The sequence below is a fragment of the Albibacterium bauzanense genome, assembly GCF_004339765.1.
In the GTDB taxonomy this organism is placed as follows: domain Bacteria; phylum Bacteroidota; class Bacteroidia; order Sphingobacteriales; family Sphingobacteriaceae; genus Albibacterium; species Albibacterium bauzanense.
In genome coordinates, this window is sequence record NZ_SMGO01000002.1 from 895,343 (window position 1) to 953,013 (window position 57,671).

The 57,671-nt window shown below is 36.8% G+C and carries 53 protein-coding genes (2 of these 53 running past the window's edge); 37 read left to right on the forward strand and 16 right to left on the reverse strand.

The window, feature by feature from the left end; translation table 11 throughout:
• The 6 genes from C8N28_RS09825 to C8N28_RS09850 form a co-directional block, all read left to right on the forward strand.
• A protein-coding gene (locus C8N28_RS09825; RefSeq protein WP_221410216.1) for a formylglycine-generating enzyme family protein crosses the window boundary here: on the forward strand, nucleotides 1-35 show its end. Its footprint begins 673 nt before the window's first position; only the last 35 of its 708 coding nucleotides appear in the window; the start codon falls outside the window, past its left edge; the stop codon is at nucleotides 33-35.
• Nucleotides 32-349, forward strand: a complete 318-nt coding sequence (locus tag C8N28_RS09830; protein WP_132224333.1) for a type 1 glutamine amidotransferase family protein — start codon at nucleotides 32-34, stop codon at nucleotides 347-349. Before C8N28_RS09825 ends, C8N28_RS09830 begins: the two co-directional genes overlap by 4 nt.
• A 56-nt stretch (nucleotides 350-405) precedes the next feature.
• Nucleotides 406-897: a DUF1572 domain-containing protein gene (locus tag C8N28_RS09835; RefSeq protein WP_132224335.1), complete on the forward strand. Its 492-nt coding sequence runs from the start codon at nucleotides 406-408 to the stop codon at nucleotides 895-897.
• Between the two features lie 76 nt (nucleotides 898-973).
• Entirely contained in the window at nucleotides 974-3,778 is a 2,805-nt protein-coding gene (locus C8N28_RS09840; RefSeq protein ID WP_132224337.1) for a TonB-dependent receptor, read from the forward strand.
• Between the two features lie 28 nt (nucleotides 3,779-3,806).
• Nucleotides 3,807-4,889, forward strand: coding sequence for a phytase (locus tag C8N28_RS09845; RefSeq protein ID WP_132224339.1), 1,083 nt, complete (start codon nucleotides 3,807-3,809; stop codon nucleotides 4,887-4,889).
• Between the two features lie 71 nt (nucleotides 4,890-4,960).
• Nucleotides 4,961-5,290: a YegP family protein gene (locus C8N28_RS09850; protein ID WP_132224341.1), complete on the forward strand. Its 330-nt coding sequence runs from the start codon at nucleotides 4,961-4,963 to the stop codon at nucleotides 5,288-5,290.
• A gap of 18 nt (nucleotides 5,291-5,308) precedes the next feature.
• Here C8N28_RS09850 and C8N28_RS09855 read toward each other — a convergent pair whose 3' ends face one another.
• Nucleotides 5,309-5,998: a hypothetical protein gene (locus C8N28_RS09855; RefSeq protein ID WP_132224343.1), complete on the reverse strand. Its 690-nt coding sequence runs from the start codon at nucleotides 5,996-5,998 to the stop codon at nucleotides 5,309-5,311.
• 105 nt (nucleotides 5,999-6,103) lie between these two features.
• Here C8N28_RS09855 and ispG point away from each other — a divergent pair, with 105 nt between their 5' ends.
• From ispG to hemL, 5 genes are all read left to right on the forward strand, one after another.
• Nucleotides 6,104-8,116, forward strand: coding sequence for a (E)-4-hydroxy-3-methylbut-2-enyl-diphosphate synthase (gene ispG, locus C8N28_RS09860; protein WP_132224345.1), 2,013 nt, complete (start codon nucleotides 6,104-6,106; stop codon nucleotides 8,114-8,116).
• Between the two features lie 111 nt (nucleotides 8,117-8,227).
• A complete protein-coding gene (gene hemA / locus C8N28_RS09865; RefSeq protein ID WP_132224347.1) occupies nucleotides 8,228-9,463 on the forward strand; it encodes a glutamyl-tRNA reductase in 1,236 nt (411 codons plus the stop codon).
• 40 nt (nucleotides 9,464-9,503) lie between these two features.
• On the forward strand, nucleotides 9,504-11,090 hold the full coding sequence (gene hemC, locus C8N28_RS09870; protein WP_132224349.1) for a hydroxymethylbilane synthase: 1,587 nt from the start codon (nucleotides 9,504-9,506) through the stop codon (nucleotides 11,088-11,090).
• 41 nt (nucleotides 11,091-11,131) lie between these two features.
• Nucleotides 11,132-12,100, forward strand: a complete 969-nt coding sequence (gene hemB / locus C8N28_RS09875; protein ID WP_132224351.1) for a porphobilinogen synthase — start codon at nucleotides 11,132-11,134, stop codon at nucleotides 12,098-12,100.
• Between the two features lie 21 nt (nucleotides 12,101-12,121).
• Nucleotides 12,122-13,492, forward strand: a complete 1,371-nt coding sequence (hemL, locus tag C8N28_RS09880) for a glutamate-1-semialdehyde 2,1-aminomutase (RefSeq protein WP_132224353.1) — start codon at nucleotides 12,122-12,124, stop codon at nucleotides 13,490-13,492.
• 73 nt (nucleotides 13,493-13,565) lie between these two features.
• Here the strand turns inward: hemL and C8N28_RS09885 are convergent, their stop codons facing one another.
• Nucleotides 13,566-15,803 carry a penicillin-binding protein 1A gene (locus C8N28_RS09885; RefSeq protein WP_132224355.1) on the reverse strand — a complete coding sequence of 746 codons (2,238 nt, stop codon included), beginning with the start codon at nucleotides 15,801-15,803 and terminating at the stop codon, nucleotides 13,566-13,568.
• 209 nt (nucleotides 15,804-16,012) lie between these two features.
• Between C8N28_RS09885 and C8N28_RS09890 the strand changes: the two genes are divergently transcribed.
• From C8N28_RS09890 to C8N28_RS09935, 10 genes are all read left to right on the forward strand, one after another.
• The gene (locus C8N28_RS09890; RefSeq protein ID WP_132224357.1) at nucleotides 16,013-16,249 is read left to right on the forward strand and encodes an AtpZ/AtpI family protein; all 237 of its coding nucleotides are present in this window, start codon (nucleotides 16,013-16,015) and stop codon (nucleotides 16,247-16,249) included.
• Nucleotides 16,250-16,664: 415 nt separating this feature from the next.
• Nucleotides 16,665-17,813, forward strand: coding sequence for a F0F1 ATP synthase subunit A (atpB, locus tag C8N28_RS09895; RefSeq protein WP_132224359.1), 1,149 nt, complete (start codon nucleotides 16,665-16,667; stop codon nucleotides 17,811-17,813).
• A gap of 44 nt (nucleotides 17,814-17,857) precedes the next feature.
• Entirely contained in the window at nucleotides 17,858-18,064 is a 207-nt protein-coding gene (gene atpE, locus C8N28_RS09900; protein ID WP_132224361.1) for an ATP synthase F0 subunit C, read from the forward strand.
• An 81-nt stretch (nucleotides 18,065-18,145) separates the two neighbouring features.
• The gene (atpF, locus tag C8N28_RS09905; RefSeq protein WP_132224363.1) at nucleotides 18,146-18,640 is read left to right on the forward strand and encodes a F0F1 ATP synthase subunit B; all 495 of its coding nucleotides are present in this window, start codon (nucleotides 18,146-18,148) and stop codon (nucleotides 18,638-18,640) included.
• A 5-nt stretch (nucleotides 18,641-18,645) separates the two neighbouring features.
• The gene (gene atpH / locus C8N28_RS09910) at nucleotides 18,646-19,182 is read left to right on the forward strand and encodes an ATP synthase F1 subunit delta (protein ID WP_132224365.1); all 537 of its coding nucleotides are present in this window, start codon (nucleotides 18,646-18,648) and stop codon (nucleotides 19,180-19,182) included.
• 60 nt (nucleotides 19,183-19,242) lie between these two features.
• On the forward strand, nucleotides 19,243-20,817 hold the full coding sequence (gene atpA, locus C8N28_RS09915; protein ID WP_132224367.1) for a F0F1 ATP synthase subunit alpha: 1,575 nt from the start codon (nucleotides 19,243-19,245) through the stop codon (nucleotides 20,815-20,817).
• 28 nt (nucleotides 20,818-20,845) lie between these two features.
• The gene (atpG, locus tag C8N28_RS09920) at nucleotides 20,846-21,733 is read left to right on the forward strand and encodes an ATP synthase F1 subunit gamma (protein WP_132224369.1); all 888 of its coding nucleotides are present in this window, start codon (nucleotides 20,846-20,848) and stop codon (nucleotides 21,731-21,733) included.
• A 58-nt stretch (nucleotides 21,734-21,791) separates the two neighbouring features.
• Nucleotides 21,792-22,022 carry a hypothetical protein gene (locus C8N28_RS09925; protein ID WP_132224371.1) on the forward strand — a complete coding sequence of 77 codons (231 nt, stop codon included), beginning with the start codon at nucleotides 21,792-21,794 and terminating at the stop codon, nucleotides 22,020-22,022.
• A 118-nt stretch (nucleotides 22,023-22,140) separates the two neighbouring features.
• Complete coding sequence (locus C8N28_RS09930; RefSeq protein ID WP_132224373.1) at nucleotides 22,141-22,782, forward strand: hypothetical protein; 642 nt, start codon at nucleotides 22,141-22,143, stop codon at nucleotides 22,780-22,782.
• A 74-nt stretch (nucleotides 22,783-22,856) separates the two neighbouring features.
• Nucleotides 22,857-23,510 carry a porin family protein gene (locus C8N28_RS09935; protein WP_132224375.1) on the forward strand — a complete coding sequence of 218 codons (654 nt, stop codon included), beginning with the start codon at nucleotides 22,857-22,859 and terminating at the stop codon, nucleotides 23,508-23,510.
• Here C8N28_RS09935 and lnt read toward each other — a convergent pair.
• The 3 genes from lnt to rsmI are packed head-to-tail and all read right to left on the reverse strand — an operon-like array spanning nucleotide 23,507 to nucleotide 26,468.
• Entirely contained in the window at nucleotides 23,507-25,120 is a 1,614-nt protein-coding gene (gene lnt / locus C8N28_RS09940; RefSeq protein WP_132224377.1) for an apolipoprotein N-acyltransferase, read from the reverse strand. The genes C8N28_RS09935 and lnt overlap by 4 nt on opposite strands.
• A 2-nt stretch (nucleotides 25,121-25,122) precedes the next feature.
• The gene (locus C8N28_RS09945; RefSeq protein WP_132224379.1) at nucleotides 25,123-25,749 is read right to left on the reverse strand and encodes a PH domain-containing protein; all 627 of its coding nucleotides are present in this window, start codon (nucleotides 25,747-25,749) and stop codon (nucleotides 25,123-25,125) included.
• Nucleotides 25,746-26,468 carry a 16S rRNA (cytidine(1402)-2'-O)-methyltransferase gene (rsmI, locus tag C8N28_RS09950; RefSeq protein ID WP_132224382.1) on the reverse strand — a complete coding sequence of 241 codons (723 nt, stop codon included), beginning with the start codon at nucleotides 26,466-26,468 and terminating at the stop codon, nucleotides 25,746-25,748. Before rsmI ends, C8N28_RS09945 begins: the two co-directional genes overlap by 4 nt.
• Nucleotides 26,469-26,528: 60 nt before the next feature.
• Between rsmI and serS the strand changes: the two genes are divergently transcribed.
• The gene (serS, locus tag C8N28_RS09955; RefSeq protein WP_132224384.1) at nucleotides 26,529-27,800 is read left to right on the forward strand and encodes a serine--tRNA ligase; all 1,272 of its coding nucleotides are present in this window, start codon (nucleotides 26,529-26,531) and stop codon (nucleotides 27,798-27,800) included.
• A gap of 82 nt (nucleotides 27,801-27,882) precedes the next feature.
• Here serS and acnA read toward each other — a convergent pair whose 3' ends face one another.
• The 4 genes from acnA to ileS all read right to left on the reverse strand — a co-directional run bounded on the left by acnA (nucleotide 27,883) and on the right by ileS (nucleotide 35,247).
• A complete protein-coding gene (gene acnA, locus C8N28_RS09960; RefSeq protein ID WP_185140137.1) occupies nucleotides 27,883-30,618 on the reverse strand; it encodes an aconitate hydratase AcnA in 2,736 nt (911 codons plus the stop codon).
• Between the two features lie 153 nt (nucleotides 30,619-30,771).
• Entirely contained in the window at nucleotides 30,772-31,422 is a 651-nt protein-coding gene (locus C8N28_RS09965) for a lipoprotein signal peptidase (RefSeq protein WP_132224388.1), read from the reverse strand.
• Between the two features lie 21 nt (nucleotides 31,423-31,443).
• Nucleotides 31,444-31,830 carry a TraR/DksA family transcriptional regulator gene (locus tag C8N28_RS09970; RefSeq protein ID WP_185140138.1) on the reverse strand — a complete coding sequence of 129 codons (387 nt, stop codon included), beginning with the start codon at nucleotides 31,828-31,830 and terminating at the stop codon, nucleotides 31,444-31,446.
• Between the two features lie 3 nt (nucleotides 31,831-31,833).
• Nucleotides 31,834-35,247 (reverse strand): isoleucine--tRNA ligase, encoded by a 3,414-nt coding sequence (gene ileS / locus C8N28_RS09975; RefSeq protein WP_132224392.1) that lies wholly within the window; start codon nucleotides 35,245-35,247, stop codon nucleotides 31,834-31,836.
• A 153-nt stretch (nucleotides 35,248-35,400) separates the two neighbouring features.
• Here ileS and C8N28_RS09980 point away from each other — a divergent pair, with 153 nt between their 5' ends.
• The 3 genes from C8N28_RS09980 to recO are packed head-to-tail and all read left to right on the forward strand — an operon-like array spanning nucleotide 35,401 to nucleotide 36,722.
• Nucleotides 35,401-35,640, forward strand: a complete 240-nt coding sequence (locus C8N28_RS09980; RefSeq protein ID WP_132224394.1) for a signal peptidase — start codon at nucleotides 35,401-35,403, stop codon at nucleotides 35,638-35,640.
• The gene (locus tag C8N28_RS09985; protein ID WP_132224396.1) at nucleotides 35,627-35,995 is read left to right on the forward strand and encodes a diacylglycerol kinase family protein; all 369 of its coding nucleotides are present in this window, start codon (nucleotides 35,627-35,629) and stop codon (nucleotides 35,993-35,995) included. The genes C8N28_RS09980 and C8N28_RS09985 overlap by 14 nt, the downstream gene beginning before the upstream one ends.
• 1 nt (nucleotide 35,996) lies before the next feature.
• The gene (gene recO, locus C8N28_RS09990; protein ID WP_132224398.1) at nucleotides 35,997-36,722 is read left to right on the forward strand and encodes a DNA repair protein RecO; all 726 of its coding nucleotides are present in this window, start codon (nucleotides 35,997-35,999) and stop codon (nucleotides 36,720-36,722) included.
• A 4-nt stretch (nucleotides 36,723-36,726) separates the two neighbouring features.
• On the opposite strand, the gene C8N28_RS09995 is transcribed toward recO, so the two are convergent.
• From C8N28_RS09995 to C8N28_RS10025, 7 genes are all read right to left on the reverse strand, one after another.
• Complete coding sequence (locus tag C8N28_RS09995; protein ID WP_132224400.1) at nucleotides 36,727-37,713, reverse strand: glutathione synthetase; 987 nt, start codon at nucleotides 37,711-37,713, stop codon at nucleotides 36,727-36,729.
• 28 nt (nucleotides 37,714-37,741) lie between these two features.
• Entirely contained in the window at nucleotides 37,742-39,586 is a 1,845-nt protein-coding gene (locus C8N28_RS10000) for a flavohemoglobin expression-modulating QEGLA motif protein (RefSeq protein ID WP_246012788.1), read from the reverse strand.
• Nucleotides 39,583-40,374: an N-formylglutamate amidohydrolase gene (locus C8N28_RS10005; RefSeq protein ID WP_132224402.1), complete on the reverse strand. Its 792-nt coding sequence runs from the start codon at nucleotides 40,372-40,374 to the stop codon at nucleotides 39,583-39,585. The genes C8N28_RS10000 and C8N28_RS10005 overlap by 4 nt, the downstream gene beginning before the upstream one ends.
• 80 nt (nucleotides 40,375-40,454) lie before the next feature.
• A complete protein-coding gene (locus C8N28_RS10010) occupies nucleotides 40,455-41,828 on the reverse strand; it encodes an exonuclease domain-containing protein (protein ID WP_246012789.1) in 1,374 nt (457 codons plus the stop codon).
• Complete coding sequence (locus tag C8N28_RS10015; RefSeq protein ID WP_132224404.1) at nucleotides 41,821-44,763, reverse strand: DNA polymerase III subunit alpha; 2,943 nt, start codon at nucleotides 44,761-44,763, stop codon at nucleotides 41,821-41,823. The genes C8N28_RS10010 and C8N28_RS10015 overlap by 8 nt, the downstream gene beginning before the upstream one ends.
• Entirely contained in the window at nucleotides 44,754-45,956 is a 1,203-nt protein-coding gene (dinB, locus tag C8N28_RS10020; protein ID WP_246012790.1) for a DNA polymerase IV, read from the reverse strand. The genes C8N28_RS10015 and dinB overlap by 10 nt, the downstream gene beginning before the upstream one ends.
• A gap of 130 nt (nucleotides 45,957-46,086) precedes the next feature.
• Nucleotides 46,087-47,553, reverse strand: a complete 1,467-nt coding sequence (locus C8N28_RS10025) for a glycine--tRNA ligase (RefSeq protein ID WP_132224408.1) — start codon at nucleotides 47,551-47,553, stop codon at nucleotides 46,087-46,089.
• Between the two features lie 324 nt (nucleotides 47,554-47,877).
• Here C8N28_RS10025 and C8N28_RS10030 point away from each other — a divergent pair, with 324 nt between their 5' ends.
• The 12 genes from C8N28_RS10030 to rplD all read left to right on the forward strand — a co-directional run.
• Entirely contained in the window at nucleotides 47,878-50,178 is a 2,301-nt protein-coding gene (locus C8N28_RS10030; protein WP_132224410.1) for a putative monovalent cation/H+ antiporter subunit A, read from the forward strand.
• Between the two features lie 2 nt (nucleotides 50,179-50,180).
• The gene (locus C8N28_RS10035; protein ID WP_132224412.1) at nucleotides 50,181-50,591 is read left to right on the forward strand and encodes a Na+/H+ antiporter subunit B; all 411 of its coding nucleotides are present in this window, start codon (nucleotides 50,181-50,183) and stop codon (nucleotides 50,589-50,591) included.
• 7 nt (nucleotides 50,592-50,598) lie between these two features.
• The gene (locus tag C8N28_RS10040) at nucleotides 50,599-50,952 is read left to right on the forward strand and encodes a Na+/H+ antiporter subunit C (RefSeq protein ID WP_132224414.1); all 354 of its coding nucleotides are present in this window, start codon (nucleotides 50,599-50,601) and stop codon (nucleotides 50,950-50,952) included.
• Between the two features lie 35 nt (nucleotides 50,953-50,987).
• Nucleotides 50,988-52,481 carry a proton-conducting transporter transmembrane domain-containing protein gene (locus tag C8N28_RS10045; RefSeq protein WP_246012791.1) on the forward strand — a complete coding sequence of 498 codons (1,494 nt, stop codon included), beginning with the start codon at nucleotides 50,988-50,990 and terminating at the stop codon, nucleotides 52,479-52,481.
• 4 nt (nucleotides 52,482-52,485) lie between these two features.
• Nucleotides 52,486-52,962, forward strand: coding sequence for a Na+/H+ antiporter subunit E (locus C8N28_RS10050; RefSeq protein ID WP_132224418.1), 477 nt, complete (start codon nucleotides 52,486-52,488; stop codon nucleotides 52,960-52,962).
• Nucleotides 52,959-53,234, forward strand: a complete 276-nt coding sequence (locus C8N28_RS10055) for a monovalent cation/H+ antiporter complex subunit F (RefSeq protein WP_132224419.1) — start codon at nucleotides 52,959-52,961, stop codon at nucleotides 53,232-53,234. The genes C8N28_RS10050 and C8N28_RS10055 overlap by 4 nt, the downstream gene beginning before the upstream one ends.
• Nucleotides 53,227-53,595 (forward strand): monovalent cation/H(+) antiporter subunit G, encoded by a 369-nt coding sequence (mnhG, locus tag C8N28_RS10060; protein ID WP_132224420.1) that lies wholly within the window; start codon nucleotides 53,227-53,229, stop codon nucleotides 53,593-53,595. The genes C8N28_RS10055 and mnhG overlap by 8 nt, the downstream gene beginning before the upstream one ends.
• A 15-nt stretch (nucleotides 53,596-53,610) precedes the next feature.
• Nucleotides 53,611-54,540, forward strand: a complete 930-nt coding sequence (locus C8N28_RS10065) for a glycerophosphodiester phosphodiesterase family protein (protein WP_132224422.1) — start codon at nucleotides 53,611-53,613, stop codon at nucleotides 54,538-54,540.
• Nucleotides 54,541-54,623: 83 nt separating this feature from the next.
• Nucleotides 54,624-55,748 (forward strand): DNA polymerase III subunit beta, encoded by a 1,125-nt coding sequence (gene dnaN / locus C8N28_RS10070; protein ID WP_132224424.1) that lies wholly within the window; start codon nucleotides 54,624-54,626, stop codon nucleotides 55,746-55,748.
• Nucleotides 55,749-55,790: 42 nt separating this feature from the next.
• On the forward strand, nucleotides 55,791-56,435 hold the full coding sequence (locus C8N28_RS10075) for a DedA family protein (protein ID WP_132224426.1): 645 nt from the start codon (nucleotides 55,791-55,793) through the stop codon (nucleotides 56,433-56,435).
• Between the two features lie 144 nt (nucleotides 56,436-56,579).
• Nucleotides 56,580-57,194, forward strand: a complete 615-nt coding sequence (gene rplC, locus C8N28_RS10080) for a 50S ribosomal protein L3 (protein ID WP_132224970.1) — start codon at nucleotides 56,580-56,582, stop codon at nucleotides 57,192-57,194.
• 4 nt (nucleotides 57,195-57,198) lie between these two features.
• On the forward strand, nucleotides 57,199-57,671 hold the 5' portion of the coding sequence (gene rplD / locus C8N28_RS10085; protein WP_132224428.1) for a 50S ribosomal protein L4. The gene runs 157 nt beyond the window's last position; the window shows 473 of its 630 coding nt (coding positions 1-473); its start codon is at nucleotides 57,199-57,201; its stop codon lies beyond the right edge, outside the window.

A 57,671-nucleotide genomic window follows, 5' to 3' on the forward strand; every position in this document is an offset into this window, starting at 1 on the left:
TTCGAATTGCAAGAAATGTAAAAAGAGATTTATGAATGTAGGAGTTTTGCTTTTTGAAGATTTTGAAACCTTGGATGTTTTTGGGCCTGTAGAAATTTTAGGACGACTTAAAGATTTCTATACAATAACTTTTTATTCGCTGTATGGAGGACTGATTAAGAATAGTCACAATGTCTCAATTTTGACAGAAAAGCTTGAAAGGGCTGACAAAAGGGTGGAAATCTTTTTAATCCCTGGAGGCTTAGGTACACGAAAAGAAGTTGATAACGTTTTACTCATTGATAAAATTAAGCAAATTGAATATAATTGGATAGAGAATAAAGATAATGATAGTTTCAGTGTTTCTTAAACTACCAAATATTAGTAAAAAATTGTTAGTAATATCCCTAAGGAGATTTTAGTATAATGAGTATAATTGAACAAATAGCCAAACATTTTAGAGATGTTTATTTTGGAGGTAATTGGACGGCAGTCAATCTTAAAGACACACTAGCTGATATAAGTTGGGAAGAGGCGATAACAGAAGTTCATGGTTTAAATACTATTGCAGCCTTGGTTTTCCATAGCAACTATTATGTGAGTTCTGTTTTAAAAGTATTACAAGGAGGGCCATTAAATGCGAGCGATAAGTTAAGCTTTGATCTCGCTCCTATAACTTCCTCTAGTGAGTGGCAAGGATTAGTAATTAAAGCTATGAATGAAGCTGAATTATTTGCTTTGCAAATTGAGCAATTAGAAGAAGCAAAATTAATTGAAGATTTTGTAGACCCTAAATATGGCAATTATTATAGAAATATACTTGGAATTATAGAACATACGCATTATCACCTTGGGCAGATTTCTCTAATAAAGAAAATTTTAAGTGATATGAAGGTTAGCCGAAAGATGAAATTATAAGAGAAAAGATATAACTACATGTTAATCTACAGTTAATATACGTACTGTATCCTTGTGCAAAATTTAAATAATAGATATGCACAAGTTTTTTACTCTTTTTTTAGCAATATGTTTCTCTTCAACTGTTATGGCCCAAACGGGTGTCGTATCAGGTAAAGTGAAGGATTCTAAGGATATTTCCTTGCCCGGGGCGACAATTAAGTTGCTTCCAACTAATAGGTACACGGTTTCTAATCAAAATGGATCATTCGAGTTTCTGAATGTACCAGCTGGTAATTATGAGGTTTCTATTGATTATATCGGATATAATTCTTTGAAAAGAACGGTTGAGGTTTCGGCTGGATCTAACACTTCGATTGAGTTAGTTCTTGAGGATGGGAGCTTAGAGATGCGAGAGGTTGTTGTAATGGGCGATCTTTTACGCGGACAAGCTCGTGCGCTGAACCAACAGAAAAGCAATCCTAATATTTCTAATATAATTTCTTCTGATCAGGTAGGAAGATTCCCTGATGCTAATATTGGTGATGCTTTAAAACGTGTTCCTGGTGTAACCATGCAAAATGATCAGGGGGAAGCAAGAAATATAATTATTCGTGGTCTGGCTTCAGAACTGAACTCCGTTACTTTGAATGGAGACCGTATACCATCCGCAGAGGGCGATAATAGAAAGGTGCAGATGGATTTAATTCCTTCTGATATGATTGCATCAATAGAGGTTAATAAAACATTAACACCTGATATGGATGCAGATGCAATTGGAGGGTCTGTAAATTTATTAACTAAAGCAGCCCCAAATGGCCAACGTATCTCTGCTACTCTGGCTTCTGGTTATAATCCGATTCGTGAGCAACCTCTTTATTCTGGAGCGTTTGTTTATGGAAATAGATTTGCAAATAACGCTTTAGGGGTTATTCTGAGTGGTTCATATAATAATAACGATTATGGATCAGATAATATAGAAGCAGAATGGAAGGAAGATGATGGAAATGTTTTTATTGAATCTTATGATATTCGTAAGTATGATGTTAAACGTGTAAGAAGAAGTATCTCCGGAGCTTTTGATTATAAGATTGATGACAATAATAGCTTATATGCTAGTGCGATGTATAACTGGCGTGACGATTGGGAAAATAGGTTTAGGGCCAGGATTGATGATATTGAGCCCATTTTGGATGCAAGTGATAAGATTATCGGTTATGAAGGAAGGGTAAATAGGGAAACGAAAGGTGGAATAGATAATAGTAGAAATGATATGCGTCGTTTGGAAGATCAGCGTATGCAGAATTATTCGCTTCGAGGAGAACATTTAATTGCTTCTAACTTAGATTTGGATTGGTCTGTTAGTTATTCAACAGCTAGTGAAGATCGTCCGAATGAACGTTATATGTCATTTCGTGAAAAAGGAGTAGCATTGGATTTTAATAATAATTCAGAGTTTCCATTGTATACTACCAGGGATTTGGATGCCGGAGAGATAGAGTTAAATGAAATATCAGAAAATAATGACTTTACAGAAGAAACAGAGTTTGGGGCTAAATTCAACTTTAGAGTTCCTTTATCTGTAATTGATGGTCAGAAAGGAAGATTGCGTTTTGGTGCTAGATTGCGAATAAAAACAAAAGATCGCAATAACATGTTCAATGAGTATTCGCCAGTTGGAGACTTCGGTACATTAGGACAAGTGGATAATGTGTTCTGGGATGGAAAAAACTTTCAGCCGGGATCTCATATGGTACCAGGTTTGTTTGCTAGTCCTAGCTTTTTAGGAAATCTTGATTTAAAGAATCCGTCTTTGTTTGAAGAAGAAGCAGTTCCAGATGAATATTTAACAGTAAACTATTCTGCAGATGAAAAAATATATGCAGGATACTTGCGCTGGGACCAAGACTTTAACGAGCGATTCTCAATGATCGCAGGTGCTCGTGTAGAATTTACCAGTATAAATTATACGGGTAACCTGGTGCAGGATGAAGAGGAGTTAACAGGTACCCGGAATGTAAAAAATGATTATGTAAATGTATTGCCAAGTATAACCTTTAAATATGTTCCTGAAGAGAATTTAATATTCCGTTTGGCTGCGACTACCGCACTTGCCCGACCTAATTATTATGCATTGAGCCCTTTTGTTGCTACCCTTCCTGAAGATGAGGAAATCTCTGCTGGAAATCCGGATTTAAAAGCTACATCTGCTTATAACCTTGATCTTATGGTAGAGAAGTACTTTAAATCTGTTGGTATTCTATCAGGTGGAGTATTCTATAAACGATTGAATGATTTTATTTACACTTATTTTGACCAGTCGTATACGCAAGCGAAATTTTCTCAAGACTTCCCAGATATCAATAACCCAATACCAGCTGATGCAAATTGGAAATTGACTCAGGCAAGAAATGGTGAGAGCGTAGATGTTTATGGATTTGAGGTGGCTGCTCAACGTCAATTGGATTTCCTTCCAGGCAAATTTTTAAGTGGCTTTGGAGTCTATGCAAATTATACTTATACAAAATCTTCTGCTAAAGGCATATCAAATGAAGACGGTGATTTTAGAGAGGATATAACTTTGCCTGGAACTAGTCCGCATATGTTGAATGGCTCATTGTCTTGGGAAAACAAGAAGTTCCTGGCTCGTCTGTCATTGAATTATACAGCAGCGTATTTGGATCAGTTAGGAGAATCTGATTTTAGTGATGCTTACTACGATAAACAGTTGTTTTTAGATGCGAATGCTTCTTATAAAGTGACGCCCACATTGAGAATATTTGCAGAAGCAAATAATTTAACAAATCAGCCATTGAGATATTATCAAGGGGTTTCTACCCGGACTATGCAAGCCGAGTATTATAGACCCAGATATACTGTGGGGATAAAATTAGATCTGTAATAATTAATAACGTAAATAACTATTCATCATGAGATTAATATTGAACCAGCTACTTGCTTCTTTGATCATTATACTATCAATTACATCATGTACAAATAAAACAGCACCGGATAATGCAACTGGAGATGTTGTTAAGCCTTTATATGTTACTGAACCGGTAGAGTATGATACGGATGATCCTGCTATATGGATAAATCCTTCTGATCCTGCACAGTCTTTAATTATTGGGACAGATAAAGACGAAAATGGCGGGTTATATGTTTATGATTTACAAGGAAAGATTATAAAAGACAAGATGGTTAAAGGTCTGAAAAGACCAAATAATGTGGATGTTGCATATGGACTAAAGCTAGGTGATAGAACAGTTGATATTGCTGTAGCTACCGAGCGTTTTACACATAAACTAAGAGTTTTTTCGCTGCCAGACATGCAAGCTATTGATAATGGTGGACTTCCTGTTTTTGAAGGCGAGACCGAAACTGAGTACCGGGATTTAATGGGAATAGCTTTATACACAGATCCAAAAGGGAATATATATGCAATTGTTGGTAGAAAAACTGGCCCTACTGACGGAACGTATCTATGGCAGTATTTGCTTAGCGATGATGGTATGGGTAAAGTAAAGGCTACATTGGTTAGAAAATTTGGAGAATATAGTGGTAAAAAGGAAATTGAGTCTATTGCTGTAGACAATGAACTTGGTTATATTTATTATTCTGATGAACAATTTGGAGTACATAAATATTATGCAGACCCGGATAAAGGAAATGAAGAACTTGCATTATTTGCAACTGAGGGTTATGTAGAAGATAATGAGGGTATTAGTATCTATAAAACTTCTGATAGCACAGGCTATATCCTGGTTTCGGATCAAAGTGCTAATCAATTTAAGGTTTATAAGCGTGAAGGTGAAGGTCGTTCACATAATCATACATTGGTTACTTCTGTTAAAGTCTCTACGAATCAGAGTGATGGTTCTGATATAGTTTCTGTTCCACTCAATGATGATTTTAAGCATGGACTTTTTGTTGCAATGAGTGATGATAAGACTTTTCATCTTTATAGATGGGAGGATATAGCTGGAAAATTACTTAAGGTAAATGGTAAATAATATCGATAAAGCATCAAGAAAGGAATATAATTTTCAAGAAATAATTTTTAACTTACGATAAAAAAGAAATTATGGGAAAATTTGTAATTACAACAAGAAAAAACGGGGAGTACCAGTTTAACCTGAAAGCCAATAATGGGCAGACAATTTTGAGTAGCGAAGGCTATACCGCAAAGACTAGTTGTGAAAATGGGATTGCATCAGTGAAGAAGAATGCGCAGGATGATGCCCGTTTTGAACGTAAGAATTCATCAAATGGAAAATCGTATTTTAACTTGAAAGCTACTAATGGACAAATTATTGGAACAAGTGAAATGTATGAAAGTGCCAGTGGAAGAGATAATGGCATTAAATCTGTAAAAGAGAATGCGCCAAATGCAATTACTGACGACCAAACATAATAAACGATAAGAGTTAAGTTATTGATTATAGCTTATTTTAATCTCTTTTTCAACCAGTTTAAAAACAGTTAAGAATTCGGGGTTGAGATCGTTGATTGCTTTTTCTAAAATGATTAATGCTTGTTCAGTTTCTTTCTTTCGAAACTGTTCTATCCATACCCTCCGGCCGATACGGTCAAGTGCATGCACTATGCTTATAGGTTTATCATAGGTTTCTAAATAGCGACTTTCAATAAAGTTAATTAGAAACCTATGAAAGCCTTTGGTTTCAGTTATGCCAAGCCTGTTCATAAAGATATCCAGTATCTTTGGATCACACGAATCCAGGTTTTTATAAAAAAGATCAGTGTCTACATTCTTATTACGAATTAGTAGGCAATCTAAAATTAGTTCATAAGCTACATGGGCCAAAAAAAAAGGCCTTTTTGGCAACTGGGTAAATGCTGTTGCTAAATCTTCTCGTAATTGTGAAGTATGTATCTTGAAAGGGGCAGAGTTATGAAAAATTGCATCTACCTGAACATGGTGCTTCCATCCTTCGAAAAGAAGTTGTAGATCTGAATTATCTTTAAAAAGTAAATTTTCTTTTTCGGGGCGAAATTTCCAGTCGTAATGATGGTTCCTGAATAGGTCAGGAAGTATGGCCCCTAAAGTGTAATAGGGGTTATTGATAGATTGAACGAAGTAATAATGCGATAGGAAGTTCAAATTCTTTTTTCTGTAAGTTAAGAAAAAGCATCTGATTCTTTTTATCAATTCTTTTAATTGGCAGCCTATCGTGTATTTTCATAACTTTGTATAACAAAAATGATTATGAATACAGATGTAGGTAAATTACTTCCTGGAGGTTATTGCAATTCGTTGTCGCATTATTCCCGGTATTTAACTCGCGAAGTTACTATTGGTGATGTGCCAATGGGCGCGAATAATCCGATTCGTATTCAAAGTATGACTACAGTAGACACTATGGATACGTTGGGCTCTGTTGAGCAAACAATTCGTATGGTGGATGCAGGATGTGATTACGTGCGAATAACGGCTCCGAGTATTAAGGAAGCCAATAATTTAGCAGAAATTAAGAAGCAGCTACGATTAAGGAGTTATAATGTCCCTTTGATTGCAGATATTCATTTTACGCCAAATGCAGCAGAGGCTGCTGCAAGGATTGTTGAAAAGGTGCGTATTAATCCAGGTAACTATGCAGATAAGAAGAAGTTTAATGAACTAACTTATACAGAATTAGAATATCAGAATGAGTTAGAGCGAATCTATAAGAAGTTTGCACCGCTTGTGAAGATTTGCAAGGAATATGGTACTGCTATGCGAATTGGAACCAACCATGGGTCTTTATCGGATAGAATAATGAGCCAATATGGTGATACGCCTAAGGGCATGGTTGAATCAGCAATGGAATTTATCCGGATGTGTGAGGATCTGAAATATTATAATTTGGTTATTTCAATGAAATCCAGCAATCCTCAGGTAATGATACAAGCCTATCGCTTATTGGTAGAAAAGATGACTGAAGAGGGGATGAATTATCCACTGCATTTGGGAGTTACTGAGGCAGGTGATGGAGAAGATGGTCGTATAAAGTCTGCGGTTGGAATTGGCACTTTATTAGAAGATGGATTAGGTGATACCGTGCGGGTTTCATTAACTGAAGAACCAGAATTTGAGGCTCCGGTTGCGATGGCTCTGGTTAATCGTTATGTGAAACGTGCTGAAAGCAGTATGCCTGCTGAGGCTTATTCAGAAAATGAAGGTGTTGTGCTTCCTTATGCAACATACTTTAAGCGTGAGACTAAAGAAGTTAATAATTTTATTGGCGGAAGTATGGTTCCAAGAGTGCTGGTAGATATTTCGAGACAGAATTTAAGGGATCCTTATACATTGATGAGCGTTGGTTATAGGTATGATATATTGCTTGATAAATATCATATGGGAGATCAGTCTGTAGATTTTGTGTATCTGGCTGATTCTTTGCCTTCATTTACGATGCCGGCTAATTTAAAACAAGTATATAATTATAATACATGGGTTGGACTGAAGGATAAGACGAATATTCATCCTTTGTTTAGTCTTGAAGAATATGTGTCGACATCTAATCATGATCCTGCTATTAATTTTATTGTCATTAATAATGATGATATAGCTGGAGAAGCTTTTGGTTCATTACAGATCGATAAAACCTTGGTTTTTATCTTAGAGACGAATTCAGAGCATGGAATGGCAGATCAAAGACAGTTTTTCTGTAAGCTTATAGAATTAGGAATTGATATACCTGTAGTGATTAAAAGGACTTATAATCCTTCTGAGTTTAAGGGGCCCTTAGGCGATTTAATGAGTGTTGAAGAGCCTGTAGCGAAGCTTCAATTATATGCCGGAACGGACTTAGGAGGTTTGTTGACTTCAGGCCTGGGAGATGGGATATGGATAGATTCTGAAGCAAGTGATCTTGATAGGATTGTTTCTACTTCGTTTGGGATTTTACAAGCAACTCGTTCCCGGATTTCCAAAACGGAATATATTTCTTGTCCAAGTTGTGGCAGAACGTTATTTGACTTACAAGAAACAACTCAACTTATAAGAACCAGGACCAATCATCTGAAAGGATTGAAGATTGGTATTATGGGTTGTATTGTAAATGGGCCTGGAGAAATGGCTGATGCTGATTATGGATATGTGGGTGCAGGCCCTGGAAAAATCACTCTTTACCGTGGAAAACAGGTTGTAAAGAAAAATGTTGATACAAAAAATGCGTTGGATGAATTGATAGAAATCATCCGTGAAGATGGCAAATGGGTTGATATTGAGGACGTTTAAGCTGTGATACTATTTATAAGCATTCTAAATATTTCTGTTTTACAAAGTCTTGACAATGCACAGCTACCTTATTTTGTACTTTTGTGATCAGTTAAGCACGATCCTATAATCTTGAAAAATCTTAAAGTAATTGCATTTACACATAAAAATGTGGACCTAAAGGACTTGGGTAATTTGGTAATTTGTGATGAGGAGTTGGAGTCTAGGTTATTGCAATTGAAAGCTATATTCAACACTTCAGAAATATTTTATATCGGAACATGTAATCGTGTAGAGTTTGTTTTCTATGGAGAGCAGGATCTTAATGATGAATTTAAGAACAAATTTATTGATTCATTAGGGCTTGTTGCATCAGAAAGCCAACGCCTTTCTATTTTGAATCAGGTTAATACCTATGATGGAAGAGAAGCTATAAATCATCTTTTCCGTATATCATGCTCTCTTGAAAGTTTGGTGGTTGGTGAAAAAGAAATTCTTTCCCAAGTGCGTAAAGCTTATGAACGTTGTCGTTGTGCCGGTTTTACTGGTGATTTTATGCGCATGTTGATGAGTAGCTTAGTGAAAACAGCTAAGGAGGTATATACTCAAACTGATATTTCCCGAAAGCCTGTTTCGGTAGTTTCATTGGCTTATCGTAGTTTACGTGACTCGGGTCTAGGTACTAGCCCGCGTTTTTTGATTATTGGAGCAGGAGAGACTAATCAAAACATAGCAAAATATATTCAAAAACATAAAGATTCTAATTTCGTGGTTTTTAACCGGACATTAGAGAAAGCTGAGAGTTTAGCAAAAGAATTGAACGGTAAAGCCTATCCTTTATCAGAACTCGAGAATTATAAGGGAGGTTTTGATGTGCTAATTACTTGTACTGGTTCAACTTCTCCATTAATAGATAACGACTTGTATCAGAAGTTGTTAAATGGAGATAAATCTAAGAAAACGATTGTTGATTTGGCAATCCCGAATGATACTGCTGAGGAGGTTATAAAAAATAATTCTATTAATTATATTGAAGTGAGTAGCTTGCAGGCAATTGCGAATAGAAATATTCAAGATCGATATGAGGAGCTTGTTCATGCTGAACGTATAATAGAAGAAAATATTGAGGAATTTATTCCTCTTCTAAAACAACGTAAGGTTGAAATTGCAATGCGGGAAGTACCTCAAAAAGTAAAGGAAATAAAATCTTTTGCGCTTAATACAGTGTTTGCACAGGAGGTAAGTTCTATGGACGAAGATTCGCGCGCTGTTTTAGAAAAAGTGATGAACTATATGGAGAAAAAATATATTAGTGTTCCTATGGTTATGGCAAAAGAGATTTTAGTAAAAAACAGCGGGTTACAGTGATTTATCCATTTTGGATCCATTTATATAAGAAAGAATTATTGTGAATAGGAAGCTTATTATTGGAACTCGAGGTAGTGAGTTAGCACTTTGGCAAGCCAATTATATTAAAGGCTGCCTGGAAAAGTCAGGTTTTGAAGCTGAGCTTAAAATCATAAAAACGCAAGGAGATAATATCCAACATTTACGTTTGGATAAGCTAGAGGGAAAAGGTTTCTTTACAAAAGAATTAGAAGAGGAACTTTTGGCCGGCACCATTGATATTGCTGTTCATTCACATAAAGATTTACCTACAATAAACCCTCCGGGTTTAATTATCGCTGCAGTTTCTGAGCGCGAAGATCCATCTGAACTACTTCTTATTTTAAAAGACTGTGTTGACTTTAAAAAGAAACTTGGTGTTAAACATAATGCAATTGTTGGTACTTCATCTAATCGTCGGAAGGCTCAATTATTATCATTAAGACCAGATTTAGAGATTGAAGATTTAAGAGGGAATATTAATACACGTATACAGAAGCTTCGTGATGAACAGTACGATGCTATTATGATTGCGAAAGCAGGAGTTGAACGCATTAATATTGATATCAGTGAGTTTCATGTTGTAGAGATTAACCCTACAGAAATTATACCTGCTCCTGCTCAAGGAGTTTTAGCCGTTCAGATTCGTGATGGTAATGATGAATTGAAACAGATCTTACAAGGTATAAATAATGAAGAAGTTGCTAAAACAATAGCTGTTGAGCGTATGGTTCTAAATCTTTTTGAAGGCGGCTGCCATATGCCTTTGGGCTGTTATTGTCGTTATGAAGAAGAACAGTATGAAGTATGGACATCGAAAGCTGAATCAGGAGATGATTTCCCGGACCGTATTTTTGTTTCTGCAGAAAAGACAGAAGGATTAGCTGAAAGAATAGTAGCCCTTTATAATAATAAACATTCATTCCCTCAGACTGTTTTTATAAGTCGGGATATTACAGAGAGTAGTTATCTATATCGTGCTTTAGAAAAGCATTCTATTAAATTAGAAGGAGAATCTTTAATCAAAATTTATCCTACCATTAATAAGCTTGATCCGTTTATATTGAAACATGTAGATTGGATATTCTTTAGCAGTAAAAATGGAATTGAGCATTTCTTTAAACTAGAACCACGCTTAAGTAAGAAAACCAAGTTTGCAGTAGTTGGAAGAGGCTCTGAAGATATGTTAAGACAATATGGCTATGCTGCTTCTTATACAGGGCAAGATGAAGGTATTGATACAGAAGAGATAGGAAAGGTTTTTGCTGAAGAAAATCCAAAGGCAACGGTATTATTTCCGAGAGCGAAGGGTTCTTTGCAAACTATTCAGAATCAAATGTCTGAAGATATTAATATAATTGATTTACCCGTTTATGAAACTGTTTTGGTGGATAACGTGTCTAAATCAAATGCAGAAGTTTTAATTTTTACAAGCCCTAGTAATGTAGATGCATATTTCGCAAATAATCTAATTGACCCAGAGCAAAAAGTTATTAGTATAGGCTATTCTACTGGTCGCAAATTGGATGAGTACGGAGTTTCCTATACGTTACCTTATTCGCCGGACGAACTTGGACTTTCTGAAGCTGTATTTGCGTTAGGTTTGTAGATTTATTCCCTAAACATCAGGATATATAAATAGATAATATAATGATAGTAAGACCACGTCGATTACGAAAGAATGCCATTGTACGCAGTATGGTGGCAGAAACGCGCTTATCGAAAGATATGCTTGTTTATCCTTATTTTGTAGTACCTGGTAAAGATGTTAAACATGAAATTGATGCAATGCCAGGAATTCATCATTTCTCTGTTGATGCGCTTATAAAAGATACGGAGCTTTCTTTAAAATCAGGTATTAATAAAGTTTTGTTATTTGGTGTAGGAGAAGATAAAACAGAGGATGCTTCTTCTTGTTACCATAATAATTCTGTTGTCGTAAAGGCTATAGAAGCACTAAAGAAAGAGTTTTCAGACGATTTATATATAATAACGGATGTTTGTGCTTGTGCTTATACAACTCACGGACATTGTGGGATTTTAAAGGATGGATATGTTCAGAATGATGAAACGGTAGAAGTTTTATCAAAAATGGCATTGTCTCATGCAGAGGCAGGGGCTGATATGGTGGCGCCTTCTGATATGATGGATGGCAGGATAGCTGGAATTCGTCAGAAGTTAGATGCAAATGGTTTCGTAAATACAGGAATCATGAGCTATAGTGTGAAATTTGCATCTGCTTATTATGGGCCTTTTCGTGAGGCTGCTGATTCGTCCCCATCAAATGGTGATAGAAAAGCTTATCAGATGGATTTCAGGAATTCTCGTGAATCTATCAAGGAAGCTTTATTAGATGAGCAAGAAGGTGCTGATATATTAATGGTTAAACCTGCATTGGCTTATCTGGATCTAATTAAAGAGGTTAAAGCACATTCTAATTTGCCTTTAGCTTGTTATAATGTGTCTGGAGAGTATTCTATGGTAAAAGCAGGAGCGCGTGCTGGCTGGATTAATGAGCAGCAAATAGTTGTTGAAAATATGTATGCATTTGCAAGAGCCGGTGCAGATATAATTATTACCTACCATGCTCGGGATTTAGTAGAAAAGAGTTGGATTTAATTAAATAAAGCAATAGTGATAATGATTGATTCTTTAAAAAAGATATTTTCTTCAACAGATCAGGAGTCTTTTTCTGGCCAGTCAAAACCTGATATTTCTAGAGAGAAATCGACTCAGTTATACGAAAAGGCGAAGCAGTATTTTCCAGGAGGAGTAAACTCTCCGGTAAGAGCCTTTAAATCTGTTCATGGGGTTCCTTTATTTATTGAAAAGGGTGATGGTTGTTTAATCTGGGATGCAGATGGAAATGAGTTTATTGATTTCTGTTGCTCTTGGGGGCCGCTTATTTTAGGGCATAATAATGAGAAGGTACGTGAAAGTGTTACCGCAGCATTGCAGAATGGTTTAAGTTTCGGAGCTCCTACTGCTTTAGAAAATGAGCTGGCAGAGTTAATCTTAAAGAACAACCGTTTTATAGAGAAAATAAGATTCGTTAGTTCGGGTACAGAAGCAGTAATGTCTGCTATTCGATTAGCGCGAGGTTATACAAATAAAGACAAGATTATCAAGTTTGAAGGCTGTTATCATGGCCATTCAGACTCTTTGTTGGTAAAAGCTGGCTCAGGTTTAGTTACATTTGGTGAAACCTCTTCAGCAGGAGTTCCAAAAAGCTTCGCTGAAGAAACGATTGTTATTCCATTGAATGATAGGAAAGCCGTTGAGGAAGCTTTTTCTCAATTTAAAGATCAGGTAGCGGCTGTAATTATTGAAGGTATTCCAGCTAATAATGGTTTACTGATTCAGGAAAAAGAATATGTTCATTTCTTACGGGAGATTACACAGCAAAATAATGCCTTGTTAATTTTTGATGAGGTTATTACAGGCTTTAGATTAGGATTTGAGGGGGCTGCTGCTTACTACGATGTGCAGCCTGATATTATTACCTATGGTAAAATTATAGGCGGAGGCATGCCAGTAGGTGCTTATGGTGCCTCTAATGAAATTATGAGTCGTATTTCTCCGGATGGTAATGTTTACCAAGCTGGAACCTTGTCAGGTAATCCGATAGCTATGGCTGCCGGTATTGCTCAATTGAGCGTACTTAAAAGCGGAGTTTATAAATCATTAAATAGTAAAGCATTAGCATTTGTAGAAGCATTGCAGCGTTACGTTTCTGCAAAGAACTATAAAGTGAAGATATTTTCGGCAGGCTCGATTTTCTGGATAGCATTTACTGATAAAGAACATATTCGCGCTGCTTCAGAGATTGATCCTCAAAGTATGGAGAAATACAAGGTAATGCACCGCGAGCTATTGAATCGGGGAATATATTTTGGCCCTTCAGGGTATGAAGTAGGTTTTGTATCAAATGCACATACAAAGACTGATTTAGAAAAAGCTAAACGAGCAATTTTTGAAAGCTTAGAAGTTGTTTTTAGAAATGGTAATTAATAAGCTATTATAAAATTGAAAAAGGGCAGTAATTATAAATTACTGCCCTTTTTCAATTAAAAGATATATATTATTAGAATCCTAAACGATCTTCGATTGTTTCCTGTTCTTGTTCTCCTTGATAATACTGGTTATAATATTGGCTGCAGTCTAACGTGACTTGTAAACCACCTTTTGGTAGCTCGAAATCTCCTTGTGTATATTTAAGTGTCTTGTCTGCATATACTTTCTGTAAATATAATCCATATACTGGTAAGGCTGCATTTGCACCTTGGCCAATAGCAGTAGAACTAAAACTAATTGCTCTGTTTTCTGCACCTGTCCATACGCCAGTTACAAGATCAGGCGTTATTCCTATAAACCATGCATCTGAATTGTTATTGGTTGTTCCTGTTTTTCCGCCCATTGGGTTTTTAAAATTGAACATCCATCGTAAGCGATTACCGCTTCCGGCATCTACAACGCTTTTTAACATATCCACCATTACATAAGCAGTTTGTTCGTTTAAAACAACTGATATTTTTGGGTTATGCTCATAAATAACAGCTCCATTTCGATCTTCTACTCTTAAAACATAAGTTGGTTCTGTCCATACACCATGATTTACAAACGCAGAATAGGCACCTACCATATCATATAAGGATGCATCAAAAGATCCTAGACTGATAGAAGGTAAGGGTTTTAGGTCCGGACTTGTTATTCCCATGTTTTTTATGAGGTTAGCAACAGGAACGGGTCCAACTTGCTGCATTATATCTACTGTTGCAAAGTTTTGTGAATTTGCAAGTGCTGCTCGTAAAGTAATAGGGCTGCCTATAGATGTACCTCTAGGCGTCCAGTCTCCGATAGATATCGGCTGATTGGGTACCTGGTAGCAAGGGGAATATCCATTGTCAATTGCTACAGCATATGTGAAAGGTTTGGCCGTAGATCCAACCTGACGAGTTCCTACTTTAACCTGATCGTATTTAAAGTGTTCGAAATCAATCCCTCCAACCCAGGCTCTGACGAATCCTGTTTTAGGTTCCATAGACATTACTGAATTACGAAGAATTAACTTGTGATAGCGAATAGAATCTAACGGAGTCATAACAGTATCAATCACTCCTCTCCAACTAAAAACGGATAGTTTGGTAGGCTCTGTAAAGTTCTTTTGGATTTCATCCTCGGATAGTCCATCTTGTTGAAGCCATCTATAGCGGCTTGATTGTTTGATGCCCTGATCAAGCAGGATTTGATAATTCTTAAATGGATCTCTGTTTTTATTTTCTCTATTGAACTGATCTTGTAGCTTCTGAAGCCATTCACGTTGAGCTTCTTCTGCATATCTCTGCATTCTAGAGTCGATGGTTGTATATATTTTAAGTCCGTCTCTATCTAGGTCATAGGCTGTGCCATCTGCTTTTGTTCGTGAGTTGTCTGCAAATATCTTTTTTAATTCTTCTTTTAGAGTTGCACGGAAATAAGGGGCTAGACCTTCTCCGTAACTAACAGGGTTAAAGGATAAGACTAGAGGTTTTTGCTTTATCGCTTCTGCTTGTTCTCTGTTTAGGAAACCCGCTCTTCGCATGTTTTCAAGAACTGTGTTCCTTCTGTTAAATGCGTTTTTCGGATTGCTTATTGGAGAATAAAGCCAGGTACCTTTTAACATACCTACTAAAACGGCTGCTTGTTCTGCGGTAAGTTCCGCCGGAGTAGTACCGAAATAAGTCTTTGCAGCCGATTTTATGCCATAAGTGTTATAAGCACCAAAATCAACCGTGTTAAAGTACATGGTAATGATTTCCTCTTTTGTGTAGTTCCTTTCCAGTCGAACAGCTGTAATCCATTCTTGGAATTTCTGGATAATTCTTTTTGCTGTATTTCGTGATCTTCCTTCTGAGAAAAGATTTAAAGCTAACTGTTGAGTAATTGTACTTGCACCTTGTTTTTTCCCTACCAAATTGTATAGAATAATGGAAAAGGTTCTTTTGAAGTCAATACCCGAATGAGAATAGAACCGGATATCTTCTGTTGAGATAAGAGCATTAATTAAATCCGGTGATAGTTCTTCATAAGTAACATTGGATCTGTTTTGCGAAAAATAAGTTCCCAGTACCTTTCCATCTGCTGAAATTACTTCACTAGCTAAGTTGTTCTTCGGGTTTTCAAGGTCTTCGAAAGAAGGTAAAGGGCCGAATAGCCCTAACCTAACAGAAAGTATAAATAGAAAACCGAATACTAGAAGTCCAACTAGAATTTTCCAGAAATTACGGGTATATCTATTAATGTCTTCGGTCGTTAATTGATTTTTTTTTGTTTGTCGCTGCATTTAAATATTAGCGTTTTATTTCGTTCTTAATCTTATAGCGATTTTCGTGCCTAATTTAATCGCCTGATTCTCGTGACAAAGATACGGTCTTTTATTTTTCTTTGAAACTTATCTGGAAATAGCACTTTCATAAATTATAGTTCCCAATTAACCTCTATATTTGCCTTGTTAGTAAAAAAGGGAAGGAATTAGACTAAGGGGGAGTATATATGGCATTTTTTAAAAGAAGCTCAAACCAGAAAGAAGATGAGAATAACTTAAGCAAATATGCTTATTATTCAGGCTTAGGGTTTCAAATGATTGCTATTATTGGAGTTTTCACATTTATTGGATACAAGATAGATCAGAATATGGATAATCAAAAGCCTGTCTTTACGGCTATATTGAGTTTGCTGGGAGTTTGTGTAAGCTTATATTCGGTTATAAAGTCTGTTAAAAAGCAATAATTTTAAAACCATAGATGAGCATTTTAAAATTCCTTCTTCTATTCTCAGCTTTTGCAGGCTTGATAGTTATTCTTCCTTACGGCGTTGAATATTTCTTTTCTATTTCTTTCCTAAGTAAACAGTTTCTGTTCATTGCCTTTTTTCTTTTTTTTCTTACTATTATCGTTTATATTATTTCGTATTTAGGTATAAAAAAAGGGGGGCAAAATTCTGTTTTAAGTGTGTTAGGAGGGTTAACAGTAAAGATGATATTTAGCTTAGCGATGATATTGCTGTTATTTCTTAAAACTACTGAAAATCAAAAGGTTTTAGCTGGAAACTTTTTTTATATATATTTCTTATTTACTCTCTTTGAAGTTATCTGTTTGTTGCGTAACTTGCGCGACCAAAATAAAATGTAAAAAACACGGAATAGATGGAATTCAGCCATATTTTTAATTCAAGGGGTGCTAATATTATTGCGTTTTTCGCGCTTCTTTTCACTTTTTCTACTTCTAGTGCACAAAATGACATAGCATCGACAAGCTCTGTTGAAAGTGAATCTCTTCAAGAATTAGAGAAAGAAAATGGGCTTGATATCAATAATTTTATTCTGCATCATATTGCCGATGCTCATGAATTTCATTTCTTTGGCGAGGGTGAAAATTGGAAAGGTATTTATTTCCCAATTATTTTATTGACAGACCAAGGGTTAGTGACATTCTCTGCTAAGAATTTTCAATTAGATCATGATGGAGTAGTAGTAGTTGAAAAGAATGGTCAACGTTTTGTTAGATACCATAATAAGATCTATTATGCCTCGGAAGAAGCTGAACATGGTTCTTTCTTAAGCATGACTACTAATGAAAAAGGTGAACATGTGGTTTCAAATGCAAAGCCCTGGGATTTTTCAATCACTAAAAATGTGTTTACCATTCTACTCTCAATTGCTGCTTTATGTTTTATATTCATAAGTGTTGCAAATTCTTATAAAAAACGTGAAGGCAAAGCTCCTAAGGGTTTGCAATCTCTTATTGAGCCAATCATTATTTTTGTTCGCGACGATATTGCTAAACCTAATTTAGGTTATAAGTATGAACGTTATATGCCTTATTTATTGACTGTATTTTTCTTTATCTGGTTTAATAATATGTTTGGTTTGGTGCCATTCTTTCCAGGAGGAGCTAATGTTACAGGAAACATTGCAGTAACAATGGTATTGGCATCAATTACTTTATTAATTACTCTATTTAGTGGTAATAAAGCTTATTGGGGACATATTTTTAGACCTAATGTACCTTGGTGGTTATATCCTTTAATGATTCCTGTTGAGATAATAGGAGTTTTTACAAAGCCTATTGCTTTGATGATTCGTTTATTTGCGAATATTACCGCCGGACATATTTTAGTTCTTGCTCTTATATCGCTAATATTTGTCTTTGAGTCAGTAGCTGTTGCTCCTGCTTCAATTTTATTCGTTCTGTTTATAAGCTTAATAGAATTGCTGGTAGCATTTATTCAAGCTTTTATCTTTACGATACTTTCTGCTCTGTTCATTGGAATGGCCATTGAAGAGCATCATTAATTTTTGAACATTATTGTTAAACTAAATATATAAATTAAATTAAAATGACTGGAACATTAGCTGCAATTGGAGCCGGATTAGCCGCAATCGGCGCCGGAATTGGTATCGGTAAAATTGGTGGTTCTGCAATGGAAAGCATTGCCCGCCAGCCCGAAGCTGCTTCAAAAATTCAAACTGCAATGCTTATTGCTGCTGCCCTAATTGAGGCTGTTGCATTATTCGCAGTAGTTGTTGCCTTCTTAGGTAACTAAGAAATAAAGCACTTGTTGATGGGATTGCCATCAACAGGTCTTTTTTATATTTAGTAATAATAAAGATTTAATTTAAAGATAATGGAATTAGTTACCCCAGCGATTGGCTTAATATTTTGGCAGACTATCGGCTTTGTGATTTTGTTGTTTGTTCTAACAAAATTTGCATGGAAACCTGTAATGAAGTCAATCAGTGAACGCGAGCGTTCAATTGAAGCAGCTTTAGATTCTGCTGAAAAGGCAAAAGAAGAGATGGCTCGTTTGACAAATGAGAATGAGCACTTATTGATTCAGGCGCGTGCTGAGCGTGACACAATTTTGAAAGAAGCAAAACAGCTAAAAGATCAAATTGTGTCTAGTGCAAAAGCTGCTGCTGAAACAGAAGGCGCGAAAATGATTGAAAAGGCGCGCCAGGAAATAGAACACCAAAAAGTGTTGGCACTGGCAGAAGTTAAGAACGAAGTATCTACATTAGCATTGGATATTGCGCGCAAGGTTCTGCATAAGAACTTTCAAGAGCAGAGCAACCAGGAGCAATTGGTTAATGAGTTATTGAAAGACATTAAGTTAAATTAAGCCCTATGTCGGAATTTAGAGTAGCTTCAAGATATGCTAAGTCGCTTATTGATTTAGCTCGTGAGCAAAATGCCTTAGATGCAATATATGCTGATATGCTTCAAGTAATTGAAGTTATAAAATCGAATTCACAACTTCAGGCTGTTCTTAAAAATCCAATCATTAAATTGGATAAAAAGGAAAGTATACTTAGTAATATTTTTGGAAAAAGTGCACATCCCGTATTGATTTCATTTTTCAAATTATTAATAGAAAAAGGAAGAGCTGGAGTATTGTTTGCTACAGCAAAAGAATTCATCGTTGAGTTTAATCAGGAGAAAGGCATTGTAGAAGCCTCTGTACTCTCTGCATCACCTTTTTCTTCAGAACAGCAAGAACAGATTATTTCTTTAGTTAAAGAAGAATACGGAAGTCAGGTTATTCTTTCAAATGAAATAGATCCTGAACTAATCGGTGGTTTTATCTTAACAGTTGGAGACAGACAGATTGATGCTAGTATTGCCGGTAAATTGAATAGGTTGGAGCAGCATTTTTTAAAATAATAGTATAAACAGATAGCATTAAGCTAAAAAGAGTTTAAAAATATACATCAAAATAAAGTTATGGTAAATGTAAGACCAGATGAAGTATCTGCAATCCTCAGAGAGCAATTGTCAAACTTCAAATCAGAGGCCGAACTAGAAGAGGTTGGTACCGTATTACAAATAGGTGATGGTATCGCCCGTATTTACGGATTAACAAAAGTTCAATCGGGTGAGCTTGTTGAATTTGAGAACGGACTTAAAGGTATCGTGTTAAATTTAGAAGAGGATAATGTTGGGGTTGTGTTGTTAGGTGCTTCTGATGAAATTAAAGAGGGTGATACTATCAAACGTACAAATAGAATTGCTTCAATTGAAGTTGGTGAAGGTATGTTGGGTCGGGTCGTAAATACATTAGGCCAACCTGTTGATGGTAAAGGACCTATAACCGGTAAAACATATGAGATGCCTATTGAGCGTAAAGCTCCAGGGGTTATATTCCGCGAACCGGTAACAGAACCTTTGCAAACAGGAGTTAAAGCAATTGATGCTATGATTCCAGTAGGTAGAGGACAACGGGAATTGGTTATTGGTGATCGTCAAACTGGAAAAACCGCTGTTTGTATTGATACAATTATTAATCAAAGAGAGTTTTACGAAGCTGGTGAGCCTGTTTTTTGTATTTACGTTGCTATCGGACAGAAAAACTCTACTGTAGCTAATATCGTTCGTACATTAGAAGAAAATGGTGCTTTACCTTATACTGTTGTTGTTGTTGCTTCTGCTGCTGAACCTGCACCTATGCAGTTTTATGCACCAATGGCTGGAGCTGCAATCGGTGAGTTCTTTAGAGATTCAGGACGTCCTGCATTGATCGTTTATGATGATTTATCTAAACAAGCTGTTGCTTATCGTGAAGTTTCTTTATTACTTCGTCGTCCACCAGGTCGTGAAGCTTATCCAGGAGATGTGTTCTATCTTCACAGTCGTTTATTAGAACGTGCAGCGAAAATTACATCAGATGATGCAATTGCAAAAACGATGAATGATCTTCCTGAATCTATGAGAGAGATTGTAAAAGGAGGGGGCTCTTTAACAGCACTTCCGATTATCGAAACTCAGGCAGGAGACGTATCAGCTTATATCCCGACAAACGTGATTTCCATTACTGATGGTCAGATATTTTTAGAATCAAATTTATTTAACGCAGGTGTTCGTCCAGCTATTAACGTAGGTATTTCAGTATCTCGTGTAGGGGGTAATGCTCAAATTAAATCAATGAAAAAGGTAGCAGGAACGCTTAAGCTTGATCAAGCTCAATACCGTGAACTGGAGGCCTTCTCTAAATTTGGTTCTGATTTGGATACTGCAACCAGAGCGGTATTAGATAAAGGGATTCGTAACGTTGAAATCCTTAAACAAGCGCAATTCTCTCCTGTTTCTGTTGAGAAACAAGTAGCAATTGTATATGCAGGAGTAAAAGGGTTGTTTAGATCAGTACCGGTTAATAAAGTTAGAGAATTTGAAAAAGAATATCTTCAACAGCTTGAAATTCGTTACCCTGAAGTATTAAAGGACCTGAAAGCTGGTAAGTTTAATGATGAATTGACCAACGTTCTAGATAAGGTTGCTAAGGAATTAGCATCTAAATATTAAAAGATAAAAGCTTTTATTCAATACAAAAATGGCTAATTTAAAAGAAGTAAGAAATCGAATTACATCGGTATCATCAACTCAGCAGATCACCAATGCTATGAAAATGGTGTCGGCCGCTAAGTTGAAACGTGCTACCAATGCTATCGTGGACTTACGACCTTATGCTAGTAAGCTAAAAGATATATTATCAAATCTTTCAGCGAGTATGGAAGAAAATGCATCCCCATATTTGGAAGCACGCAGTCCGGAGAAAGTATTATTGGTAGTTATTACTTCTAATAGAGGATTAGCCGGTGCTTTTAATGCAAATGTAATTAAAGCAACTAACTTGCTTATTTCTCAAAAGTACGCTACTCAACATTCCAAAGGAAATGTTAGTATTTTAGCAATAGGTAAGCGAGGTCACGATTATTTTTTTAGACAGAATTATAGTTTGATTGGTAATCATACTGAATTGTTCTCACATCTGAACTTTGAAAATACATCCGTAATTACGGATGTGATTATGAAAGGCTTTGTGGATGGAGATTATGATCGGGTTGAGATTGTTTACAATCAATTTAAAAATGCAGCTATACAATTTATTGCTACAGAGCAATTGTTGCCAATAGAGCCTGCAGAGAAAGATAATAGTCAGGATTCTATTACAGAAATCGATTATATATTTGAGCCATCTAAGGAAAAAATAACTGAAGAATTAATTCCAAAGTCTATTAAAATACAGCTTTATAAAGCTGTATTAGACTCTCATGCCTCTGAACATGGAGCTCGTATGACAGCAATGGATAAAGCTACAGAGAATGCCGGAGATTTATTGAAGGCTCTAAAATTATCATATAATCAGGCCCGACAAGCAGCAATTACAACTGAACTTACAGAAATTGTAAGTGGTGCAGCAGCTTTATCCAATGGTTAATAATAATTAGATTTTCAATCATTCAAATATTTTGTATTTTTGCCTCAAACCAAATACTATGAACTCATCAGAATTAGAAAGAAAGCCTCATGTGCATGTGAAGACTGATAATAATGCTAATCAGACTCATTATTATATATCCCTGGTAATCGCTATTGTAGTTGGTTTGACGGGAGTATTTGTAAGATTTATTGACTATAATTCCTTCTGGCTTAATACCATTGCAGATATTTTATTAGTAATTGCAGTGATTTATGCGGTTAAAACTGTTTTACAGATAATCAAATAGAATTTTAACATAAATTGTTAAGTGTTTATCCCCATTATTTACAAAATAATGGGGATTTCTGTTTGTAGAAATCTCAAACAAAAATTAAACCTTTTTTATTCCCTTTTGTTAAATGTGCATGAGATATTTAATTGTTTTTTTCCTTTGCGCTTTTATGGCAGGAACTGTAGCTGCCCAAACCGATTCTGTTCAACATATTCCGCATTTGGAAATAAAAAAGAAAAAACGAGTTAGCATTTCAGAAGGTGATTCAAGTATAACTGTGATCATCGATACACTGATTATGCATGATCGTTCTTACCTGGAATTCTTCGGTAAGAAGAATGTTAACTTACAGATTAAAAATGCTTTTATTCCTAAGCGTGCATACATATCCGGAACAGATGGTAAGAATAATGCTTCCAACATAACCATGACTGTACGTTTTAAAGAGCTTGGAGCTTTGTATGTATACGCAGCCGGACGTGATGCTTTTAATGGTACTAAGACGTATCCAAATGGTAATGGAGGTACAGTTGTGTTTAATTACTTGAGTGATGGTATAACCCCACAACAAGTAAACAGTAAGCAAGATCATTATTTAGAGATTGGCACAAAGGGAGGGGGATTGGTTGGAAATGCCAATTCCGATATATATAGTATTTTTAGTAGAATAGGTACAGGTACTCGTCCGCTGGGGCAATTGCCAGAAGGTCAGGTATATTCAGGATCCCCAGGAAAAGATGGTAAGAGTGAAGTAAAAGAAGTTGATGGATTTTAAGAAATTAAGTCTAAAAAGGGTAAATTAGACCCGAGTATTTATTTGATTGCTGCATGCTTTAATCCATTTTTGAAATGATGAACCCTAGCCAAGCCAGAACAAAGTTTTTATTGATTTTTCTACTGTCTTTTTTTTCTATTAGTTTATTGAAAGCACAAGACTATTACGAGTCAAAATACTCTCAGAAACCTGTAAGTTTAGGTATAACATTTTCTCCAAATGTAAGTTGGTTGCGTTATGGGAATCGTGCTGATGTTAAAAGAGACCCTAAAATTGGCTATGGTTATGGTTTATTAGCAGATTTTGCTCTTTCTGAGAACTACTATTTCTCCTCTGGATTTATTATCAATAATTTGAAATCAGAAGCTGTAGTTGGAGCAGAACAAATTCCTACTACTTACGATTTGCAGTATATGGAGATCCCATTTGGGTTGAAACTAAAAAGTACCCAACGGTATTATCGTAGTTATTACGGGCAATTCGGCTTTACTGGTGGAATCAAATTAAGTGGTGATAAAACGGTTGGACAGGAAGAAAAAGAAGATTTAGGATCCAGTGCGAATGTTATTAGGTTAGGTCTTCAGGTAGGAGGAGGAATTGAGTGGCAACTGGATCATAATTTGAAAATGATGACCGGCTTGTCCTTTAATAATGGTTTTATGAAGGTGTTAGATGATGGAAAGCCTAAGAGTACTTACGTTGCTTTTAACTTCGCTATCTTCTTTTAATTGCTCTGACGTTTTCTTAATTTAATAAGAATCATACCTAAAAATAAGATACTGGCCACTGATCCTAAATAGGCCAGATAATCTCCTTTATTTGTATAAAAAGTAATCTCTTCGTTTAGGTTTATTTCTTGTTTTAAGGCCGTAGGTTCCCACCATTTTGATTGTTGAACAATATCTCCTCTTTGGTTAATAAATGCAGAAATTCCTGTGTTTGCAGAACGTACAACCCATCTTCGTGTTTCTATAGCCCTTAGCTTTGCATAATCTAAGTGTTGATCTTTTCCTGATGTATTTCCCCACCAGCCATCATTAGTGATGACTGCAATAAACTGGGCGCCTTCTTTTACGTATTTGCTTACATAATCTCCCCAGATAGATTCATAGCAGATTACTGGTGCAGCACCAATTCCACTCTGGCTATAGAAAACAGAAGGTTCTTTTTGCCTTCCATAACCACCGGTAGTGCCACCGAAAGCAGCAAATAAAGGTTTCATAAATGAAAGAGTACCAGCAAAAGGTAATTGTTCTACCCCAGGTACAAGTTTCGACTTGTGATAGAATTGCACTTTCCCTGCATTTTCAAACATAGCAGCAGCATTAAAATAGTCTACAAATTGCCCGTTTTCTAATGACCTTGCAGTAGTAGTTTTGGCTGAATCATATAGTAAATAGCTTTCTATTCCAGATAGTAGATTTCCATTTTTATATTTATTCAAAAAATCTTGTAAACGATAGTAAATATGTGAACCGTAAATATCTTCTTCATTAGTCATTTCTGGAATAGCAGTTTCTGGCCAGATAAAGAATTCAGTGTTAGGTGCTGCAATGGAATCAGATAGCCTTATTAGATTTTCAATTTGAGCTTCGACGGGCATACTTCCATATTTAGCATATGGATCTACGTTAGGTTGCACAACTACTATTTCGCTGGGATTTAAATGCTCAGTATATTGGTTGTAAATTGTTAATGATAATGCAATAGGAACTACTATTAACGCTCCCCAGCCTATAACAGGCACTAAAACTTTTGTCGGTTTGTTAAATCGGTAATTGTATATGATTTGAAACAAGAAAAGATTACTCAACCATATCCAGATTGTTCCACCATATACACCTGTATACTCATACCATTGAATGATTTGATGCATACTTGCAAAACCATTTCCAAGCGTCATCCAAGGAAACGCTAAATCCCAGCTTTGATGTAAAAACTCGTAGCTTATCCAGAAGGAAAGAAGCCCGGCGGCAGAAATGATAAAGTTGTTTCTCTTACGAAGTTGATAATATAAACGGAATGCTAAGGTCATTAATAGAGCACCTAATCCGAAAGGGATAAGAGAAATTAGCATCGCAATTATAGTCGGCAATATTGCGTTCATAGCATTAAATACCCAATAAATGCTTGCAGTATTCCATACTAAACAGGTCAGTCCGGCAGTTAAAAAAACCTTCTGTCCCTTTCTTGAATAGTTATTGCGCATAATATCTTCGAGCGCAAAAAGTAAAGGTATAAATGCAATAAGGAGAAGGGGTGCTGTAAAAGAAAATGGAGGCCAGGCCAACCAGAGAAGAAATGCGCTTAATAATGCTAACAAGTAGTTTTTTTTCACGGTTAAAGCTGACTTAATAGTTCAAGTTTCTTGCTTTCATATTCATCTTTAGTGATTAGCTGTTTATCAAAAAGGGTTTTAAGTTTTTTAAGCTTTAGAGTCAGCTCATCTTCTTCCTCCACCTTTATAAGATCTTCTTTTATAACAGGTTCTTCTTCGGGTTGCAATTTAAAACTTTGATAATCGTTTAACTCCCGATCCTCAATAACTGCAGATATTTTATCATTTACTTGCGATTGGCTTTGTTGTTTTTCCATAGCTTCCTTCGCCAATTGATACAGTTTTCTAGCCTGAACTTTTGGAATATAATCAACCGTTAAGTTTTCATTATCAGTAGGTACAATGGTAAATTTAGCACCAAAGAACTCCTCTTTGAAAGTAATTGTTTTTAGATCAGCCCAATTAAAGATTTCGAAATTCGTACTTAAGCCAAGATTGGTAGCTTCACATAAAAAAATACGCTTATTAGTAAGAACTATACAATCTGGAAGTAACGTTACAGCAGGTTTCTTTTGAACGGCGATATAGGTAACCAGTTCACCTGAGTCAAGCATATCTTGCAGTTTCCCCAAAATTCTTTCAACTGTTTTTGGGTCCTGATCTTCATTGATGTATCGATCTATGTTCATTTCTTTGATAATAATTCCCTACTAATATACTTATTTTGATTTGAATCTGCAGATGGAATATAGCCATGTACGCATATTACAAACTCTCCCTTTGTGATGTTATTTTCAAAATGATGATGTACTTCTTTTAACGTACCTCGAATAGTTTCCTCATAAATCTTCGTTATTTCTCTTGAAACTGAAGCTTGTCGATCCTCTCCAAAGAAGTCACTAAATTCCTTTAAGGTTTTAACAATGCGATGGGGTGATTCATAGAATATAAGAGTTCTTTCCTCCTGTAAAAGCGATTTTAAACGCGTCTGTCTGCCTTTTTTTACAGGCAAGAACCCTTCAAAAGCGAAACGGTCGGTTGGCAATCCTGAATTTACCAAGGCAGGTACAAAAGCAGTTGCACCTGGCAGACAATTTACCTCAATATCATTTTTAATTGCTTCTCTTACTAGCAGGTAACCAGGGTCTGATATTGCAGGTGTACCAGCATCTGATATTAATGCAATGGTTTGTCCCTCTTTTAGAAGGCGAATCAACTCATTCAGAGCCTTATGTTCATTATGTTGATGATGAGCAAATACTCGTTTATCAATTCCAAAATGTTTCAACAAAGGGCCGCTTGTACGGGTATCTTCAGCTAAGATAATGTCCGCCTCCTTTAAAATTCGAACTGCTCGATAGGTAATATCTTCTAAATTTCCGATAGGAGTAGGCACGAGGTATAGCATTTTGCAGTTTTTTAATAAGTTTATTTATTAACTATTATATTTGCCACTAAACACAAAGATATGTTGCAGATTAGTTATATCCGAGAAAACAAAGAAAAAGTTATTGAAGCACTCCAGAAACGTGGCTTCAGGGAGATTGAAAAAATAGAAGAATTAATACGTTTAGATGAAAGCAAACGTTCCATTCAATCTCAGTCGGATATTATTGCATCGCAAGCTAACACTGCCGCAAAACAAGTTGGTGAATTAATGCGTGCAGGTAAACGAGAAGAAGCAGAAGCAATTAAAACAAACTCTTCCAATTACAAAGAGCAAATTAAAGCCTTCGCTGAAGATATTGCCGAACTTGATCAAAAAATACATGATATATTGGTGATTATTCCCAATATTCCTCATGAGTCAGTTCCGGCAGGCTTAACGGCTGAAGAGAATGAAGTTGTGTTTCAATATGGAGAAGATCCTGATCTAAGCCAAGAGGCTTTACCTCATTGGGAGCTTACTTCTAAGTACGATATCATTGATTTTGAGTTAGGGACAAAAATTGCAGGAGCAGGCTTTCCTGTATATAAAGGTAAGGGCGCAAAACTTCAGCGTGCACTTATTAACTTTTTTTTAGATGAAGCTGAAAAGGCAGGTTACATAGAAGTACAGCCTCCAATTGTCATTAATGAAGCTTCAGGTTTTGGTACCGGACAGCTTCCTGATAAGGAAGGGCAGATGTATTTCATCGGGCAAGATAACTTGTTTCTGATACCAACTGCAGAAGTACCTGTAACTAATATTTACAGAGATTCCATTGTCAAAGAAGCTGATTTTCCTATTAAACATTGTGCCTATACTCCTTGTTTTAGACGTGAAGCAGGATCATATGGTGCACATGTACGTGGCTTAAATCGTCTTCATCAGTTCGATAAAGTAGAATTGGTACAGATTACTCATCCAGATCAATCTTATCAAACTTTGGAAGAGATGAGTTCTTATGTACAAACTCTTCTTAAGAAATTGGGACTTAAATACCGTGTATTGCGTTTGTGTGGTGGAGATATGGGTTTCACTTCTGCTTTAACTTATGATATGGAAGTATGGAGTGCTGCACAGAAACGATGGTTAGAAGTTTCTTCCGTTTCTAATTTTGAAACTTTCCAGAGCAATCGTTTAAAAGTACGCTTTAAGGATGAAAATGGAAAAATGCAATTAGCGCATACTTTAAATGGAAGTGCCTTGGCATTGCCTAGAATTGTGGCTGCTATTCTTGAGAATTTTCAAACAGAGAATGGAGTAAGGGTTCCCGAGGCTTTACAAGCATATACCCGGTTTGAATTTATCGATTAAGATTATTCTGAATTATAATAAAAAACAATGCCCCAAGTTTGTTTAAAGCCTTGGGCATTGCTTTTTATTGTAAGCGTCTATATTAATGACCCTTCTTTAAATGACCTCTCAATACATATTGAAGAATGCCTCCATGTTTAAAGTATTCAACATCAATTTCAGAGTCAAGTCTGGCTTTTGCATTAAATTCTACCTTTTCGCCATTTTCTTTAAGGGCACTTACCTTGATCTTTTTAAATGGAGTAAGGTTTTCTCTAATACCAGTGATAGTAAATTCTTCTTTTCCTGATAAACCAAGTGATTCAGCACTTTCACCTTCCGGAAATTCAAGAGGTAAAATACCCATACCAACAAGATTACTTCGGTGTATTCTTTCAAAGCTTTCAGCAATAACTGCTTTTATGCCTAATAAGCTAGGCCCTTTTGCAGCCCAGTCGCGAGATGAACCGCTTCCATAATCCTTGCCTGCTAAAACAATAAGAGGAGTATTGCTGCTTTTATATTTCATTGCAGTATCAAATACTGTTAACGTTTCTTCGGTTGGAAAGTAGGTAGAAAACCCTCCTTCACGATCGGTAATTTTATTCTTGATTCGAACGTTGGCGAAAGTGCCTCTCATCATTACTTCATGATTTCCCCGGCGCGAACCGTATGAATTGAAATCTTTCTTCTGTACACCTTTGCTCAATAAATATTCACCAGCAGCACTGTGTTCGTTAAATGAACCAGCCGGAGAGATATGATCAGTTGTAACAGAATCACCTAAGAAAAGTAATACACGAGCAGAGTAAATATCTTGAGGGTTTAAGGGGTCTACACTGATGTCTTGAAAGAACGGAACTTCACGTATATAGGTAGAAGCATCATCCCAGGTATATTCCTTTCCTTGTGGAGCCAGAAGCTTTTTCCATTCCTCCTCTCCATCAAATATTACATCATATACTTCCTTAAAATCTTCCTTTCGCATAGCTTCACGAATCGTTTGATTTATTTCTTCCTGCGATGGCCAGATATCCTTTAGGTAAACAGGTTCACCATTTGGATCATGAGATAAAGGATCCTCTAATAAATTAACATCTACCCGTCCTACAAGAGCGTAGGCCACTACTAACATAGGCGACATCAGGAAATTCATCTTTACCTGCGAGTGTACCCTTGCTTCAAAATTTCTGTTTCCAGATAATACAGAAGCAACCACCATTTCACTGCTATCTACAGCTTCTGCTATATGCGGTGGTAACGGACCACTATTCCCGATACAAGAAGTACATCCGTAGCCTACAGTATGAAAACGAAGGGCTTCTAAATCGGTTGATAAGCCAGAACGGTCCAGATAACGAGTAACTACCTTTGATCCGGGAGCCAAACTAGTCTTTACCCATGAGCGCGTTCTTAAGCCTCGCTCAACAGCTTTTTTAGCTACCAGGCCTGCACCAACCATCACAGTGGGGTTGGAGGTGTTTGTACAGCTTGTAATTGCAGCAATAACAATACTTCCGTCACTTAAGCGGTATTCGCCATTCTTTAGTTTTATTTTGACAGATCTTAAGCCATTCTTCGGCTCAATCTCAACCGTCGTATTTACATTACTATGCTCTTGTGGTGTGTATTGCGTTCCAGAGCCACCCTCATTCAACCAGGCATGTTCTCTTCTATTATCGAAGGGAATGTAACTTCTGGAAAAGTCTTTTTCTAAAATACTTGTAAAAGCCTTATCAAGATTTTTAACTAATATTTTATCTTGTGGTCGTTTAGGCCCGGATACTGTTGGCTCTAATGTATTTAAATCCAACTCTACAATTCGGGAGTATTCAATTTCTTCCTTACCTGTGCGCCAAAGCATATTTTCCTGACAGTAGTCCTTAACCAATTCTATTTGTTCTTTAGAACGGTTGGTACGATCCATGTAATCAAGCGTTTGATCATCGATAGGGAAGTAGGTAACTGTACAACCAAATTCAGGAGACATATTGGAGATTGTTGCTCTATCAGTAACTGTTAATTTGTTCAATCCATCACCAAATACCTCAACAAACTTGCCCACCACACCAGTATCCCTTAACAATTTTGTGATTGTTAAAACCATATCGGTTGCTGTACATCCTTGAGGAATTTCTCCTTGTAATTTCAGACCTACAACTTGCGGACAAGTAAAATAAATAGGTTGTCCCAGCATGGCAGCTTCTGCCTCTATTCCGCCCACGCCCCAGCCTAAAACACCAATTCCATTTACCATGGGAGTATGAGAATCTGTCCCAACCAGGGTGTCTGGAAATGCCCAGCCATCTCTCTCAACCACGCCTTTAGCAAGGTATTCCAGATTAACCTGATGGCAAATACCCATTCCTGGAGGTACTACTGTTAAATTTGTTAAACCTTGTTGTGCCCATTTCAATAATTGATAACGTTCAGCATTCCGTTCATACTCCAGCTCAACGTTTTTCTGATAAGCATAATCTGTCCCAAAAAAATCAACTTGAACAGAGTGGTCAATTACCAAATCAACCGGTATCGCTGGATTTATTTTTGAGCCGTCTCCCCCTTTTCTAACAACCTCCGCTCGTATCGAAGTGATATCTACTACAGCAGGAACGCCGGTAAAATCTTGCATTAGAACACGCGCCGGTTTGAAGGGGATATCCTTATCTGTACCTTCTGCTTTCCAGTTTATTAATGTATCCAGATGCTCATCCGTGATGGCGAAGCCATCATGATTACGAAGAACATTTTCTAATAGTATACGAATAGAAAATGGAAGACGATGAATATTCTTACCCTCTTCCTGAAGCTTTTTAAGGGAGGCAATTTTATAATTCATGATTATGGATTTTGTTGTACAACAATAATGCTCAATTTAAGCAAATTGTTTTTAAATAGCGACACCAAGGGTCTGGTTTTTCCATAAAAGAAAATTGCATCTAGCCTTTAGAAGGTAGATGCAATACATTAAATTTTTTATAAGTTAAAAGAGTTATTCTTCTACTATTTCACTGTCTATATGAGAGGTCTCTGCAACTTCTTCTTTGAAATATCGTTTTTGACCTATTAAGATTAAAATTACCCCAACCGAAATAGCAGTGTCTGCCAGGTTAAAAACAGGGCGGAAGAATGTAAAATCCTGACCTCCCCAAATAGGCAACCAGGTAGGAAGATTTCCACTAATAATCGGGAAATAAAACATATCAACTACTTTTCCGTGTAAGAAGCTTGAATAGCCTCCTCCAGGAGGGAAAAGATGAGCTCTTTCATACCAAGTACTTTCACTAAATATTACACCATAAAAGGCTGAATCAATAATATTGCCCATTGCGCCGGCAAATATCAGTGCCACGTTTAGAATTAAACCACGATGAAACTTATTACGGATCATGTAAAATAATCCGTAAGCAATTCCCAGGATTGCTATAATCCTGAATAATGAAAGAATAAGTTTACCTGTTTCCCCACCTAGTTCCAAACCAAAGGCCATTCCATTGTTCTCCGTGAAATGGATTATTGCACGATCTTTAATCAGATGGAACTCCTGTCCCAGCGTCATGTTTAACTTAATCCAGAATTTAAGGACTTGGTCCAGAAATAAAGTAACGAAAATAAGTATTAGAGGTTTGGTAAAGCCTTTCATTGTGTATTTAGGAACGTTCTCTTAATTACGTTGATTTAACTTCGCTTCCATACTTAACGTTGCATGCGGAACCGCACGTAAACGTTCTTTTTGAATTAGCTTTCCAGTAACTCTGCATATTCCGTATGTTTTATTTTCAATACGAACCAAAGCAGCTTCCAGCCCTTCAATAAATTTCTTCTGACGTGCAGCCAGTTGGTTAATCTGTTCTTTTTCCAGCGTTGCTGATCCGTCTTCCAAAGTCTTAAATGTTCCTGCTGTATCGTCAGTTCCGTTACTATTTGGACTGCTAAGTGATTGAGTTAATGACGATAATTCCTCTTTTGCAACACGAATCTTCTCCATAATAAGATCTTTAAATTCTTGCAATTCGCTGTCACTATACCGTGTCTTTTCTTTGTTTGCCATAATTTATTTCTTTTGAATATTGATTTTTATCTTCCAGTCCTCTATGCTTACTTCCTCGCCGATATTGAGGTCATTTTGATAAGATAACTCTTCTGCCAAAATCTCGTTGCGAATATAACTTAAATTGTTTTCAACTGCTTCACAAATTTCAGTTTGGTAACTAATATTAACAATTATTTTATCAGTTACTTCTAGTCCCAAAGTCTTTCGTAAATTTTGAATGCGATTTACAAGTTCCCTTGCAATTCCTTCTTGTTTTAGCTCAGGAGAAATATGAACATCCAGAGCAACAGTCAATTTACCCAGATTAGCAACCTGCCATCCCTCAACATCTTCCGCAACTATTTCAACATCCTCCAACCCAATTGTGTAATCCAATGCAGCCAGTTTGAATGTTTGATTTTCTTCAAGCTCTTGGATTTGAAGCGCATTTAGTTCTAAAATAGCAGAACCTACGGCTTTCATATCCTTTCCAACTTTCGGGCCAAGAACCTTAAAATTCGGTTTTATCTTTTTCCGGATAATGCCGGCTGCGTCTTTAATATACTCAATATTCTTGATATTGGTTTCCGAAAGGATCAAATCCTTAACTTTTTCAGTTTTCTCTATAAAAGATGAGTCTAAAACAGGAAGCAAGATCTTATTAAGAGGCTGACGTACATTAATTCCTGTCTTCTTACGAAGAGAAAGAACAAGAGAAGAAATATCCTGTGCTAAACCCATTCTTTCTTCCAGGTCTTTATCTATCAGAAGAGTATTTCCTTCCGGATAATTTGTAAGATGTACAGATTCCGCTTTGTCTTTTCCAGTCACTTTATTCAAATCCAGGAACAAACGATCGCTAAAGAAAGGCGCAATTGGCGACATTAATTTTGCAATTGTAGTCAAACAAGTATAAAGCGTTTGATAAGCAGAAATTTTATCCGCAGTATAATCGCCCTTCCAAAAACGACGACGTGATAGTCGAACATACCAGTTACTTAGATTTTCGTCCACGAAACTTTGTATAGCACGAGCTGCCTTTGTAGGCTCAAATTCAGTGTAATATTGATCAACCTCTAAGCATAAGCTGTTTAAGAGAGAAATAATCCATTGATCAATCTCTGGTCGCTCTTGAATAGGAATCTCTTTTTCTGAATAAGTGAACTTATCAATGTTTGCGTATAGAACAAAAAACGCATATGTATTATAAAGTGTCCCGAAAAATTTACGACGAACCTCATCTAAACCTTCTTCGTTAAACTTTAAATTATCCCATGGTGATGCATTGCTAATCATATACCAGCGAGTTGCATCAGCACCGTATTTTTCAATTGTAAGAAAAGGGTCAGCAGCATTTCCTAAACGCTTAGACATCTTATTACCATTCTTATCGAGAACCAAGCCGTTAGAAACCACGTTTTTAAAAGCCACAGATCCATTCAGCATGGTTGATATAGCATGAAGCGTAAAGAACCATCCGCGAGTCTGATCAACACCTTCTGCAATAAAATCTGCAGGATAGGCAGATTCAAAGCCTTCCTTAAAAGGATTTTTATCTCCGGCAGCAAGCTTTTCCTGATCCAAACCCCATTGAGCATAAGGCATAGCGCCCGAGTCAAACCAAACGTCGATTAAATCCAGCTCACGAACAAGTTTTTGTCCATTTTCTGATACCAACACTAAATTATCAACATAAGGCCTATGAAGATCAAAGTTCTTTTGATCAATATTTTGAAGATATGCCTTCAGGTAATCTTTCTCTTCATCTGATAAAACAGGAGAGCTTATACTTCGCTGAATATGTTCTTTTAGTTCAGCAATAGAACCAATGCAAATTTCTTCGTTTTCATCTTCACTTCTCCATATCGGTAGTGGTGTACCCCAAAAACGAGAACGAGATAAATTCCAGTCTACTAAATTTTCAAGCCAGTTTCCAAAACGACCCGATCCGGTAGCTTCAGGTTTCCAGTTAATAGTGTTATTAAGCGCAACCAGTTTTTCTTTAACAGCGGTAGTTTTGACAAACCAACTATCCAATGGATAATAAAGGATCGGTTTATCAGTTCGCCAGCAATGTGGATAGCTGTGTTCGTACTTTTTAACATCAAAAGCTTTGTTTTCTTCTTTCAGCTGAATGGCAATACGTACATCCGTTGCTCTAAAATCTGGTTGATTGCGTTCTTCCTGTGTGTAATATTCCTCTTTTACAAAGTCACCCGCATAATCCGTAATTTCTTTTACAAACCGGCCTTGGCGATCCACAATTGGAACCTCCTTGCCATTCTCATCGTTTACTAAGATGCCCGGAATGTTATTTTCTTTACAAACACGAAAGTCATCTGCACCAAAAGTTGGTGAAGCATGCACAATACCTGTTCCGTCTTCCGTACTTACAAAATCACCGTGAATAACACGGAAAGCATTTTCCTCAAGTTCCTCTGAACTTACATAAGGCATCAGCTGGTGGTAGCGAAGATTTAACAGATCTTCACCCTTAAATTCAGCAGCAATTTCCCATGGAATCAGCTTGTCGCCTGCTTTATAAGCTTTGAAATCAGCTTCAAATGCTTCTTGCTTAAAGAAGTTTCCAACTAATACCTTAGCTAAAACAACACTTACAGGAAAATGGGTATAGGCATTAAAGGTACGAACCTTTACATAGTCAATGTTTTTTCCAACAATTAAAGCTGAATTTCCAGGTAATGTCCATGGAGTTGTGGTCCAGGCAATAATCGCTGTATCTTCTTCCTCATATTCGAATAGAGTATTCAATAGGGGATGAACCTGATCTTTACGAATGCGAAATTCTGCAACAATCGTCGTGTCCTTAAGCATTTGATAGGTACCGGGCTGATTAAGCTCATGCGAACTAAGACCTGTACCTGCAGCAGGAGAATAAGGCTGAATTGTATATCCTTTATAGAGTAAACCTTTTTTGTAGAAGTCTTTTAGTATCCACCATAAGGTTTCAATGTATTCATTTTCATAGGTAATATAAGGATTCTTCAGGTCCACCCAGTATCCCATTTTCTCAGTCAGATCGTTCCATACATCCGTATATTTCATTACCTCTTTGCGGCAATAATCATTATACTCTTCAACGGTTATCGTTTTCCCGATATCTTCTTTTGTAATTCCTAATGTTTTCTCAACTGCTAATTCAATGGGTAAACCGTGTGTGTCCCAGCCACCTTTGCGTTTAACTTGAAAGCCTTTGAGTGTCTTGTACCTGCAAAAAATATCTTTAATAGAGCGAGCCATAACATGATGGATACCCGGCATGCCATTAGCTGAGGGTGGGCCTTCATAGAAAGTATATGGTTTAGAAGAAGGCCTGTTTTGGATACTCTTTTCAAAGATTCCATTTTGCTTCCAGTTAGCCAGAACTTCTTTTCCTATTTCAGATAAGTTTAAATGTTTATATTCTTTGTACATCAGGTATTTGCAGCTAAAATTGAGGATGCAAAGTTAAGAATAAATGCTTAAATTAGAAATGGATAAGAAAAGAACAAATTGGCATTGTTGCTTAATAAAGATATTTAAATGCTATGCCTACTTTTACACCATAAAAATTAGGATACGATGAGAATGAATAAGTTTTTGAGTAGAGGTCTCATAATAACAGCTTTAGGAATATTAATAGGGATTCTCGGCAGTTTTTTACAAAGAGAAGAGTATGGTATATACAAATGGGTGCTCACTTTATCTGTTGTTGTGTTTGGCATAGGGTTCCTTACCATTCTTTACAGTCTGATTCGTAAAATTGAACGTAAGAGCATTCTTGAAGAACGTAATGAGCAGCACAACGATACTGATGAAACAACCTAAACCATCACCATATCAGGGCTTCTCTTTTGCTATTGCAGGTATCATTAACACGATAAAAAGCGAGGCGAATTTCAAATTTCATATAGTGGCCGCTCTGGTGGCAATTGGTATGGGTTTATTTTTTAAACTTACTACGTATGAGTGGTTATGGATTGCTTTATCCATTGCCATCGTTATGCTTACCGAATTGATAAACACCAGTGTTGAATCATTAGCTAATGTGGTATCTCCAGAATATCATCCTTTAATTAAGAAAACGAAAGATGCCGCTGCAGGGGCTGTGCTCATTGCTGCATTATTTGCCTTCATATGTGGAATGGTTATCTTTATCCCCTATTTGATCGAAGCTTTTTAGCATGCTACACAAAACCAGAGGAATTGTATTAAGAACAATTAATCACCGTGAAACCAGTGTGATCTGCCAAATATTTACTGAAAGTTTTGGTTTGCAATCCTATATAATCAATGGTGTTAAAAGGAATAGAGCAAAAATACATATCAATATTTTGCAGCCCTTACACTTGTTAGATTTAGTAGTTTATCATAAGAATTCAGGCGGAATACAACGTGTTTCTGAAGCCCGGCAACTACCGATCTTTCAAAGCATACCTTACGATGATAAGAAACGATCGCTTGCCATCTTTATCACCGAAGTTCTTCAGAAATGTTTAAAGCAACAAAGTGCTGATGAACCACTTTTTGAATATATCTATTATGCTGTTTCCTGGTTAGACAGTACACCTGAGGTGTCTCCTAATTTTCATCTTTACTTCTTAATCAGGCTAAGTAAGTTTATGGGTTTCTACCCGGTATTGCCTACTAAAGGCAATCAAACTTATTTCGATTTAAAAGATGGAGTGTTTTGCAATTTCCCTCCCTATCACCAATTTTTTTTAGCAGATAAAGAAACTCAACAATGGATAAATCTGATGTTGAGCTCCTTCAATGATATTTATTCCTTGCAGATCTCTTTACAAGACAGACGGGTTTTATTAAATCATATTCTGGATTATTATGCCCTGCATATCGAGAATTTTGGAAATATAAAATCACATTATATATTAGAAGAAGTGTTTAGTTAAGCTCTTAAACAATTTTTCTTTCCATTGCTTTAATAACGGGTTCAAAAAAATCTACACCATTTAATCTTCCCGCATTCCCCAAGCCACCCGGGCTAAATACATTAACTTCCATTAGTTTATCCCCTACAATATCTAATCCTGTTAAAAACATGCCATCCTTAATAAGTTTGGGTGCAACCTCTTCTACAATCTCATAACAGCGTTTTGTTAGTTTGGCAATTTTAGCAACTCCACCCTGATGAATGTTACTTCGGATGTCATTTTCTGCTTGAGTGCGATGCAATGCAGCAGTTTTACCATTAACAACAATGGGCTGCCCATCTAAAAGAAACAATCGTATGTCTCCTTTTTTTGCTTCTGGTAAATATTCTTGTGCCACCACAAATCCATCACGAGCAATCGCTTCTACTATCTGATTCAAATTTTTAATATCATTCTTTATCATAAACACATTCTTTCCCCCCGAACCCTGTAAGGGTTTTAAAATAATGTGTTTATTCCGATCTTTATAAAAAGCTTTGATATCCTCAATATTTCGTGTAATAATTGTTTCCGGCCTTACAGTTTTCGGGAAATATTGGAAATACATTTTATTTAAAGCATTAGCCAATGTATTCGGATCATTTAAAACGACAACACCATGTCTTTGAGCTAATTGTCCAAATACAATACCCGCATTTTGAGCCCAAGGCCGGCGATCAAAGTCAACAGAAGGATCGTTTCTAAGCATAAGAATATCCAATTCTTTTGCGGTAACAAGTTCTTTTTGAGTTTTCTTTATTGCTTCAAGAAAGTTTTCATTGGTGCGATATTGTTTGTCAGGGCCCTTACGAGCATGTGCTCCCATCTGTTCATCTTTCATATAAGCGAGGTCGCCTGCACCGATATAATAAATTTCATGGCCCATTTTCATGGCTTGCATGGCTAAGCCTGTTGTTGTATACGCAGGTATTTCCTTAGGGGTTTGATTTACTACAAATCCTATTTTCATTGTTGTTTCTTTAAGTTAAGGTGTTTAATTAATGCTTGATCAAATTGAAAACATTTCCTCCTGATCGAATGTTTTCGATTCTAGATTCATATTTTTTGTCTAAATAGCGAGGCTTTATAGGAATTTTAGCCAATATCTGCCGATGGATTAACTCTTGTACCACCGGGATATAATCTTGCCTGATTTTACCGATTAACAGAGGTTCAATACTTTTACCTTTCTTGATGTATTCAATAATGTTGAGTAATCCTTTTAAATAAACGGCATCTTTTGTTAAACCACCACCTCTATAAACACGCATGGTGATAGTGAAAGCAGCTTTATTGCTAAATTGGTATTTATCTACCAAAACATAAAAGGTGTCTATAAAAGAACTGCCTGATATCATTTGTTGCACAGCAATAACCCGGGCAGCAATGGTTCGTAAACGATTAGGCGTTAAACCATCGGTCAGGTACTCTGAAAAAACAGCCAGTCCTTCCTGTAATTCTTCATAACCGGGAACACCTATATAAAACAGCTTTAATGGTTGGGCCTTACCATTATAATAAGTTACTACATGGGTACCTATCTCATGCTGTAAAAGAGAAAAGGCCCTGCCTTCAGATACCTGAAAGCTTTTATTGATATTTAATGTTCCCCGATTAACCAAAATGCCGTCAATATCATCCCTGATCCGAACGGCAGTTGAAATATTCGGGTCCTGTAACTTCAGCCATTCTAATTCCTTTTCGGCCATTTTTGCGAATTCAGGAGCTTTTATCATTTTTTTTTCAGGAGGTTCTTCCGGCACATCAATAGCTACTAAAAGAGCTTTCGCAGTTTCCAATAATTTCTCATCAATCGGCCCAAATAGCTGCATGCTGGTAAGCAAAAAATCAGGTTTCTCACGCTCCATCATCATATCCAGCATTCTATCAACCTCTTTTCTTTTATCCCGAAAAAGAAAAGCCAGCGTCGGATCAGAGATATCTTCGATCGGTAAATTATAAAGTTTTCTTTTGACTAATTCAGGGTCGATAGGCATCGGCCTATAATGAAAGATCGGAGGTTTTAAGTAATTCGATTTTTGAAAAGCCAGCCAGGCATCGTCTACATTAATAGGCGTAATCAATAACAGGAAATCAAAAAGATTGCTGCAATTACCTAGCTCTTCATCAATATCAAATACATTTTTCTCCAGACTGGTGGTTCCCAGCATTTGAAAATTACTAGCATTATATGAGGTATGTATTCTAACAAACTCAAAGAAACCTTTGCGAATAGCCTTGCTGAATTTTGAACGCAGATCTCTTAAGAATAGCGGGTAAGCCCTGCCGGTAGAAACATTCATATAAATAGGTGCAATTTCAAGCCCTATAAGTGTTATTGCTGATTTATTAGCGTCTTTGTCATTGATTAAAGGTTTATAATAGGGGGGAGCAACTACATTTTTACCCTTGTTTATTTCCGTTCGCATAGAACTGCCAAGGATGTTGATCTTACCAAGTTCATCTTTCAGTTTCTGAGCTACTTCCAATCCGCTTTTTTGACTTACATGAACTGTAAATGGAATGGTTTCTTCTTTTTCAGAGAGCCAAACTTCGAATAATAGAAATCCTTTAAACTGATCAGATAAATAGGTCGCAATACTCTTAACTACTTCACTACATTCTGGACAGTCTTCTGCATAGAGATAGGAAGATTCCGTTTTGCCCAATCTCGATGTAAAGCCATCTTTTCCATTCGGAGGAATTCTGTAAACCACCATAAAAGGCACAGGTTTCTCCATATTAACTAAACCATTACCGGGAATATTAATTCGTAGAGGTTCCTTCTTTTTAATTTTATCCAGAATCCGATTAATTACTTTCTTCTCAGGAGTAGTTATCATAACCGATTGTTTCTTAGTGCATTCAGTTGATGTTTTAGGATAGGTATTGAGCCAGATAAAGCTCCTCTGATGTCTTGCAAGTGATTAATAAAGACTCTGCCTGTCCATTCATCCATAAAAGTTTTCTTAAACTCAACAGATATAACGCAGCCTTCTTCGCCGAAATTATGATTAACCCATTGAGAGAAGCCACCACCTTTAAACACAATATTCTCTCGTACATCTGGATGCCTTCCATTGATAGTACAGGCAGAAAGATATTGCATAAAATGATGAATAATGGGTTGCCACTTTGGATGGTTGTTTGCAGAACCTATGTTGATTTCAGGATTATAAATATCCGGACTTGCTATACCCGGACCTTCTCTGCGGTAATTATAAGAATGGATATCCAAGATCAGGAAATACCCAAACTTGCGGATGGCTGTTTCAATCAGTTCGCTTATTCTTACATAGAACTCCTGATAATATTCCATTAAAGCACTGCCTAGAATTTCAGGAAATCCGTCTTTCCAAACCTTTAAACCCCAGGCATCTTCAGGAACCATATAAATAGCCTTATCTGGGGGACGGTTTAAATCGACTTGAAAACGTGAAGTATGAACTGTAACCCTGCTTACAGGCAGGTCTATTATATAGGCCGTATACGGATCCTCTTCGCGAAAACGTTCATGTTCCTGAAGGTGAATATGTGGTAAAACCTCAGGCGCTATAAAATGTCCGTCATGCAAGGCAACGGCTATTATAGGTGAGTCTATTTCTGCAATTTCGTATGTTGTGCTATTCATTCTTAGGTTCTATTGCAATAGAACATAGTTTTAACACGAATGTTTGAAATAGCGTTGTTTAAAAAGAAGATAAATTTTCTTTAAAAGGATAAAACCTTCTCCGGAAACCTCTCTGCATAGTTATAGATTAACTGCATAATATAATGGGTAGCAGGGTATCGCTTGATGGATTCTTTAGCATCTGCAATACTTTTTATATCTGAGTATTGTTCAATATATCCAAAACCATATGAACATCCTTTTTCTATCCAAATACAGCTTTGCTCTTCTTCATTTCTCCCTTTATCTAAAATTATAAAAGAGTGCATAGTAAGATGCAAATGTTCAATAGCACTTTGTACCCGATCATTATATGCTGCCGGAGGTAATTTATTAATTCCTATCTCAGGCTCTTTAACTTCTGATCCAATCCCAATAGCTGATTTAAATCCGCATAAATCAGGACGTAATTCAAAGTCGCGAATCATTTTGAAAAGTAAATTAAGAGCTTCAGTCTTTAAATTGAACGTATGAATATTCTCCAGCCCCTTTTTATGATTACCAACTTCGAGGTGTAGATAGCCGCTTTGATCCTCATAGGAATAAAGAGCAAATTTAGGCTCTTGTCGTTTAATGGCTTTATTAAATGCAGGCCATAAACGTTTAATTTCTACTGCTTCAAGCAAGAGGGCCATTAGTTCAGTACCACAAGCTTCATAATGAATGGAGTGGATACTCCGTAGAAAATGTTGGCGTTGCGGTTTAGGATTATGGCCTGTAAAATGAGAAGAAACCCTTTTGCGGATGTCTTTTGCTTTACCTACATATACAACCTTTCCTGTTTGATCTTTGAAATAATATACTCCCGGACAATGGGGCAGCTTTTCAAAATCTTTATGTGGCAAATTGGGCGGTAGTTGTTGCTCCTTTGATTTTTTGCCCAGCATAGTAACAATATGCCCTTCTGTATCCCATTCAAGCAAACGAGAAAAAAGAATCGCTGTGGCCTGGGCATCTCCTTCAGCGCGATGACGGTCTGTCAATGGTATTTTTAATGCATCGCAGAGTTTACCCAGACTATAGGATTGCAGTCCCGGTTTTATTTTACGGGTTAAGCGTACCGTACAAAGTTTTTGAGCATTAAAAGTATATCCTGCACGTTCAAGGTGATGCTTGATGAAGGAGTAGTCAAAATTTACGTTATGTGCCACAAACACACGACCTTCTAAAACTTTATAGATTTGTTCTGCAACTTGTCCAAAATCAGGACTATCGTAAACCATATCATCTGTAATTCCGGTCAATGCCTGAATATAAATTGGTATCGGAACTTTCGGATTAATTAAAGTCTGATAACGATCTATAATCGCTTTTCCATTATGTATCAAGATGGCAATTTCAGTTATACCACTTCCTGATGCATAACCGCCTGTTGTTTCTATATCTACAATTGCATATTCCATTGTCTTATTCACTTCTTGGGTCACTTAGCATGGGCATCCGGGCACATTTCTGTACTTCAAGAGACGGGCATCCAAAATCAATAGTTACTTTTCCAAGAATCAAATATAAACCATTACCATTTAAAGGATAAGATTTTAAAGATTGTGGGAAATGCACTGTGTCAAAAAAACGACCTTCAGCATCCAGGAAAGTACCAAACTTCATATTACTTACATTTCTTGACCGAACTTTCTTTTCAGCAATGAAATCGCCGACCATGCGCACAGTTTTACCTTCATATTTGCAAAGATCTTTTGCCATTACTTCTCCTCTAAAGCTGGATCTCGCTAAATCGAACATGGTAGCTGAAATAGGAAAACCAATCAGTTCCATCTCATCATACATATCTTCCAGAAGCGAGCTCTCTAATTTAGGTAATACAGGTTGTTTTGTGTTAAGAGTTTCAAATAAGGTTGCCGTGCCTGCTTTTTGCTGTTTCCCGCTTATTAGCAAGTGTGCTTCCCATAATAGCTCTTTCTTTCCTGTTCCTGTAAATCGAAAAGCGCCGCAACGAATCAGCACGACCAGTTGTTCTAATCCTGCCCCGGTTCGCAATATAAAGTTCTCTAAACTCCGGTAATTTCCATTCTGTTTTCGCTCATCAATGATTCTAAGTGCCAGCTTTTCTTCTAAGTTCAGCAGACAATCAAATCCCAGATAAATGTCCTTGCCGTCAATACTGGTATTGTATTTACTTTTATTTACGCAGGGTAAACAAATCGTGCCGCCTGAATTCCTTGCTTCATTTACATATACTTTTCGTTGGTAAAATCCACCATAGTTATTCAGTACAGAAACCATAAACTCCAGTGGAAAATAGGTTTTTAAATATAAACTTTGGTAACTTTCTACTGCAAAAGAAGCTGAATGTGCTTTATTAAAAGAGAAACCTGCAAAACTTTCCATCTGCCGCCATATCTCTTGAGAGATATCTTCCGGATAACCCATTTCCTTACAATGATGAAAAAACTTACGATGAATATCCTTCAGGTCGTCTTCATAGTGCTTTTTTCCACTCATCATTCTCCGCAATGTATCAGCATCTGCTAAATCCAAGCCACCAAAATAATGACCGATTTTCATCACATCTTCCTGATACACCATTACTCCATAGGTTTCTTCAAGTTGCTCTTTAAAAACAGGATGCATATATTCTACCTTCTCAGGATCATGATGCCTTTCGATATAAGTTTTCATCATGCCGCTGGATGCCACGCCTGGCCGAATAATGGATGAGGCTGCAACCAGTACCCGATATTCATCACATTTTAATTTGGTCAGTAACTGGCGCATAGCCGGGCTTTCAATATAAAAACACCCAATGGTATTAGCAGTTTTTAATTGATGCGCAATCTTCTCATCCTTAAAGAAACGTTGAGGGTCATTTGTTTGAATGCGTAACCCTTGATTTTGAAAAACAATCTCCCTGCAATCCTTGATATGGCCAATGCCTCGCTGAGAAAGAATATCAAACTTTTCAAATTTAATTTCCTCAGCAACATACATGTCGAATTGTATAGTAGGCAGGCCTTTAGGAGGAAAGTCCAGAGCCGAATAATAACTAAGAGGCTTCTCTGAAATCAATACACCCGAGGCATGAATGGTTCGCTGGTTTGGAAAATCGGCCATCTGATCATAGACACTCAAGATCATATTCGTGATCTCGTTTTTATTGAGCATATGCTGTGGCTCATGCACCAATCTGTCAATATCACTTCTGGGCAATCCGTATACCTTTCCCAATTCCCGAATGATAGACCGTGAACGAAATGTACTAATGGCACCCATTAATGCTACCGTACCCTTTTCATATTTATCAAAGATGTAATTATAGATCTCATCCCGCTCGTTCCAGCTAAAATCTATATCAAAATCGGGTGAAGTTTTCCGCTTGGGATTTAAAAAGCGCTCAAAATAAAGATCCAGTTCAATAGGACAAACATCAGTAATACCCAAACAATAGGCTACTACAGAATTGGCGCCGCTTCCTCTTCCCACATAATGAAAATTACGAGAACGTGCATGCCGGCAAATATCATCTGTAATCAGGAAATAGGACGCAAAGTTTAAATTTTCAATGATCTCCAATTCTTTCAAGACCCGAGCCATAGCTACTTTATTGTTTTTTCCATAGCGCCGTAGAAAACCTTCCATTGCATATTGATGTAGCAATTGATTATCTTCATAGCGGCTACTTCTAAAGTTCTCTTTATTTTTAACCTCTTCGAAGTTGAAACTGAAAGAGCATTCCTGCAGTAAATTTTCCGTATTACGGATCAACTGCGGAAAATCTTTATAAAGTTGCAGTAAAGCTGCTTTGGATATTAGTACTTCATCTGCTGCAGCAATTTGGTTGGGTTTCAATTGAGAAATAAGAAGATTATGATCTATGGCCCGTAATTGCCGATGCAGCAAGTGTGCCTGTTCATCCTGAAAGCTAAGCGGTTTTAATATCACATAACGCTGATATGCAGATGAGGGCCCCAGCGCTATCCGGTTTAATTGATCCGGGCGAACACCAATATACTCATAATCACGAAGAGGGCTGATAAGTTGCTTTCCATAGGGGTAAACTACAAAAACATGATTAAACTCAGGAGCTACAAAGGGTAGGAGTGAGTTTTTCTTATTAGCTGCTGTCATGAGCTCATTAAGCTCTTTAAAACCTTCTTCATTTTTTGCAATGCCAATAAATAGCAGCTCATCAGCATTGCGGAATTCCATTCCCACCAATCCGTTTAAGCCTCGTTTTCTGCACTCTTTGATAAACGCCAAGGATGCTGAACTATTATTGATATCTGTCAGGACAGCTGTACCATAGCCATTTAAAAGCAAACCTTCTACCAGTTGCTCAATACTTAGCGTGCCATAGCGCAAGCTATAATAGCTATGTACATTTAATAGCATCTTTTCTCTTTCCTTTGAACTTCTTCCTTCAAACTTACTGCCCGCATAATTTTATCGGTACCAAAGTGCATTCTGATATAATCCATGGCTACACCCAGATTCAGTTCCTTAATTCCATCATCAAATAAATCTACCTGATGACTTCCTGCTATCAGATTACTTAGTTTAACTCCAACAAGTCGTATCAGCATCCGACGGCTATATAGTTTATCAAACAGTTCCAGTACCCGTTCTGTCAATATTTTCTCCGAATTCGTATACGTGATTTTCATTTGTCTGGTATGCGTATCGAAATTACTATAACGTATTTTTAAGGTGATACAAGCAGTTAATTTTCCCTCTTTACGAAGATTGAAAGCCAGCTCGTCGATCATGGTGATAAGAATTTTTCGCAATAGAGTCATCTCAATGGTATCTATTTCGAAAGTATGTTCGCTGCTCATCGACTTCTGCTCTGAAAAGGGAATTACAGGTGCATTGTCTAAGGCATTGGCTTTCTTCCAAATACTTACTCCATTTTGTCCCATTACCCGATGCATCGTCTGCACTTCCATTTCCTGTAAAGTTCTGATCTTTGAGATCCCCATATTCCGTAACAGTGTATAAGTTTTTGCACCTACCATCGGGATCTTTTTAATAGAAAGAGGTGCCAGAAAGCTTTTCTCAGTACCCGTTTCTACTTGTCGCTCACCACTTGGTTTAGCGGTTCCGGTAGCGATTTTACTTACCGTTTTATTAATAGAAAGTCCGAAAGATATGGGTAAGCCGGTTTCTTTAATAATCCGCTGCCTGAGTTCCTGAGTCCATTTCCAACAGCCAAAAAACTTATCCATCCCTGAAACATCCAGGTAATGTTCATCAATGCTGGCCTTTTCAACAATGGGTGCTCTCTCAGAAATAATTTCAGTTACCATGGCCGAGTATTTGCTGTACTGATCCATATCGCCTTTTACCAGAATAGCTTCCGGACAAAGTTGTCTGGCTAAGCGCATAGGCATGGCACTATGCACTCCGTATTTTCTTGCCTCATAGCTGCAAGATGCCACTACACCGCGATCTGAACTTCCGCCAATCAATACAGGCTTATTTATCAATTCAGCATTCTGCAGTCTTTCAACCGATACAAAGAATGTATCCAGATCACAGTGTACAATATGCTTTTCCATAATTTCTTTAGCAAAGCTACGAATCATTAGTTCATTTAGCTAACAATAATAGTAAAACTATTTTAATTAGTAGCTAGAGTGAAAGAAATAATGGCTAAAAATAAAAGAGCCCTGTAGAAATCAATCTACAGAGCTCTTTTATTAAAAAGGGATATCTTTAGATAAACTTCTTCAATAGGCTATGCCAGCCTGTTGTTTTTTGAAGGATACCGTTTATGTCATCTAATTTTACACGTTCTTGCTCCATGCTATCGCGATGGCGAAGTGTAACTGTATTATCTTCCAGTGTTTGATGATCTATCGTAATACAAATCGGGGTACCAATCGCATCTTGTCTGCGGTAACGTTTCCCGATAGAATCTTTTTCATCGTATTGGATATTAAAGTCGAGCTTCAATTCATCCATAAGCTCTCTTGCTTTTTCTGGCAAGCCGTCTTTCTTTGTTAAAGGTAGAATTGCTGCTTTAACAGGAGCCAAAGCTGGGTGAATATGTAATACGGTACGACTGTCTTTTTTATCTTCTGTACTTAAATCTTGCTCTTCAAAAGCATTGCATAATACCGTAAGGAACATCCTATCCAAACCAATTGAGGTTTCGATTACATAAGGAATGTAGCTTTGATTAATTTCCGGATCGAAGAACTGCATTTTCTTACCCGAGAATTCCTGATGTTGTTTTAAGTCGAAATCCGTTCTTGAGTGAATTCCTTCAACTTCTTTAAAGCCAAAAGGAAAATCGAATTCAATATCAACCGCCGCATTTGCATAATGAGCTGGCTTAACATGATCGTGGAAACGATATCTTTCTGAATTAGAACCCAATGCCAAGTGCCATTTTAAACGGGCAGCTTTCCATTTTTCGTACCATTCCATTTCCGTACCAGGGCGCACAAAGAATTGCATTTCCATTTGCTCAAACTCTCTCATTCGCATAATGAATTGACGCGCGATAACTTCATTTCTGAAAGCTTTCCCGATCTGTGCAATTCCAAAAGGAATTCTCATTCTTCCGCTTTTCTGAACATTCAAGAAGTTAACAAAAATACCTTGAGCCGTTTCCGGACGCAGGTACACATCTTCAGCACCTTCTGCTGTAGCACCCATTTTGGTAGAGAACATTAAATTAAACTGACGAACATCGGTCCAGTTCTTTGTTCCTGAAATAGGGCATACAATACCATGGTCTTCAATGATAGCCTTTAAACGGCCTAAATCATCATCTTTAATTGCTTGATCGAGGTCATTTTGCAATTGCGCTGCTTTATCCGTTTTGCCGTCTCTCTCATAGCGCGTTATTTTATCTTCGATCAATTGATCTGCACGGTAGCGTTTCTTAGAATCTTTATTATCGATCATCGGATCGTTAAACCCATCCACGTGACCCGAAGCCTTCCATATTTTTGGATGCATAAAAATAGCTGAGTCTATCCCGACAATATTTTCATTAAGTTGCACCATTGATTTCCACCAATAGGTTTTAATATTATTCTTTAATTCAGAACCCAATTGTCCGTAGTCGTAAACTGCACTTAAGCCGTCATAAATTTCGCTCGACGGAAATACAAAGCCGTATTCTTTGGCATGCGATACAACATTTTTTAAAATATCATCAGTTTTGCTCATAGTGCGACAAATATAATCTGATTTATGCATATTCATAATAAATCGCCCTACAAAATTATATATCCATGCAGTATTGGATGTATATTGTAAATACCTTGGTTTGCACATCTGCATTGTTCTTGCGTTATTCCTACGTTAAGTCTGCGTTTTTTCGGCTAAAATAGCGCAGATTCAATGGAGGAAGTACGAAAGGAGCTTTAAAGGATCTTTAACAAGGGTTAAAGATGATTTATTGAATAATATAGGGGCTATAACGCATGGTTTATTTATATTTGTTAAGTTACTCAATTTATCGTTTAAATTCCTTAATAATTATCTTAATTAATGCTATTAGCTATACTGTCAGGTTTCCTAATTGCTATTTGTTTGTTATTTCTTGGAAAGCAGCTTAAAGGAAATCTACCATTAGCTGTTTCTATCTTACCCATCACACTTTTTGTATATTTCTGTACATTTTTGCCAGGGATAGGTGAGGGACAAACTTTCTTTCAGCATATTCCATGGATACCTTCTATGGGAATTCATCTTGATTTTAAGCTAGATGGATTATCACTCTTGTTTTCTTTGTTAATTACAGGGATAGGATCCTTGGTATTTCTATATTCTTCGTCTTATTTAAAAGGGCATATTTATATAGGCCGATTTTATGGCTATCTCTGTGTTTTTATGGCATCGATGCTTGGCGTGGTGCTTTCTGATAACTTATTGGTGCTGTTTGTGTTTTGGGAGCTTACTGCAATAAGTTCATTTTTTCTTATTGGTTTTAATAATGACAATGAAGCTTCAAGAAAGAGTTCTCTTTTAGCTTGGGCAATCACCGGAGGAGGAGGCTTTTTCCTGATGGCCGGATTTATTTTAATAGGAAACGTCTCAGGGACTTATTCGCTGCAGGAGATGTTATCTTCGAGTGAGTTGTTAAAGAGCCATTTTTTATATGCAATTATGCTTTTCTTGATTTTTGCAGGGGCTTTTACAAAATCAGCACAATTTCCTTTTCATTTCTGGCTTCCGGGTGCCATGAAAGCACCTACGCCTGTATCGGCATATTTGCATTCTGCAACAATGGTGAAGGCCGGTATATATCTTATTGCTCGCTTTACACCTATTCTCGGCAATCATCCTTATTGGAATAATACCTTATTAATAGTTGGGGGCATTACCATGGTGTATGGAGCTTTTCATTCCATATTTCGAATTGATTTGAAAGGTATTTTAGCCTACTCTACCATTTCTGCTCTTGGTATACTCGTATTTTTGCTTGGAATAGGAACTCATGATGCACTATTAGCCGCATCTGTTTTTATACTTGTGCATGCTTTTTATAAGGCCGGGTTATTTTTAATTGCCGGGGTAATTGATCATGAAACAGGTACGCGAGATGTCAGCCAATTAGCCGGTTTACGGAAAGTAATGGCTCCTTTAGCAATTGCCGGAGGTTTGGCAGCTCTTTCAAGTGCTGGTATTCCGCTTACATTGAGCTTTGTTAGTAAAGATCTGATTTATGAGGCTACATTGAACAGTGGAAACAGCGCCTTGCTGTTTACTTTGATCGCTATTTTAACCAATATATTTTTATCTTATTCGGGATACCTGGCAGGAATAAAACCTTTTGTTGGAAGTTTGCCTGCTAAGTTTAGCGAAGTTCATTTACCATCGGGTTTTATGTGGCTTCCTCCTCTTTTCCTTGGGTTGGGGGGATTGCTGTTCGGGCTATTTCCTTCTTTATTAGATAGCTCTCTGATTCAGCCGGTAATTCATGCAATGGGTGCAAATGATACTGTTGTATCGTTAAAGCTATGGCATGGATTCAATACTGTTTTGATGTTAAGTGCCCTTACAATTGTATGCGGTATTATTCTGTATTTGATCTTAAAGCCATCTTTAAAGAGACTAAATGCAATCGGGAAATTAGATTCTTTTTCTCCTCAAACTATTTTTATGTCTTTGGCAAAAGGAACTAAGTTTATCGCTTTGAGATATACAAAGTTTATGCATAATGGCTTCTTAAGGTCCTATCTCACCAAAATCATTTTCTTCCTGGTTTGTTTGATAGGTTATTATCTTATAAGAAATGTAGATATTCAATTATATACAGATAAACATACTGCGATAAGTATGTACGAAGCCATTGTGTTTTCGATCATGATCGTGGCAATTTTTACCATTGTATTTTCCCCTTCACGCTTTGTCGCTATCATTTCACTGAGTGTGATGGGTTATTGTATGTGCTTGTTTTTTGTTTATTATGGCGCTCCTGATTTAGCTATGACTCAATTCACAATTGATACCTTAACGACCGTATTATTTGTTCTGGTGTTGCTTAAACTGCCACCATATCTTAGAATAAAGGATAAAGCAGCGCAAGTAAGAGATGGGTTCCTGGCCGGGGCATTCGGTATATTGATATCTGTTATTGCTTTACAGGTATTGAATGAACCTACTAATAAGAATATCAGCAGATTTTATGCAGACAATGCATATCTATTAGGTAAAGGGAAAAATGTAGTGAACGTTATTTTGGTTGATTTTAGAGGTTATGATACGCTTGTTGAGATTACCGTTCTTACTATTGCCGCTATTGGTGTTTACAGCATGCTTAAAATTCAATCATCAGAAATAGAATAGTTATGAAGATAATATTATTGAAGACAGCTGCAAATTATCTGTTGCCACTATTGCTGCTTTTTTCTGTATTCATTTTATTGAGAGGGCACTATGAACCAGGTGGAGGTTTTGTAGGAGGACTGATAGCTTCGATTGCTTTTATACTGCATTCGTTAGCGAATGGTTTAGATAGTACAAAAGCTCTTTTAAAGTATTCTCCATTTTATTTTATTCCATTTGGACTAAGCATTGCAATTTTAAGCGGACTTGCTCCTTTGTTTGTTGGAGAGCCATTTATGACGGTATTGTGGTTTGAGAATCCTCTGCCGGTTATTGGTTTGATAGGATCGGCCTTGTTTTTTGATATAGGTGTTTACCTGGTAGTAATTGGAGTTACGCTAACCATTTTATTTACAATTTCTGAAAGCGTTTAGATAGATTATGGAATTATTATTTGTTGTATTAATCGGAGTGCTATACGGTACAGGCATTTATCTAATGCTTCGGCGAAGTATGGTGAAGCTTTTAGTTGGTTTGCTTTTATTGGGTAATGGGGCAAATTTGCTTATTTTCTTATTGGGTGATCTGGTAAAAGGAAATCCTCCGGTAATTTCTCCAGATTCAAGTGTATTTACTGCAGTTTATGCAGATCCAATTCCTCAATCCTTAATTCTAACTGCCATTGTTATCAGTTTTGGCTTGCAGTCTTTTGCTATTATTCTATTAAAGAAGGTTTATCTGGCTACGGGCTCAGATAATTTAGATGATCTTAATACACACGATTTAGATATATGACGAGTAATTTTATTATTCTACCCTTATTGCTACACATGGCGACAGCCATTGTGCTCATGTTTTTGTGGAAGAGAATAACTGCCCAACGAATTATTAGTGTTATATCAAATATAGTGATCCTGATCGTTGGCATCCTGCTATTTATGCAAACCTGGAAAACGGGGATTATTACCATGCAAGCAGGAAACTGGCCTGCCCCCTTTGGAATTACATTTGTTGCCGATGTTTTTAGCAGTACCATGGTTTTGTTTACTTCTATCTCTGCATTGGCGGTAAGCATTTATTCTACCGTAGGAATAAATCGGGCAAGGATGAAATACGGTTATTTCCCGATCTTTCATTTTCTGTTCATGGGCTTGAACGGTGCTTTTCTGACAGGCGATGTTTTTAATCTGTATGTATGGTTTGAAATAGTAATTATTTCATCGTTTGTATTAATGACTCTGGGTGGTAAGAAACCGCAGATGGAGAGTGCGATAAAATACGTTGCGATGAATATGCTGGCATCGGTTATTTTTTTAACAGCTATTGCAATTCTATACGGACTTACAGGAAGTTTGAATATGGCTGATTTGTCTATAAAGATTGCACAAATAGAAAATAGAGGTCTGGTTAATATTACCGGTTTATTGTTTTTTATAGGATTTGGTATCAAGTCAGCAGTCTTTCCTTTATATTATTGGTTGCCTTCTTCTTATCATACACCACCTTCTGCAATTGCGGCTATTTTTGGAGGCTTACTCACCAAGGTTGGTATTTATGCATTATTTCGATTTTTCACATTGATTTTTATTCCGAATGAGTTTATTACAACAGCATTTTCTCTAATTGCTGTGGCTACGTTAATAACAGGTGCTTTGGGATCAATAATAAAACGCGATATGCGAAGGATGTTTTCTTATCTGATTGTATGCCATATCGGGTTTATGATTGCCGGGCTGGGGTTGTTTACAGAAGTAGCATTGGCAGGGGCTTTATTTTATCTGTTTCATGATATCATCGTTAAAACGAATTTGTTTTTAGTAAGTGGTATTATTTATCGGATTAAGGGAACCATGAATATGCCTAAGCTGGGAGGCTTGTATGCTGAGTATCCAAAGCTCAGTCTTATCATGGCTATTGTCTTCTTTTCATTGGTGGGTATTCCTCCTCTATCGGGTTTCTGGCCTAAAATAAACTTGTTTCAGGCCGGGTTTTTCGGTGGCAATTACCTGTTAATTGTTGCTATGATCATAGCAAGCTTTGTGACTTTATATGTGATTGCGAAAATGTGGACAGAAGCTTTCTGGAAGACCGCTCCTCCTTTAGATCCGGATGAGAAAGCTTATATTGATGGCTTTACGGTTTTAAGGCCATTTAGTAAATTATTATTGGTGTTTCCGGTAGTAATGCTGATGATGGTATCTTTATATATCGGTTTTGGCGCAGAAAATATTATGGTAATCTCTAAGCATATTGCTGCGCAGATGATGGATACTTCTCCTTATATTAAGGCAGTTTTAGGAAATGAAGCATTAAATATACAGTGAGACTATGCTAAAACAATTTTTGATTAACATCTTACTTACTTTTGTTTGGGTTGCACTTACCGGCGATTTCGAATTAGGTAATTATGCTTTTGGATTTTTACTGAGTTATTTTATTCTGCGTAGTGCTGCAGTTAAGAATGGTGGAGTAAGCTATTTTAATCGTATACCCAAAATAATAGGCTTCCTGTTTTTCTTTTTGTATGAAATGTTGAAAGCTAATTTACAGGTTGCTTACGATGTTATTACTCCCAGGTTTTTTATGAAACCCGGAATTGTTAAGTTTCCGCTTTCGGCTAAAACGGATCTGGAAATTACATTGTTAGCGAATTGTATTTCATTAACCCCTGGAACATTGATTATAGCGGTGAGTGATGATCGTAAAGCAATTTTTGTTCATGTAATGTATTTAGAAGATAGAGATAAGTTTGTAGAGGAAGTGAAAAACGGGTTGGAAAGAAGGTTATTAGAAATATTACGATGAGTTTATATGATTTTTTATCTTACGTTATTATGCCTGCTTTAAGTATTTCTACTTTGTTGGTGTTCTATCGGTTTATTATTGGCCCAAATGTGATGGATAGGGTTGTAGCGCTTGAATTGCTTATTTCGATTGGGATTGCAACTATTACCGTTTTTAGCATTGTGAGCGATAATGCTACGTTTCTTGATGTGGCAATGATTTTGGCTCTGATAGCTTTTTTAGGAACGGTAGCCTATTCTTATTATATTGAAAAAAAGGAGAAGAATGAATGATGTATTGATAATGATATTTAGCGGCTTGGGTGTTTTGTTTATTTTAATCGCCTCTATTGGTATTGTTAGAATGCCGGATTTTTTCCTTCGGCTTTCTGTTACTGTAAAGGCTACAACGCTGGGGGTAGGCTTTATTCTATTAAGTACAGTTATATATTTTGGAGACCTGTCTGTTACAACCAAGTCTTTAGCAATTATTCTTTTTCTTTTACTGACTTCACCGGTTGGTGCTCAATTGATAGGCCGGGTTTCGTATTTTACAGGTACGAAGCTTTGGAAGAACTCGGTATTGGATGAGTTGAAAGGAAAATACAATGAGGAAACTCATGTTTTAGGCAGTGAAGATAAAGAAGGTGATTAATTAGAACGTATTTTTATGAGGCTTTTATTAAAATTAACCATGCTTTTATTGGTTATGGGCTCTTGTACCATGACCGGGTCGTTTACAACCTTATCAGCTGATAAAACTAATATTGAAATAAAGACTCTTGATGACCTGTATCAATTTCTGACACATACAGCTGATAGGGTTCCGTTAATTAGCGCTCATCGGGGAGGGCCAGAGCCGGGCTATCCGGAGAATGCAATTGAAACCTTTGAAAAGTCGGCTAAAAGACAACCTTTAATTATTGAGTGCGATATTGCTCTCACTAAAGATTCTGTTTTGGTGTTAATGCATGATGATAAGCTGGATCGGACAAGTAATGGGAAAGGATATGTGAAGGATTATACCTTTAAAGAGCTGCAGGAATTTCGATTGAAGGATACTGATGGTGAACTGACTTCTTATCGGATCCCAAGTTTGGAAAAAGCGTTGGAGTGGGGAGCAGGTAAAGTGATTTATACCTTGGATATCAAGAGAAATGTTCCTTATGAATTGGTGATCGATTTAGTTCGTAGAAAGAAAGCAGCTCCTTATTCAATACTTATTACTTATTCGGCTACGCAGGCTGCCAAGGTTCATAAGCTGGCGCCAGAGTTGATGATATCGGCATCTATTTCTAAACCAGAAGATCTGTTGCGACTGAATGATTATGGTGTGCCTGACAATCGCCTGGTAGCTTTTGTGGGAACAAGTGAAGCCCAGCCAGAGACCTATCAATTTTTACATGAGCACGGTATTTTATGTATCGTGGGAACGATGGGTAACTTAGACGAACAGGCAAAGGCAAGGGGAGATGCATTGTATTTTGATATGATAGACAGGGGTGCTGATATATTATCGACAGACCGCCCGGTTGAAGCTGGAATTCAGCTTCAGAAATATCGCACCGACTATCGTTTGAGTTCTGATTTTATTAAGTGATACTTGTTTTAGAAGAGAGCTTTTTTAAATTCCTTTATTAAATAATCGCAATTTTGCTTATCATTGTGCTATAAATATTTTTTATGAGATTCATCGTATCTACCTCAGTTTTATTAAAGCAGTTACAGGCCGTTAATGGTGCATCAAGCAGTAGTACAGTGTTGCCTATTCTTGAAAACTTCCTATTTGAAATTAAAGACAGTATTCTAACGATTTCAGCAACGGATTTGCAAACTAGTATGGTTACTTTTTTGCAAGTAGAGTCTAAGGAGGAAGGTAGAATTGCGGTTCCATCTAAAATACTTCTGGATACATTAAAGACTTTGCCTGATCAGCCAATCGCTTTTACAGTAGATCCGACAACTTCGGCTATTGAAATTAGCGCAGGCGATGGTAAGTATAAACTGACTGGAGAAAGCGCAGATGATTTTCCGAAGATACCAGTGGTTGAGAATGCTTCTTCTGTATCGATAGCTGCATCTGTTTTAGCTGAATCAATTAATAAAACAATATTTGCTGTAAGTAATGACGAGTTAAGGCCAGCAATGACGGGTGTTTACTGTCACCTAACACCAAAGAGTACAACCTTTGTAGGTACGGATGCTCATAAGTTGGTTCGGTACCGCAGAACGGATGTACGCTCTGAGGTGGAAGCTTCTTTGATTTTGCCTAAAAAGGCATTGTCTTTATTAAAGGCATCGCTTCCTTCAGAAGATGTTACGGTTTCTATTGAATACAATGCTACCAGTGCTTTCTTTAAGTTTGGTAATATTAATTTGATCTGCCGTTTAATTGATGAGCGCTATCCAGATTATGAAGCGGTTATTCCTACTTTAAATCCAAATAGATTATCCATTGACCGTGTATTGTTTTTAAATTCATTGCGTAGAGTAGTTATTTATGCTAATAAAACAACGCATCAGGTGCGATTAAAGATAGCAGGTAGCGAATTGAATATCTCATCAGAAGATCTGGACTTTTCGAACGAAGCTCATGAACGCTTAAGCTGCCAGTTTGAAGGCGAGGATATGGAGATTGGATTTAACGCTAAGTTTCTGATTGAAATGCTTAACAATTTAGATTGTGAGGAAGTGCAGCTGGAAATGAGTACATCAAATCGTGCGGGTTTATTAACGCCTTCTGTTTCTGAGGAAAATGAAGATGTGCTGATGTTAGTTATGCCAGTTATGCTTAATAATCAGGCTTAATAAAGGCCTTCTTTTGCATCCTTTTCTTATACATCATATAAAGTGGAAATAATCCAAACGCTTATAGATTTTGTTCTTCATATTGATGAACATCTTGTTGAAATTGTTAACTCCTATCAGACCTGGACTTACCTTATTCTTTTTTTGATTGTTTTTGCTGAAACAGGATTTGTAGTGACTCCTTTTTTGCCGGGTGATTCTTTGTTGTTTGCTGCCGGTGCAATTATTGCAAAACCGGAGACTGATTTGAACATTTTCTTGATGTGGGCCATATTTGTCAGTGCCGGTTTTTTAGGCGACTGGTTGAATTATCATATCGGAGAATATGTTGGTCCGAAAGCTTTTAATGGTAAGGTTAAATTTCTAAAAAAGGAGTATTTAGATAAGACTCAGGCTTTTTATGATAAGCATGGAGGTAAAACGATCATCTATGCTCGGTTTATTCCTATAGTGCGCACTTTTGCGCCTTTCGTTGCTGGTGTCGGGACGATGAGCTATTCTAAATTTGCTTCTTATAATATAATAGGAGCTTTGTTATGGGTTACCAGTTTCTTGTTTTTAGGATACTTCTTTGGAGGCTTGCCTATTATAAAAGATAACTTCACGGTTGTTATTTTCGCTATTATTATTCTTTCTATTATTCCCCCCATTATTGAGGTTTTTCGTAACAGGAAGAAAGCCCAATAATAATCTCTCTAAATAGCTGAAATTTTTTCTCTAAGTATTTGATACTTATTGTAATTTTTCTATCTTTGCCGTCCCTTAGGGAATTACTATGTCTTGAGCGAAGCCCTACTGCTTCGATGGACACAAACAGAAATTAAAAGAAAAATGTCAGGAATTATTGGAAAAAAAGTAGGAATGACCAGCATTTTCGACGAACAGGGACGGAATATTCCTTGTACGGTTATCGAAGCTGGCCCGTGCGTGGTAACGCAGATACGCACGGAAGAAAAAGATGGCTACTCTGCTGTTCAATTAGCTTTCGATGATAAGAAAGAAAAGAACACAACGGCTTCTTTAAAAGGGCACTTTGCTAAAGCAAATACAACGCCTAAGCGTAAATTAGTTGAAATTGGAACGTTCCCCGATGAGAAGAATTTGGGTGATGTTGTAACTGTATCAATTTTCTCTGAAGGAGATTTTATTGATGTGGTTGGTACATCAAAAGGAAAAGGTTTCCAAGGTGTTGTAAAACGCCATGGATTTGCCGGTTCTGCTCAAACTCACGGTCAGAAAAGCCGGTTACGTGCTCCAGGGTCAGTAGGTGCTGCATCTTGGCCTTCGCGCGTATTTAAAGGTATGAGAATGGCTGGTCGTATGGGTGGTGATCGTGTAAAGATTCAGAACTTACAAGTACTTAAGGTTTATGAAGATAAAAACCTTATTGTAGTTAGTGGTTCTATTCCAGGTGCGAAAGGTTCTTACGTAATCGTAGATAAATAAGAAGATGGAAGTTAAAGTTTTAAACATATCAGGTAAAGAAACAGGTGCCAAGGTGCAACTTCCTGAAGCAATATTTGGTGTTGAGCCTAACGATCATGCTATTTATTTAGATGTTAAGCAATATCTTGCAAATCAAAGACAAGGTACTCATAAGTCTAAACAACGTAATGAAATAGCTGGTTCAACCCGTAAATTACACAAACAAAAAGGTACTGGTGGTGCTCGTGCTGGTAGCATTAAATCACCTTTATTTAATGGTGGAGGACGTATTTTTGGTCCGCAACCACGCGATTACAGCTTCAAACTTAACAAGAAATTGAAAGTTGTTGCTCGTAAATCTGCATTAAGCTATAAGGCTAAGGATAGTAATATTTTAATTTTGGACGAAGTAACCTTCGATTCAGTTAAAACTAAGAACTATGCTAAAATGATTGCTGACTTAAACGTTTCTAACGAAAAAACCTTAATGGTTTTGCC

What these genes read in the sequence shown, in the direction of transcription:
- C8N28_RS09830 (WP_132224333.1), top strand. Translation starts at nt 32, where the DNA reads ATGAATGTAGGAGTTTTGCTTTTTGAAGATTTTGAAACCTTGGATGTT.
- C8N28_RS09835 (WP_132224335.1), top strand. Translation starts at nt 406, where the DNA reads ATGAGTATAATTGAACAAATAGCCAAACATTTTAGAGATGTTTATTTT.
- C8N28_RS09840 (WP_132224337.1), top strand. Translation starts at nt 974, where the DNA reads ATGCACAAGTTTTTTACTCTTTTTTTAGCAATATGTTTCTCTTCAACT.
- C8N28_RS09845 (WP_132224339.1), top strand. Translation starts at nt 3,807, where the DNA reads ATGAGATTAATATTGAACCAGCTACTTGCTTCTTTGATCATTATACTA.
- C8N28_RS09850 (WP_132224341.1), top strand. Translation starts at nt 4,961, where the DNA reads ATGGGAAAATTTGTAATTACAACAAGAAAAAACGGGGAGTACCAGTTT.
- ispG (WP_132224345.1), top strand. Translation starts at nt 6,104, where the DNA reads ATGAATACAGATGTAGGTAAATTACTTCCTGGAGGTTATTGCAATTCG.
- hemB (WP_132224351.1), top strand. Translation starts at nt 11,132, where the DNA reads ATGATAGTAAGACCACGTCGATTACGAAAGAATGCCATTGTACGCAGT.
- hemL (WP_132224353.1), top strand. Translation starts at nt 12,122, where the DNA reads ATGATTGATTCTTTAAAAAAGATATTTTCTTCAACAGATCAGGAGTCT.
- C8N28_RS09885 (WP_132224355.1), bottom strand. Translation starts at nt 15,803, where the DNA reads ATGCAGCGACAAACAAAAAAAAATCAATTAACGACCGAAGACATTAAT.
- C8N28_RS09890 (WP_132224357.1), top strand. Translation starts at nt 16,013, where the DNA reads ATGGCATTTTTTAAAAGAAGCTCAAACCAGAAAGAAGATGAGAATAAC.
- atpB (WP_132224359.1), top strand. Translation starts at nt 16,665, where the DNA reads ATGGAATTCAGCCATATTTTTAATTCAAGGGGTGCTAATATTATTGCG.
- atpE (WP_132224361.1), top strand. Translation starts at nt 17,858, where the DNA reads ATGACTGGAACATTAGCTGCAATTGGAGCCGGATTAGCCGCAATCGGC.
- atpF (WP_132224363.1), top strand. Translation starts at nt 18,146, where the DNA reads ATGGAATTAGTTACCCCAGCGATTGGCTTAATATTTTGGCAGACTATC.
- atpH (WP_132224365.1), top strand. Translation starts at nt 18,646, where the DNA reads ATGTCGGAATTTAGAGTAGCTTCAAGATATGCTAAGTCGCTTATTGAT.
- atpA (WP_132224367.1), top strand. Translation starts at nt 19,243, where the DNA reads ATGGTAAATGTAAGACCAGATGAAGTATCTGCAATCCTCAGAGAGCAA.
- atpG (WP_132224369.1), top strand. Translation starts at nt 20,846, where the DNA reads ATGGCTAATTTAAAAGAAGTAAGAAATCGAATTACATCGGTATCATCA.
- C8N28_RS09925 (WP_132224371.1), top strand. Translation starts at nt 21,792, where the DNA reads ATGAACTCATCAGAATTAGAAAGAAAGCCTCATGTGCATGTGAAGACT.
- C8N28_RS09930 (WP_132224373.1), top strand. Translation starts at nt 22,141, where the DNA reads ATGAGATATTTAATTGTTTTTTTCCTTTGCGCTTTTATGGCAGGAACT.
- C8N28_RS09935 (WP_132224375.1), top strand. Translation starts at nt 22,857, where the DNA reads ATGATGAACCCTAGCCAAGCCAGAACAAAGTTTTTATTGATTTTTCTA.
- C8N28_RS09945 (WP_132224379.1), bottom strand. Translation starts at nt 25,749, where the DNA reads ATGAACATAGATCGATACATCAATGAAGATCAGGACCCAAAAACAGTT.
- rsmI (WP_132224382.1), bottom strand. Translation starts at nt 26,468, where the DNA reads ATGCTATACCTCGTGCCTACTCCTATCGGAAATTTAGAAGATATTACC.
- serS (WP_132224384.1), top strand. Translation starts at nt 26,529, where the DNA reads ATGTTGCAGATTAGTTATATCCGAGAAAACAAAGAAAAAGTTATTGAA.
- acnA (WP_185140137.1), bottom strand. Translation starts at nt 30,618, where the DNA reads ATGAATTATAAAATTGCCTCCCTTAAAAAGCTTCAGGAAGAGGGTAAG.
- C8N28_RS09965 (WP_132224388.1), bottom strand. Translation starts at nt 31,422, where the DNA reads ATGAAAGGCTTTACCAAACCTCTAATACTTATTTTCGTTACTTTATTT.
- C8N28_RS09970 (WP_185140138.1), bottom strand. Translation starts at nt 31,830, where the DNA reads ATGGCAAACAAAGAAAAGACACGGTATAGTGACAGCGAATTGCAAGAA.
- ileS (WP_132224392.1), bottom strand. Translation starts at nt 35,247, where the DNA reads ATGTACAAAGAATATAAACATTTAAACTTATCTGAAATAGGAAAAGAA.
- C8N28_RS09980 (WP_132224394.1), top strand. Translation starts at nt 35,401, where the DNA reads ATGAATAAGTTTTTGAGTAGAGGTCTCATAATAACAGCTTTAGGAATA.
- C8N28_RS09985 (WP_132224396.1), top strand. Translation starts at nt 35,627, where the DNA reads ATGAAACAACCTAAACCATCACCATATCAGGGCTTCTCTTTTGCTATT.
- recO (WP_132224398.1), top strand. Translation starts at nt 35,997, where the DNA reads ATGCTACACAAAACCAGAGGAATTGTATTAAGAACAATTAATCACCGT.
- C8N28_RS09995 (WP_132224400.1), bottom strand. Translation starts at nt 37,713, where the DNA reads ATGAAAATAGGATTTGTAGTAAATCAAACCCCTAAGGAAATACCTGCG.
- C8N28_RS10000 (WP_246012788.1), bottom strand. Translation starts at nt 39,586, where the DNA reads ATGATAACTACTCCTGAGAAGAAAGTAATTAATCGGATTCTGGATAAA.
- C8N28_RS10005 (WP_132224402.1), bottom strand. Translation starts at nt 40,374, where the DNA reads ATGAATAGCACAACATACGAAATTGCAGAAATAGACTCACCTATAATA.
- C8N28_RS10015 (WP_132224404.1), bottom strand. Translation starts at nt 44,763, where the DNA reads ATGCTATTAAATGTACATAGCTATTATAGCTTGCGCTATGGCACGCTA.
- dinB (WP_246012790.1), bottom strand. Translation starts at nt 45,956, where the DNA reads ATGATTCGTAGCTTTGCTAAAGAAATTATGGAAAAGCATATTGTACAC.
- C8N28_RS10025 (WP_132224408.1), bottom strand. Translation starts at nt 47,553, where the DNA reads ATGAGCAAAACTGATGATATTTTAAAAAATGTTGTATCGCATGCCAAA.
- C8N28_RS10030 (WP_132224410.1), top strand. Translation starts at nt 47,878, where the DNA reads ATGCTATTAGCTATACTGTCAGGTTTCCTAATTGCTATTTGTTTGTTA.
- C8N28_RS10035 (WP_132224412.1), top strand. Translation starts at nt 50,181, where the DNA reads ATGAAGATAATATTATTGAAGACAGCTGCAAATTATCTGTTGCCACTA.
- C8N28_RS10040 (WP_132224414.1), top strand. Translation starts at nt 50,599, where the DNA reads ATGGAATTATTATTTGTTGTATTAATCGGAGTGCTATACGGTACAGGC.
- C8N28_RS10045 (WP_246012791.1), top strand. Translation starts at nt 50,988, where the DNA reads ATGGCGACAGCCATTGTGCTCATGTTTTTGTGGAAGAGAATAACTGCC.
- C8N28_RS10050 (WP_132224418.1), top strand. Translation starts at nt 52,486, where the DNA reads ATGCTAAAACAATTTTTGATTAACATCTTACTTACTTTTGTTTGGGTT.
- C8N28_RS10055 (WP_132224419.1), top strand. Translation starts at nt 52,959, where the DNA reads ATGAGTTTATATGATTTTTTATCTTACGTTATTATGCCTGCTTTAAGT.
- mnhG (WP_132224420.1), top strand. Translation starts at nt 53,227, where the DNA reads ATGAATGATGTATTGATAATGATATTTAGCGGCTTGGGTGTTTTGTTT.
- C8N28_RS10065 (WP_132224422.1), top strand. Translation starts at nt 53,611, where the DNA reads ATGAGGCTTTTATTAAAATTAACCATGCTTTTATTGGTTATGGGCTCT.
- dnaN (WP_132224424.1), top strand. Translation starts at nt 54,624, where the DNA reads ATGAGATTCATCGTATCTACCTCAGTTTTATTAAAGCAGTTACAGGCC.
- rplC (WP_132224970.1), top strand. Translation starts at nt 56,580, where the DNA reads ATGTCAGGAATTATTGGAAAAAAAGTAGGAATGACCAGCATTTTCGAC.